Genomic DNA, 56,388 nt, shown 5'->3' with positions numbered 1-56,388 from the left:
GACCGGGCGCGGATTCGCCTCGTTGGGTTGCGTCACTGGACTCTCCTCGACTGCATGCTCGATAACCAACGGTATGCGCAAACATCCGGCGAGGCCTGCAAGAGGCCCCGCCGGACGGTTTGTCGCGATCGATCAGTGCATGTGCGGATCGATGTGGGTGGTGTGGCTCATGTCGGTGGTGGTGTGGGTTTCGACGGGTGCATAGGTGTTCATGCTGGCCTCGTGCACCGAGCTGTCGGCGACCGTGCTGTGCACCGAGTTGTCGGAGCTCAGATCGGTGTGGGTGGTGTTCCCGCTGCCGATGTTGGTGTGGGTGCTGTTGCCGCTACCGATGCTGGTGTTGGCAGTGTTCCCGCTGTTCAGGCTGGTGTTCACGGTCGAGGAGTGCGACGAGTCGTCGATCACGCTGCTGTTGCCGCTGCCCAGGTCGTGGCCGACCGTGGTCTGGTTGCCACCGACGTGCGTCGACGAGGTGTTGCCGTCGTTGATGACGATGTTGCCGCCGCTGCCACCGCTGCCGCCGCTGGCGTGACCGCCACCGATCAGGCCGCCGCCGGCGCTGGCGCCGCCGCCGTTGCCGCCACCGGTGTTGACGTCGTTGACCACCGGGCCGGAGTTGCCCTGGATGATGTGGCCGCCCGCCGTCTGCGAGTTGTCGGTCGCGTGGTTGCCGGTCCCGACGATCACCGGGGAGTGGCTGCCGGTGAGGATGTCGCCGTTGGTGACGGTGTTGCCGTCGCCCTGCACGGCACCCTTGCCGCTGGCGATGTCACCGTGGTTGTTGCCGGCGATGTTCACGCCGCCGTCGCCCTGCTGGACGTGGCTGCCGCCGAGAGTGATGTCACCGAAGCCCAGGTTGAAGGCACCCTGCTGGGCATTGGCGCCGGCGTGCTGGTCGGGGCTCAGCACCGGGATGCTGTTGCCGCTGGCCACCGGCACGTTGTTGTTGCTCGCGAAGTCGGTGTTGGGAGCGAAGGTCGGCTGCGAGACGAAGCCGGTCTGCGGGGAGAACGGCGAGGACATGCTGTAGTAGTCCGAGACCGCGTTCTGCAGGCCGACGACCGGGTCGCCGCCACCGAGCACGACGCCGGCGGGCACCGCGCTGGCGGCCACCGAAGCCAGCTGCGCGGAGGTGACACCGGCGAGGCCGGCGTCGCGCATGGTCTGCTCGGGGTTCGCGACGAACGAGCTCGCGACGGTGGGGAAGCGGAACAGGTCGATGATGAATTCGATCAGGCTGGTCATTGGAGTCCCTTTCTTTGGGGTCTTGCTCTTGTGAAGTTCGGGTCGCCTTCGTGTCTGTCCGGCGAACTGACAACAACGTTAGGGGCCGGCAAGAACCCTGCAAACGGGGCGACCACCCCTACCCCCAACGGAACATAGTGGGGTCCCACCACTGCCCCCATTAGGGGATTAGGGGATTACTAGGGTGTTTGCTGAGGGCGAGGTGAGAGAACGCAAAACGCCGGTGGCCATGGCGGCCACCGGCGTTTGTCGGGTGTGCGGTGCTCAGCTGAAGAAGTCGAAGCCCTGATGGTGCTCGAGCGGGTCAGCGGTATCGACGGGGTGCCAGTCGAATGCACCCGGATCCGAGAGGTGCCCGGCGTCGATGACCGGGATGTCGTTGTGCAGGCCCAGATCGTCAGACACGGCCAGGTCCGGCACGGCGGTGTGCACCGGAAGGTCCGGTGCGCTGTCGAATCCACCCAGTTCAGGGTCGGAAATCACATGCGGTGACACGACCGTCGGCACGTGGGTGTTGACGGCATCGAAGGCGTCGAAGGCCGCCGTGGCGGCACCACTGGTCCAGACGTTGACGCCGGGATCGTCGAATCCGGCGGTCGGCACGCCACCGGCCGCGGCGGACACCGTCCCCAGGGATTCGGAGACCACCGGGATGAGGTGCGCGACGTCCGCTGTGGTGACCCCGGTGAGGTTGGCGTCGGCGATGGCACCGGCGGGGTCGGCGGCGTAGTGAGCTGCCACGTCGGGATCACGGACCACCGACATGACAAAATCCAGTAGCGGATTTGCCACGGCACCTACTCCCTTCTGATACGCCTCGATAACTATTTCGATGCTATCGCCGATATAGCTCCCGGAGATCGGTGCTGACCCCAGCACCCGACACCTGCCATTAGGGGCACGCCCATTAGGGATTCACCAATCGTTAGGGGATTGTGTCCCACCCCTAGGCCGCCAGCACATAGGGTGGCCTGAGCTTGGCAGCGCATCGAAGGAGTGGACGTTTATGAGCAACGAGCTCGGTTTGTCGATCGGCCAGACCAACCTGGTGGCCGTGCCGGCCGGGCGACCGCCGGTGAGCCGTCGCGCCATCCTGTCCCTGTACCCGGATCGGCCCGCCGAAGTCGGCATCCCCACGCAGCCCGGCGGCCTGGTGCTGACCGGTTTCGTGGAGCGCGTCGGCGACCCCATTCCCCTGATCGCCCCGGACGGTTCGGCGCATCGCGGCGAGGCCGTCCTGGCCGAGGCACTCGATGCCATGGCCCGGACCGTGGGCGGCGGCAGCCCCATCGTCATCGCCGCCCCAGCGCATTGGGGGATGTCCACCATCGGCGCACTCGCCGCAGCCCTGCGCGGCAAGCCCGGCCTGGCAGCCGCACCGGTGGTCTCCGACGCGGCAGCAGCGCTGGCCGGCCTCAAGGCCGGGCCCGGGCTACCTGACCACGGCGTGGTGGCGCTCTGCGATTTCGGTGGTAGCGGCACCAGCGTCACCCTCGCCGACGCCGCGACCCTGAGCCAGATCGGCGAGACGGTGCGCTACCCGGAGTTCTCCGGCGACTTGGTGGACCAGGCGCTGCTGAACCACGTCATCGCCGGCATCACCGAGTCCGCCGACGCAGACCCGGCCGGCACGGCGGCGGTCGGCTCACTGTCCCAGCTGCGTGACCAGTGCCGGCAGGCCAAAGAGCGGTTGTCGTCTGAGACGGCGACGTCGGTCAACGCCAACCTGCCCGGTTTCGCGTCGGCCCTGCGCATCACCCGCCCAGAGCTGGAACGACTGCTGGAGCCGGCCCTCGCCGGGCTGGTCGCCGTCGTCCAGGACACCCTGCAGCGCAACCAGATTCCCGCCGGCGTCCTGACGGCCCTGGCGACCGCCGGCGGCGGCGCCTCGATTCCGATTGTCACCCAACGACTTTCAGAGCACTTCCGGGTACCGGTCGTGACCTCGCCGCAGCCCGCCCTCACCGCGGCCGGCGGCGCACCGTTCGTCGACCAGAGCACCATGAGCGCCGACGCCCCGACGGGAATGGCGCCCACGATGGGCTGGGCGGCCGGCCCCGCGGGCTGGGCGGGCGGCCCCGCCACCATGGCTGCTCCGGTGCCGCCGGCGGACGCGAACCCCTCCTCGACCGTCGGGCCGTCGCTGGCTTGGTCTGACGACGAGGAACCCGGTGCCGCCGTCGGCGCGGACTACCCCGCGGATTTCGCGACGGGCTACGCCGAGGCAGCGCCTTTCGGTGAGACCACGGCCCGGCCGGCGATGGACTTCGCCCACGAAGAAGAGGACAACCTGCCCGACGTGGCGCCGCTGCCCTGGTACCGGCGTCCACCGCTGCTCTTCGGCGCGGCCGCGGCGGCCTTCCTGGTTGCCGGTGGCAGCTGGGCGGCGGTCGGGCTCACCAGCAACGACACCCAGTCGGGTCCGGTGACGGTCGACGTCACCACCACCATCACCGGCCCTGACGGCTCCATCACCACGAGCACTTACAAGGCCACGAAGTCCGTTGTGACGCAGACGAATCCGAATGGCCAGGTGGAGACATCGACGGTGACCAACCCGGTCACCACCACGCCACCGCCGACGACCACGACGACCACCGATCCGTCGACCACCAGCTCGACGACGACCACCACAACCACCACCGACACCACGACCACCACCACGACGACGACCACTCCGTCGACGACGACGACCACCACAACCACGACGCCACCGACCACCACCACCCCGCCGACGACGACGACCCAACCGACGACGACGCAGCCGCCCACCACCACGCAGCCGCCGCCGACCACGACGCAACAGCAGCCGACCACCAAACCGAGCAGCCAGACGCCGACGGCTCAGCCGACGACGCAGGCCCCCACCACGCAGGCCACGGCGCAGCAGCCGCCCAAGACGGCGTCCGCGGCGGTGGAAACCGGGTCGGCCCCGTCGGCATCGGTGGTCACCGCGTCGGCGCCCATCACCGCGCAACCCTCGGCATCGACCAGCCAATGACCGCGGCAGCCGGCACATCGCTGGTGCTCGGCGGAATCGGCAGCGGCAAGACCACCGCGCTGGAAGCGGTGCGAAAGACGTTGCGGGCCAATGGAACGGCGATGCTGGCCCGGGTGCCGAAGCCCGGTGAAGCGCCGGACGCGGCCATCGTCATCGACGATGCCCAGCTGCTCTCGCCGGCCGAACTGGACGTCCTGACCGAGCTGGCCGGAGACCCCGGCCGCACCGTTGTGGTCAGCACCGAGCCGTTGGCGCACGAGCGTGCGCTCAATGCCCTCACCACCACGTTGAGCCGGCAACATCCGCCGATTCAGCTGGCGCCCATGACACCTCGCGAAATCCATGAGGCACTGGCCCGGGCCGCCGTCGCCGGCAATCAGGTACCCGGACTGCTCGCCGCTACCGGTGGCATCCCGCTGCTGGTGTACTCGGCGCTGTCCGCCCTGGCCTCGGGCGGCGATCCGACCCGGGCCGCTTCGGTGGCGCTGAGCGAGCGGTTGCGCCGGCTGGACGAGCATCTGTTGGACACGTTGTTGTTGTGTTCGCTCAGCCCGGAACTGGGGCCCGACGACATCGCCGCCGCCCTGCAGCTGCCCGGTGATGCCGCGGCCGTACTGATGGACCGGGCCCGCGCCAGTGGCCTGTTGTCCGCCTCGCTGCACCCGCGGTTCACCGACACGCTGCACCGGTGCCTCACCCAACTGGTCGGCGCCGCGCGGCATCGCGAGACCGAATCCCGGCTGCTGCGTTCGCAGATCGAATCAGCCACACTGTCAACCGAATTGGCGCTGAAGCTGGCCGAGCACGGCACGGTCGACGACCTGCTGGCGGCCGAGCTGATCCAGCGCGCCGCGCCCGCCGAGCCCCGACAGGCCGCCCGCCTGTACCGCGCCGCGGCCCGCGCCGGCACCGCCCCGGCGGATGTGCACCTCGCCGACGCCCTGGCCGTCACCGGTGACTGTGCCTCCGCGGGCACCCTGGCAGACGAACTGCTCACCGCCGAGGACGCCGACGTCCGGGCCCAGGCGGTGCGCATCGCGGCCAGTGTCGCCATGCACGACGGCGCCGCCGCCCACGCCGCGGATCTGTTCCGGTGGCTCGGCCCCAATCCCGATCCGTTCGTTGCCGCCGCGGGTGCCGTGGTGGGGGTCGCCACGGCCGACGCGGAGCTGGCCCGCACGTGCCTGCAGGCCGAGAACTCCATGCCGCCAACGTCTTCCGCGCGTGCGGCCCGTGGCATGGCAGAGGGCATGCTGCTGACGCTCGACCAGCCGTTCGCGGTGGCGATGGCGCGGCTGACGCAGGCCGTCGGCTCCACCAACGGCGTTCACACGGTCTCTCCCGACAGCCCCGCCGCGCTGCTGGGCCTGGTCGCGCTGCACGGCGGCGACGCCGTCCGCGCCCGTAGTGTCATCGGCCGGGCCGTCCGAACCGGCGCCAACCAGGGCTTCTCCCATCTGCGTCACCGGCTGCTGCTCGGCTGGATCCGGATGCTCGACGGCCAACTCGATTCCGCGGTCCCGTCGTTGGGCCCAACCGAGGCCGCGGACCTGCACCGCCGCGACGCGTTGTGGTTCACCGCGCTGCAGACCGCCGTCGCACGGCGCAGCGGCGATACCGGCGCCCTGCAGAAACATTGGTATGCGGCCATGGAGGTGCTGGCCGAGTACTCCCTGGACCTGTTCGCACTCCTGCCGCTGGGTGAGTTGTGGGTGGCCGCGGCTCGGTTGCAGCAGATCGATCAGCTGCGTCAGCCCCTCGCCGAGGCTTTCGGGCTGCTGCGGGCCACCGGCAATCCGGCGCTGTGGGCCGTTCCGCTTCATTGGGCGGGCGTGCACGCCGGAATTCTGGCCAATGCGCCCGAGGCCGTCGCGCCGCACGGGCAGGCCCTGGCCGCCGCCAGCCGGGCCGAGGGGGCGCACGGCGCGTACGCCACCGCGCTGGCCGGCGCCGGTCGCGCCTGGCTCCGGGTCCTGGCCGACGGCGTCGACGCCGCGGAGGTGACGACGGCCGCCCGCGGGCTGGCCCGGTTCGGGTTGACGTGGGATGCGACGCGACTGGCAAGTCAGGCGGCGCTGCATTCGGCCGACGGCAAGATCTCGGGTGCCATGTTGCAGCTGGCGCGCGACCTCAAACAGGACGCGGCCCTCGAGGCCGCGGCAGATCCCATCGAGCTCGCAGGCCCGGCTATTCCTCGCGAGCCGCCTACGGGCGCAGATGTGCGCAACACCACACCCCCGCCTGCCTCGGGTGACGCTCGGGCCACCTCCGCCGCAACACCGGCCTGGACGCGGCTGTCCGACCGGGAACGCGAGGTTGCCGAACTGGTGCTGCAAGGCATGCCCTATCGCGATATCGGCGCCCGGCTGCTGATCTCAGCGAAGACCGTCGAACACCATGTCGCCCGCATTCGCCGCAGGTTGGGGGCCGAATCACGGTCGGAGATGCTGTCGATGCTGCGCGCGCTGCTCGTCGAGAAAGCCTGACCCACTCCTATATAAGGAAGCGCGGCACACATGCCCGGGAAGGCCGGATTCGCGGCAAAAAGTGGACGCCGTAGCCGCAGCTCAAGTTAGGACAGCCTTGCTAGCGTGCGTTCTGGCCAGGATGCGACTATGAGCAGGCATCTAGCTTAAGTTACTAGCTAGTAACCTCAATAAGTTACCGGCCGGTAGCTACATAACTGGGAGAGGCGCGGTGGAGAATCTCGAACACACGCTCGACGTGGCCAGGCTGGTCATCGGGCTGTTGGCAACGGTCATCGTCCTGGGGTTCGCCGCCAAGCGCGTCCTGTGGCTGACCAAGCTGATCAGCTCCGGGCAGAAGCTCGGCGACGAACGTGGCCGCAAGGACGATCTGGCCCGCCGCTTCCTGAACCAGAACAAGGAAGTCTTCGCCCAGTCGAAGCTGCTGAAGTGGTCGATCCCCGGTATCGCGCACTTCTTCACCATGTGGGGCTTCTTCGTCCTCGCCTCGGTCTACCTGGAAGCCTATGGCGTCCTGTTCAACCCGAAGTTCGCCATCCCGTTCGTCGGACACTGGGCCGTCCTGGGCTTCCTGCAGGACTTCTTCGCCCTGGCCGTGCTGGCCGGCATCATCGTCTTCGCGATCATCCGCTTGACCAAGAACCCCGACAACATCGGGCGTGAGTCGCGGTTCTACGGCTCGCACAACGGTGGCGCGTGGGAGATCCTCATCATGATCTTCCTGGTCATCCTGACCTACGCAATCTTCCGCGGTGCCGCCGTCAACGTTCTCGGCGAGCACTTCCCGTACCAGAACGGCGCGTTCTTCTCCGACGGCATGGCCGCGCTGCTGGCTCCGCTGGGCCACACCGCCAACGTCTGGATCGAGACCATCGCGCTGCTGTCGCACATCGGCGTCATGCTGGTCTTCCTGCTGATCGTGCTGCACTCCAAGCACCTGCACATCGGTCTGGCCCCCATCAACGTCACCTTCAAGCGGCTGCCCGATGGCCTGGGCCCGCTGCTGCCGATGGAGTACCAGGGCGAGCCGATCGACTTCGACGACCCCGCCGAGGACGCGGTGTTCGGCCGCGGCCGCATCGAGGACTTCACCTGGAAGGCCAACCTCGACATGGCGACCTGCACCGAGTGTGGTCGTTGCCAGTCGCAGTGCCCGGCGTGGAACACCGGAAAACCGTTGTCCCCCAAGCTCGTCATGATGAACCTGCGCGATCACCTGTTCGCCAAGGCGCCGTACATCATCGAGGGCAAGCCGATGCCGGAAGAGGGCTCGGTCGACTTCGCCGCGCTCGGCACCAGCCTGCACGGGCACGGTGTGCCCGAGGACGGCTACGCCCGCATCGAGGGTTCGGGCCCCGAGCAGGCGCTGCGCCCGCTGGTCGGGACCGCTGAGCAGGGTGGCGTGATCGACCCCGACGTGCTGTGGTCCTGCACCAACTGCGGTGCCTGCGTCGAGCAGTGCCCGGTGGACATCGAGCACATCGACCACATCGTCGACATGCGCCGCTACCAGGTCATGGTCGAGTCCGAGTTCCCCGGCGAGCTTGGCGTGCTGTTCAAGAACCTGGAACTCAAGGGCAACCCCTGGGGCCAGAACGCCAAGGAGCGCACCACCTGGATCGACGAACTGGACTTCGACATCCCGGTCTACGGCCAGGACGTCGAGAGCTTCGACGGCTTCGAGTACCTGTTCTGGGTCGGCTGCGCCGGTGCCTACGAGGACCGCGCCAAGAAGACCACCAAGGCCGTCGCCGAGCTGCTCGCCACCGCGGGCGTGAAGTTCCTGGTGCTGGGCACCGGCGAGACCTGTACCGGTGACTCGGCCCGCCGCGCCGGTAACGAGTTCCTGTTCCAGCAGCTCGCCGCGCAGAACGTCGAGACCATCAACGAGCTGTTCGAGGGCGTCGATGCCGCCAAGCGCAAGATCGTCGTCACCTGCCCGCACTGCTTCAACACGATCGGTCGCGAGTACCCGCAGCTGGGCGCCAACTACACCGTCGTGCACCACACGCAGCTGCTGAACCGCCTGGTGCGGGACAAGAAGCTGATCCCCGTGTCGTCGGCCAGCCAAGAGGTCACCTACCACGACCCCTGCTTCCTCGGCCGGCACAACAAGGAGTACGAGGCCCCGCGTGAGCTGGTCGGCGCTGCCGGTGCCGTCCTCACCGAGATGCCCCGCCACGCTGACCGTGGCCTCTGCTGTGGTGCCGGTGGTGCCCGCATGTGGATGGAAGAGCACATCGGCAAGCGCATCAACACCGAGCGTGCCGAAGAGGCCGTCGACACCGGTGCCTCGGCGATCGCGACCGGCTGCCCGTTCTGCCGCGTGATGATGAGCGACGGCGTCGACGACGTGGCCGCCACCCGCAGCATCGAGAAGACCGAGGTGCTCGACGTCGCTCAGCTGCTGCTGAACTCGCTGGACACCCGCACGGTCACCCTGCCCGAAAAGGGCACGGCGGCAAAGGCTTCCGCAGCACTGGCCGAGAAGCAGGCCGCCCAGAAAGCCAAGGAAGCCCCCAAGCCCGCTCCGGCACCGGCTGCTCCTGCCGCTGAGGCCGCTCCGGCCGCCGAGGCACCTGCGGCTGCCGCTCCGTCCGCTGCCAAGCCGGTCACCGGCCTGGGCATGGCTGCCAAGCGTCCGGGTGCGAAGAAGGCTGCGGCTCCGGCCGCACCCGCTCCGGCCGCCGAGGCACCTGCCGCCGAGGCTCCGGCCGCACCGGCCAAGGGCCTGGGTCTGGCCGCGGGCGCCAAGCGTCCGGGCGCCAAGAAGGCTGCTGCTCCCGCTGCGGCCCCGGCCGCCGAGGCTGCTCCTGCGGCTGAGGCACCCGCTGCTGAGGCTCCGGCCACACCCGCGGCACCGGTGAAGGGCCTGGGTCTGGCCGCGGGCGCCAAGCGTCCGGGTGCCAAGAAGGCTGCGGCTCCGGCAGCGGCGGCTCCTGCCGCTCCGGCCGCTGAGGCACCTGCTGCTGAGGCTCCTGCCGCTCCTGCCGCTCCCGCCGCCCCGGCGGCGGAGGCCAAGCCGGAACCGCCGGTCGTCGGACTGGGCATGAAGCCGGGCGCACGGCGCCCCGGTAAGCGGTAACCCGAAGTACACCGCAATGGCCAGCTACGACCCGCCTCAGGAGCGTCGTAGCTGGCCATTGGCATATGTGGCCCTGATCGCAGATGGGCAAAAGAATTCGACACCGATGAGAGCATGGAAACCGTGACCACCCACCAGGTACCCGCTGACCGCACATGGCACGGCGGCCATCCGCGTAATCAGCGGACGTTTGCGCAGTCGACCAAACTGCAGGACGTCCTCTACGAGATCCGTGGCCCGATCCACGAGCAGGCTTCGCGGCTCGAGGCCGAGGGCCACCGGATTCTCAAGCTCAACATCGGTAACCCGGCGCCGTTCGGCTTCGAGGCACCGGACGTGATCATGCGCGACATGATCGCCGCCCTCCCCTACGCGCAGGGCTACTCGGACTCCAAGGGCATCGTGTCCGCGCGCCGTGCGGTGGTCACCCGCTACGAGCTCGTCGAGGGCTTCCCGCGGTTCGACGTCGACGACGTGTTCCTGGGCAACGGCGTCTCCGAGCTCATCACCATGACGCTGCAGGCGCTGCTCGACAACGGCGACCAGGTACTGATCCCGGCACCGGACTACCCGCTGTGGACGGCGTCGACCGCGCTGGCCGGCGGCACCCCGGTGCACTACCTGTGCGACGAGACGCAGGGCTGGAACCCGGACATCGCCGACCTGGAATCGAAGATCACCGACCGCACCAAGGCGATCGTCGTGATCAACCCGAACAACCCCACCGGCGCGGTGTACAGCCGCGAGACGCTGGAGTCCATCGCGAACCTGGCCCGCAAGCACCAGTTGCTGCTGCTGGCCGACGAGATCTACGACAAGATCCTCTACGACGACGCCAAGCACATCCCCATGGCGACGGTGGCGCCCGACATGCTGTGCCTGACGTTCAACGGCCTCTCCAAGGCCTACCGCGTCGCCGGTTACCGGTCCGGCTGGCTGGCCATCACCGGCCCCAAGGAGCACGCCTCCAGCTTCCTCGAGGGCATCAGCCTGCTGTCGAACATGCGGCTGTGCCCGAATGTGCCTGCGCAGCATGCCATTCAGGTGGCACTCGGTGGACACCAGAGCATCGAGGACCTGATCCTGCCCGGCGGCCGCCTGCTCGAGCAGCGCGATGTCGCATGGCAGAAGCTGAACGAGATTCCCGGGGTGTCGTGTGTCAAGCCCGCGGGTGCGTTGTACGCGTTCCCGCGACTGGACCCCGAGGTCCACGAGATCCGGGACGACGAGCAGCTGGTGCTCGACCTGCTGCTGCAGGAGAAGATCCTGCTCACCCAGGGCACTGGATTCAATTGGCCCACACCGGATCACCTGCGCATCGTGACGCTGCCCTGGGCCCGGGACCTGGCCAAGGCCATCGAGCGGCTGGGCAACTTCCTGGCGAGCTACCGCCAGTAGGTCAGCTGCTGCCCAGGCCCGCGATGAAGGTGCGCAACAGCGCGGCGAGAGTGTTTTCCAGTTCCGTGCCGGGTTCGGGCTGATTGGCGGAATCGATTGCCGCCCAGCCCCACACCGAGCCGACGAAGGCATGGATGGCGGCGGTCAGCAGCACCAGGTGCTGCCGGTCCAGCGCCAGCCGGGGCTCGAGGGTCTCGCGTAGCCGGTCCTCGACATCGCGCGCCTGGGTACACACAGTCTCGGCCGCTTCCGGTGTCAGCCGGTTCATCAGCACCGGCGCGGCACTGATCAGGTCACAGAGCACCGGGCGCTGCGCGAGCGTGTGCGCCAAAGCCTTTGCCGGCGTGCGTCGTTCGTCGTTCAGCTGGGTCCGCAGGTCCGCCAGCCAACCCAGGTGCTCGTGGTACATCACCGAGAGCAGCAATGCCTCCCGCGAACCGGCGTAGCGGAGCACGCCTGATTTGGCCAGGCCCGCCGCGGCGGCGATCTCCCCCAGTGTCAGCTCACTGGCCCGGGTTTCGTCCAACAGCGCCCGGGTGACCTCGGTCAGACGACGCAGGCGGTCCTCACGCTGCTGCGGGCTGCGGGCCCGCGCGAAGGACAGCGCCACCGAAGAATCCGGCCGATCCATTGCTTAATAGAACACTGTTCCATTAACTTGGTCAACATGACACACCACTACGAAGTCCTGGTCACGCGCCATGCGCGGGCGACGCCGAGCACCCTGTTCGACGTGGTGGCGGACGGGTCCCGCTGGTCCGAGTGGGCGAAACCGCTGATCAACTACTCCGCCTGGGAGACCCGCGGACCTGCCGACGACGGTGGCCTCGGGGCCGTCCGTGCGGTCGGCGCGCGCCAGTTCCCCGCCCGGGAGCAGACGACCATCCACGAGCCGAGACAGCGGCACGGGTACACCATCCTCTCGTGGACCCCGGTGCAGGACTACCACGCAGAGGTGGTCTTCACCCCCGAGCAGGACGGCACCCGGATCGACTGGCGCGGCACCATCGAAAGCCGTTGGCGGGTAACCGGTCTGGGTTACCGCGCCGTCGTGAAGTACGTGTTGACGACGTTGTCCGCCAAGCTGGTGATCGAGGCCGAGCGGCGGGATGCGCTCAGCCGCGCGTGAACGCGAATGTAACCACACGGCGGTATTGGGTGGACATTTCCGCCCTGCGGTTACATTGGCGGCGCGGGTTGCCCCGATCAAACCCTCAGCCCGACCCCCTACGCTGGCTCGGGTGGCGCACTCGCATACCCACTCGCACAGTTCCGGCCCGGCGCCGTTGAGCCCCCTGGCAGCGAAGATCGTCGTCGGACTCCTGGCGGTGATCGGGCTGGCCACCGTGATCGGCGCCGTGGTCCTATGGCCGCATGGCAAGGCCGTCGACATCCCGCTGCCGTTCCAGAACGCCCACGGCGGCGCCGTCAGCACCGAAGCCGGGCACGTGGTGTCGACTGGGAAGAACAACTGCGGCAGCCCGTCGGTCGGCGCGGTACTGACCTCGGCGCCAGTCACCGCACCGCCCGGTGGGGGGACGTGCGTGCAGTCGTTGATCGGGATCGACTCCGGCCCGAACTCCGGCGCCAACACCCTGCTGGAGTTCAGCACCGGCCCGGGCCAGCCGCATCTGGCCGCCGGTGATCACATCCGGGTGACGCGCCAGGTCGACGACTCCGGCACCACCACCTATGCCTTTTTCGACTTCGAGCGCACCTGGCCGCTGGCCGCGTTGGCCGCCGTCTTCGCCGTGGTGGTCGTCGCGGTGGCACGCTGGCGCGGCCTGCGTGCCCTTGTCGGCATTGCCGTCGCGTTCATGGTGCTGACGGTGTTCCTGCTACCCGCCCTGCGCGACGGCGGCCCGGCCATCCCGGTGGCCCTCGTCGCGTCGTCGGTGATCCTCTACGCGGTGATCTACCTGGCGCACGGGGTCAGCCTGCGGACCAGCGCCGCCCTGCTCGGTACGTTGAGCTCACTGCTGCTGTCTGCGGTGTTGTCCTGGGCGGCAATCGAATTGGCGCATCTCACCGGGCTGTCGGAAGACCAGAACAACGAGATCGCGGCCTATATGGGGTCGGTGTCGATCACCGGTCTGCTGCTCGCCGGCTTCATCATCGGCTCGCTGGGTGTACTCAACGACGTCACCGTCACGCAGGCGTCGACAGCCTTTGAACTGGCGGAACACGGCGCGTCCCGGCGGGCCATCTTCACCGGCGCCATGCGGGTGGGACGGGACCACATCGCCAGCACCGTCTACACGCTGGTGCTGGCCTACGCGGGCAGCGCGCTCCCACTGCTCCTGTTGTTCAGCGTGGCCAACCGGTCGCTGGGCGATGTGCTGACCAGCGAGAGCGTGGCCATCGAGATCGCTCGGTCAGCGGTCGGCGGCATAGCGCTGGCGCTGTCCGTTCCGCTCACCACCGCCATCGCGGCGGTGCTGGCTACACCGCGTCCGACTCGATGAGTTCCGTCGCCGCCAGCGCCGCTGCCAGGTCCTCGTGCCGAAAGGCCGAGGTGACGTGGTCATGGACCACCCGGAAAGCCGTCGCGATCTGACGGTCGGCGCCGCCGCCGGTGATGGTCTGCTCGACCACCACGACGCCGTCGTGCACGTACATCCGGCCGGCCGTGGCCTTCTCGTCGAGGTCGGTCGCCCAGGTCCGCAACGCATTCCGCCCCTGGGTGGCCCCGTTCGCGTCACCGATCTCGATATCGCCGCTGGACAGCTTGTCGAGCGTGTCCAGGTCCCGGTCGTTGAGGGCGTCGATCCACGCCAGGACCGTCGCGATCTCGGAAGTCGTCATGATTAGACGCTACTTCATCGTCGGCGGGCGAGCCTCAGAAAGCCGAGTGATCCACCCAGCGCTGCCACACGGCCGCGTCGCCGATCACCTCCAGGCCGGCCTCCTCGACCGTCTGGCGGCGCGTGACCGCCAGGAGCAGCCCCGAGACCGGACCACGCACTGCCGCATCACCTTTGGCGTGCTGGTGCGACCAGTTCAGGCCGTCCTCGTCGTTGACCACCAGCCACTCGCCGGTCGGGCCCAGCTCGGATTCCGCGGCGTGCAGGTGCAGCGACCGTCCACGCTCGAGCGGCGGATTGGCCGCCGCGGCCATCAGCACCACCCGTTCCAGCGTCTCGGTCACCCCGTCGGCCGCCAACTCCGCATCGAGGATGAACGGGAGGCCCAGCGCCAGAACAGCATCGGCGCGGTGGACCGTCTGCTCATGGAGCCGGCGCCGGATCCACCACCCGGCCGGCCTCGGCCCGAGGAACGTCCACACCTTCGCGTCCGACCCGACGTGCTCGACGGCGTCGATCAGGGCCTGGGCAGAGGCGTTCAGCCAGTCGATGGCGGCGTCGAGGTCCTCGGGCGGTTTCCCATCCCGCACCGTGCGGGGATCGAGTGGCTCCTTCATGTGGTCGGCGACAATCTGCGCGCACCACCTGTTGCCACGTCCGACGTGCTTGAGCAGTTGCTTGAGTGTCCACCCCGGGCAGGTGGGCACCTCCGTATCGAGATCAGCGGTGCGAATGATGTTGCCGAAGGCGGCGGTTTCCTCGATCAGGGCTGTGCGCAAGGCCATTTCACGACGGTACCGCTGCGCGCGCCTGCCCGAGTGCGATCGGCAATGCCGCCCAACCGCGGAGCACCCTGGTATCGCGCCGCGTGCCGGACCCTGCGGGCTGCGCGTCGGGGAACCGCTCGAAGAACGTCCGCAGCCCCACTTCGCCCTCGGACCGGGCCAGTGCGGCGCCGAGGCAGAAATGCCGTCCACCGGAGAACGAGTGATGCTTGCCCGCGTTGTCGCGGGTGACGTCGAAGCGGTGCGGATCGGGGAAGACGGCCGGGTCCCGGTTGGCGCCGGCGAGGTAGAGGATGACGGGCTGGCCGGCCAACACGCGGTAGCCGGCGATTTCGACGTCGACCTTCGCGATACGTGCCGAGAGCTGAACCGGCGAATCCAGCCGCAAGATCTCCTCGACGGCGTTGGGCCACAGGTCGGGCTGCGCCAACACCAGCGCCAGTTGATCGGGGTGCTGCAGCAGCATTCGGATGCCATTGCCCAGCAGGTTCACCGTGGTCTCGAAACCCGCCGCCAAAACCAGCCCGGCCGTGGCGCGCAGCTCTTCGTCGTTGAGCCGGGCACCACCGTCACTGGCGGCGATCAGCTGGCTCATGAGGTCGTCGCCGGGGTTGTCCCGCAGCGCGCGGATGTGGTCGCTGAGCCAGGTGTTGAACCCGTCCAAGCCGTGTTCCACGCTGAGGTACTGCTGCCACGTCAGCCCGATGTCCAGGCTGGGCGCGGCCAGTTCACCGAATTCCAGGATGCGCGGCCGGTCGTGCTCGGGCACCCCGAGGATGTCGGCGATCACGGTGACCGGCAGCTGCGAGCAGTAGCTCTCTACGACGTCGACAGTGGCACCCGCCGCCAGCTCATCGATGAGCCCCGTTGCGGCCTGCTGCACCCGTTCGCGCAACGCCGCCACGGCCCGCGTCGTGAACACCGCGGACACCGTCTTGCGGTAGCGCGTGTGCTGCTCTCCGTCGACCGACAGCAGCGACGGCGGCAGGAGCGGATGCAGCCGGCCTTTGACGGTGGTCTTGCCCTCCAGCCAGCCGAGGGCACCGGGCAGGGCGCCGCCGATCTGGGTGACCGTGAAATCGTCGGACCGCAGAATCTGATGCACCAGAGCGTGATCCGCGGTCATCCACGCCGCGCGGCCGCGGTATATCCGTCCACGGCTGCGCAACTCGTCGGCGAATGCGCCCGGGTCGGCCCGCACCGCGGGGTCAGCGATGAGCCGTCCCTGCAGGTCACCGTGACGCGCGCCGTAGCGGGCCAGCTGGCGGATGACGGCGTGCAGCGCGAACCAGTTGAGACGTTGGCGCATGGTCATGAAGCCGAGCTTAAGCACGCCCCATGGCGCCGGGCTACATACTGCAGTCGTAAATCAGGCGGTCAGATTGCGCCCCAGCGCGTACACCCGCCAGCCCGCGGCCTGCCACTTCGCGACGTCGAGGCAATTGCGGCCGTCGACAATCACTTTCGCGCGCACGGTGGCCGCCAGCTGCTCGGGGTCCAGGTCCAGGAACTCCTGCCATTCGGTCAGGACCAGCACGGCGTCGGCGCGGTCGCAGGCCTCGATGACGGAGGTGGAGTAGTTCAGCGTCGGGAAGACCCGTCGCGAATTGTCCATGGCCTTGGGGTCGTAGACGTTGACGGCAGCGCCGTTGAGCTGCAGCATGCCCGCCACGTTCAGGGCGGGCGAGTCGCGCACGTCGTCAGACTCGGGCTTGAACGCCGCACCCAGCACCGCGATGTTGGCGCCCAGCAGCGTGCCGCGGCACGCCTTGGTGGTCAGTTCCACCATCCGGGTGCGCCGGCGCATGTTGATGCTGTCCACTTCGCGCAGGAAGGTCAGTGCGGGGTCGGCGCCCAGCTCCCCGGCTCGGGCCATGAAGGCGCGAATGTCCTTGGGCAGGCAGCCACCACCAAACCCCAAGCCCGCGTTGAGGAATCGCCGGCCGATGCGAGGGTCGTGGCCCAGCGCGTCGGCCAGCACGGTGACGTCGGCGTTGGCGGCTTCGCACACCTCGGCGATGGCGTTGATAAATGAAATCTTGGTGGCCAGAAAAGCATTGGCAGAGACCTTGACCAGTTCCGCGGTCTGCAGGTCGGTGAGCAGGAACGGCACGCCCCGTTCCAGGATTCGCGCGTACAGCTCACGCACCGCCGCTTCGGCGCGCTTCGAATCCGCTTGCACACCAAGCACGATGCGGTCCGGGTGCAGCGTGTCCTTGACAGCGAAGCCTTCACGCAGGAACTCGGGGTTCCAGGCCACCTCGACGTCGACGCCGACCGGCGCCAGCTCGCGGGCCCGCGCCCCGAGCTCGGCGGCGGTGCCGACCGGAACGGTGGACTTGCCGACGATCACCGCGGACCTGCGCAGCCGCGGCACCAGAGTGTCGATGACGGACTGCACGTGGCGCAGGTCGGCGGCGTACTCCCCCTTTTTCTGCGGGGTACCCACGCCGAGGAAATGCACATCACCGAACTCGGCAGCCTCGTCGTAGTCGGTGGTGAAATGCAGCCGACCGGCCTCGATGTTGTCGCGCAACAGCTTTCGCAGCCCGGGCTCGTAGAACGGGATGTCACCGGACGCCAGCTTCGCGATCTTGCCGGGGTCGATGTCGACGCCGAGGACCTCATGGCCGAGCTCCGCCATACCGGCGGCATGTGTCGCCCCGAGGTAGCCGGTACCGAACACGGTGCATCTCATACTGCCTTGATAGGCAGCCCCGATGAGCGCGGCGCTACGCGACACTGAGCGTCAGGCCAACGGCAGGTGACAAACAGTCTCCTGCCGCAGCCGTCAGCTCGGTGCGCAGAAAATGAGGAAACAGTTCGGCTGCTTCGGCTTCGGCTTCTTTCCGTTGCCGTTCCCGGGATAGTCGCCGGGGTAATCGCTCGAGCCGCCCGGGTACTGGTTGCCGGGGTAGCCGTTGCCCGGGTAGCTACCCGGGTAACCGTCGTCGCCGGATCCACGGCCGCCGCGACTCGGGTAGTCCGGGTAGCTGTTGCCCGGATCGGTCGGCACCCACTGCGGCTGTCGCGGACGCGGTGCCCACGGGTTCCAGGCGGGCGGTTGCGGAGCGGGGAACGCGATAACGGGTGGCGGCAGCACCACCGGCGCCGGGGCGGGGACCACCGCAGGCGGGTCGACGGGCGCAGCCGGCACGTCAGGCATCGAGACCGGGACCGGAGCCGGCGCCGGGGCTTCCGGAGCCGGGGCCGGAGCGGCGGGTGCGGGCACGTGGACCTGCGGCGCGGATTCCTTGACCACCTGCGGCGCCTCGACCTGGCGCGGAGAGGGAGCCTGCACTTCCGGGGCCGGCGCGGGTACCGCGGCGGCGGGCGCGGGCGGCGGGACAGCAGCCGGCGGGGGTACGGGTGCGGCAATCGGAGCACTGGGCACGATCGCGGCCTGCGCAGGTGCGGGCCGTTGATCGACCGTGGGGCGGATGCTCACCGCCAGCGAAATGGCAAGGGCCACAACACCGACGACGAAGATCGAGGTGAGCGCGCTACCGACCAGCAGGAAGGGCTTGCGGCCCTGGTCGGCGACCACCGGGGCGTCGCCGAGCTCGTCGAAACCGAACTCGTCGGCCGTCAGCAGCGGAGCCGCGGCGGCGACACCACCCGGCGCGGCCGAGTAGGCCAGACCGGCGGTGGCGGCGTCGAACATCGGCGCGTTGGCCGAGGCGAGGGCCGCACCACGGGCCAGTGCCAGGTCGGCGTCGCCCGGGGCGTTGACCGGGATGTCGAGCAGCTCGGCCAGGTGTGCCTGGACCGCGGTGACGTCGACGCCAGAGCCGACGACGAACATGCCCTGCGGCGGGGCCTCCGCACCGGAGACCGCCGCGGCCATCTCACCGAGCACGGCCATGGCGTCGGTGCTGTGCAGGCTGCGGCTGAGCACCTTCGAGATGGCGCCGTCAGGGTCGACAACCGACATGGTCGCCGTATCGCGGTCGACGAACAGCAGACCGGTGCTCGAGTAGCCGACCGCCTGGCCGGCGGCCTGCGCCAGCGACCCGGCGGCGTGCAACTCGGAGACCATCATGACGTCCTTGACGCCGGCGGCGTCCAACGCGTCGCGCAACTGCGCGGCAGCGTCGTGGTCGCTCCAGGCGACACCCACCGATTTGAGGTGGTGGCCGCCCTCCTCGGCGCTCTCCCGAGTACCCAGGATGGCGCTGACAACCTGCTCAACCGGCGTTGCTGAACCGTCCGCTGTCTGCGTTTCGAAAATATCGTGGTCGACGATTTCACCGTCGGCCTTTTCACCCTCAACCAGCGCCATACGCACCGTGGTTGGAGTCATAGACACACCCAGAACGATGTCCACGGACCCTCCAATAGTGTTCGCTACGCTATCTAGGCCGACACCGAGAATCCCCCGCCGTACAGGCCACAACTAGAAACTTCATCGTGCCCAGCGGCGGAGTCGTTACCGATTTCCCGCAGCTCAATAGGCGCCATGCAGTTCTGGCCGCGGCGCTGGCAGACAGAGTCCCGCCAATGCCGGTAGTTCAACCCTACCCGGCTTTGACGTAGGTAACCTAAGCAGTTTTTATGCGTCCTCGGCGTCCGGACGCGGCTGCTTCAAGAGGTCGGTCAGCGAACTGGAACCGGACGGCCGGCGGTGGCCCAGGTGGCCGTGCACGCCCTCCGCGTACGCGGTTTCGGCGTGCTGGGTGAAGTCGACGCCGGCGGTTTCGTCTTCGGCGCTGACCCGGAAACCCATCACCTTGTCGATGATTTTGCCCAGCACGAACGTGGCGGTGAAGGCGTACGCCGCGACCACGGCCATGGCCAGCAGCTGCTTGCCCAGCTGGGTGAATCCGCCGCCGTAGAACAGCCCGCGGGCGCCACCCGTCATGACGTCGGTGGCCAGCAGGCCGATCAGCACGACGCCGACCACGCCGCCGACGAAGTGCACGCCGACGACGTCCAGTGAGTCGTCGTAGTTGAGCTTGAACTTCAGGCCGACCGCGAACGAGCAGACCACGCCGGCGGCCAGTCCGACGATGAGCGCGCCCAGCGTGTTGACGGTGCCGCACGACGGGGTGATCGCGACCAGGCCGGCCACCACGCCGGACGCCGCACCGAACGTCGTCGGCTTGCCGTCACGCACCTGCTCGACCGTGAGCCAGCCGAGCATGCCCAGACAGCCGGCGACCAGGGTGTTCAGGAAGATCGCGGCGGCGGTGCCATTGGCGGCCAGCGCCGAGCCGGCGTTGAAACCGAACCAGCCGAACCACAGCAGGCCGACGCCGAGCAGCACGAACGGCAGGTTGTGCGGACGCATGGCGTCCTGCTTGAAGCCGATACGCGGACCCAGCACGATGGCCAGCGCCAGCGCCGAGGCGCCCGACGCGATTTCGACGACCAGGCCGCCCGCGTAGTCCAGCGCGCCCATCTTGGCGAGCCAACCGTCCGGGCCCCAGACCCAGTGCGCGATGACGCTGTAGACCGCGATGGCCCAGATCGGGACGAACACCATCCACGCCGAGAACTTGGCGCGGTCGGCGATGGCGCCGCTGATCAGGGCCGCGGTGATGATCGCGAAGGTCAGCTGGAAAGTCGCGAACAACAGCTCCGGCACGGTGCCGTGGGTGGTGCTCGGGGTGATGCCGAGCATGCCGAAGTGTTCGAGGTTGCCGAGGAAGCCGTCGCCGTTCGAGAAGGACAGCGTGTACCCAAGCAGCAGCCACGCGACCGTGACCAGCGGAATCGAGATGAAGCTCATCATGATCATGTTGAGCACGCCGGTCGTGCGGACCATGCCGCCGTAGAAAATGGCCAGGCCCGGGGTCATCAACAGGACCAGGGCGGTGCTGGCGAGCAGCCAGGCTGTGGCGGCGGGATCGATGCCTTGCACGTGGGACTCCTTCGACAATCTTGACGAGGATGTATCGGCGGCGTTTCCAGCTCGCGGCGACTGCGTTTCCGACGTGTTACACCAGCCTCACACGGGGCGTTCGAGTGGCGCTGAGGTGGCAGGTGTTGTAGATGAGGCCTGTTTCGCGTGAAACAACGGGCGGTTCAAAAGTGGCTGTTCCGGGTATTCGGCGGGCATGTCGAAGCGCACAACTGCAGCTGCTGCCCTGCTCACCGCACCCGTTTTCGTGCTGGCTGCGTGCAATTCCAATCGGAACACGCCGTCGAGCTCGACGCCGCCCACAACGTGGACCCAGGCCAATCCGGCCGCAATGAACGTCGTGCTCAAGACGTCCGACGGGCGGCCCGTCGCCAACGCCTCGATCGACTTCTCGGACGGCTACGCGACAGTCACCGTCGAGACCACCGGCGGCGGCATCCTCGCCCCCGGCAGCCACGGCATGCACATCCACTCCGTCGGCAAGTGCGAGGGCGACTTCACCTCTGCCGGCGGCCATCTGCAGGTCGCCGGGCACACCGGACATCCCTCGAGCGGTGACCTGACGCCGTTGAACGTGCGCGGCGACGGGACCGGCAAGGTCGTGGCGACCACCGATGCGTTCACCGAAGCGGCCCTGAAGGGTCCCGAAGGCAGCGCCTTGATCATCCACCAGGGCCCGGACAACTTCGCCAACATCCCGCCGCGGTACACCCATGACGGCACGCCGGGCCCCGACGCCGAAACTCTGGCGACCGGCGACGCGGGCGGACGGGTGGCGTGTGCGGTTCTGGCGCCTGCCGGCTCTACTTCTTCGTCTGCGTCGACTTCCACGTCGACCGCGACCGTCACCGAGACGACGGGTGTGCCGGTGGCGCCGCCGGTCACTACGACGACTTCGACGTCGACATCAACGTCGACTTCTACGACTCCGTCGACGACGACCACCACCACGATGCCCACCAGCCCGGTTGGGCCGATGAACCCGATGCCGGGTGGCTGACGCGCGACCCGTCCCGCTCTTGGCATGTATCGCGCGCCGCCCTATGCCGAGTGTGTCGGTTATCGGTGGCCGAAGGGCGTGTCGACCGACGGGGAGCGCCACATTCGCCGTAAGGCGTATGGGCCACTCGGCAACGAGCACTGGCAGGCAGCTCGCGACCGTTGACCCTGAGGTGAGGGCGCAAAACATCGAGTGGGCTGTGCCCTGACTACAGGGTCAACGGGTCTCGGCGTGCCGGCTGCGTTGACCCTGCACCTACGGCGAGGAATGCCGAGTAGCGAGGGCCCTCGTCGCAGAGTGAATTCAGCCTGCGCTCAGGGCTTGGTGAAGTTCAGGTACGACCGTGAGGGCGTCGGCCCACGCTGACCCTGGTACTTGGAGCCGACCTTGTCGCTGCCGTAGGGGTGCTCGGCCGGGCTGGTCAGGCGGAGCAGGCAGAGCTGGCCGATCTTCATGCCGGGCCACAGGGTGATCGGCAGATTGGCGACGTTGGACAGCTCCAGCGTGATGTGGCCCGAGAAGCCCGGGTCGATGAACCCCGCGGTGGAGTGCGTCAGCAGGCCCAGGCGGCCGAGTGACGACTTACCCTCCAGGCGGCCCGCCAGATCGTGTGGGAGCGTGCAAGTTTCGAGTGTCGAGCCCAGCACGAATTCGCCGGGGTGCAGGACGAAGGGTTCGCCTTCGCCTGGCTCGACCAGGGTGGTCAGCTCATCCTGCTGCTGTGCCGGGTCGATGTGCGTGTAGCGGGTGTTGTTGAAGACCCGGAACAGGCTGTCCAGCCGGACATCAACACTGGAGGGCTGCACCATGGCGTCGTCGAACGGGTCGATGCCGAGACGCCCAGCAGCGATTTCGGCCCGGAGATCGCGATCGGAGAGGAGCACCTGGGGAGCCTATCGGGCGGGGTTGATATCCTGCAGCGGCACCATGCCGATGTAGTTCAATGGCAGAACATCAGCTTCCCAAGCTGAATACGCGGGTTCGATTCCCGTCATCGGCTCCACGAAGAGCAGCGGAACGCTGTTCGAACTGTTCGATTACCCAGCCCCGGGTCACGAATTGTCACAACCCGGTTCAAGGTCCGGCCGCGTGCAGCAGGATGTGTCTGGCCTCGGCGTCTTCCACGGCATCGCGCCAGTACAGGGACACCACTGCCACAGCAAGTCATGGCGCCACCGCCTGATGTCGGCGGTTCTTGTCCTTTGACGGTCGTCGGGTATGACGATACCTCTGTGACGACTCCTCAAGGCTGGTATCCAGATCCGCAAGAACGTGGCGTGCTGCGCTACTGGGACGGCGCACATTGGACGAGCTCTACCTCAACGGGCGCGGCGGCCCCAAGCTCCGATCCCACACCGGTGCAACCGGCCCAGCCAGAGCCGCCCGTTGAATCGCTGCATCCGGACAAGATCCCGGTCTTCGGGGCAAGGAAACTTGCCGAACAGCTGCAGCATGAGAACCACGAGCTTCGGCAAGAAGTCCAAGAGCTGCGGCGGCAGAATCAGGAGCTTAACGCTGTCATCGACCGCATGGGTGCGATGACGCTTCTCGACGTTCAAGCTGAAACCCAACGCCTCACGACCGCCCTGGACCGGCTGCGCACTGACAAAACCCACCTTGAGTCGGCGCTCAAGACCGAAAAAACCGCGCTGGAGAAGGAAATCCAGCAGGTCCGTTCGGAACTCGTCGAAACGCAGGGTCTTGTCCAAATGCAAGACGTCGGCCTATACCAGTATCATCATCCAGCTGAGTCATCGGTCGCGTTGCGCGAAGAATTGGAGCGTGTCCGCGGACGAATCAAGGAGTACGTCCGTTCAAAGGCGGCGATCTCCGCGAACTACAACTTTACCTTCAACAACTCTGCCGCTCAGGGACGCAGGTTCGTCGACGAGATGTCGCGAATCATGTTGCGGGCGTACAACGCCGAGGCGGAGAACTGCGTCAAGACCGTTAAGGCCGGCAACCTACTTGCCGCGCAAGCCCGGCTCGAGAAGGCAGTCGCACAAATCGAGAAACAGGGCAGGATGATCGACCTCCGCGTAACGCCCTCCTATCACGAATTTCGGCTGATTGAACTTCGACTAGCCGCGGATTTTCAGATGCAACTTCAACAAGAAAAGGAAGCCGAGAGAGAGCATCGTGCCGAACTACGCGAACAACAAAGAGCCCAACAGGAGCTGGAAGCAGAGCGGCAAAGGTTACTGAAGGAACACGCCCACTACTCAAACGTCGTGGCCAAGCTTGACGCCAGCGGCGACTCAGCCGGCGCTGAACGGATACGCGAGAAGCTCGCCGACGTCCAGCACGCCATCGAGCACGTTGACTACCGTGCGGCCAACATCCGTGCTGGCTATGTGTACGTCATCTCAAATATCGGATCTTTCGGACGAAACATGGTGAAAATCGGTCTGACACGGCGCCTAGGGCGTGTCTGACAAATGGGGTAGCCACAGGGTGACCGCTCTCAGGACTGCTGCGGCGCGGTAGACGATGGCGAGCTTGTCGTAGCGGGTGGCCAGTCCGCGCCATTGCTTGACGTCATTGAAGTTGCGTTCAACGACGTTGCGGCCCTTGTAATCTTGGGCGTCGAAGGCCGGGGGCCGGCCGCCACGGCAGCCCCGTCGTTTCCGGTTGGCGACCTGATCGGAAGGTTCCGGGATCACCGCGCCGATCCGGCGTCGCCGCAGCAAGGTCCGGGTGGCTCGACTCGAATAGGCCTTGTCTGCGCGGACGCGATCGGGGCGGGTGCGGGGCCGTCCGCCGCCGGGGCGGTCGACTCGCAGATGGGCGAGCAAATGCTCGAACACCGGGCCATCGTGGGATTGACCGGCGCCCACGAGCACCACCAACGGCCGCCCGCGACCGTCGACCAGATGGTGAATCTTGCTGGTTAACCCACCGCGGGAGCGGCCAATACCGTGGTCAGGCGGCTCGATCGCCAGATTCGTGTAATTCGACCCAGCCCCCTGTGTCACGGGTGAGGTTCGTGGCGTGCTGATGCGCGCGAGCGATCGTGGAATCGACCGCCACCGCCCAATCGATCATCCCGGCCTCATCAGCGGCCGCCAGCAACCGGGCCAACACCGCATCCCAGGTACCGTCGGCGCTCATCCGCCGGTGCCACGTCCAGATCGACTGCCACGGACCGAACACCTGCGGCACGTCACGCCAGGCAATGCCACACCGGTACCGGTAGATGATGCCCTCAACCATCGACCGAGCATCCTGGAAAGGTCTGCCCCGCTTACCCGTTCGAACCGGAAGCAGATCCTCGATCAACGACCACTGGGCATCGGAGAGCAATTGGAACCGCGACATTCCTCAAGTCTCAGGCACCACACCTGAAACTTTTGTCAGACACGCCCTAGACCCGCTGGACCGTGTGCGCGAGCTAGGCGATGCCTCCGTGCCATTCCTGTTCGATGTCCACGCGCTGTTCTTCTCCGATGACGCCGTGACAGTTGAGCGGAAGCTACATCAAGCGTTGGAATCGAAGCGGGTGAACAAGATGCGGCCCCGACGTGAGTTCTACTACGCTTCACCCGAAGAAGTTCTGCCGCTCCTGCAATCCACTGTGGGGGAAGTCGTTGAGTACACCGTGACACCCGTTGCTGAGGAATACCGCTTCAGCCTCGGAACACCGGACACAACGCTGTAGGAGACTTGAGCGACATCCTCACGCGTAGCGCACTCGGTGCACCGTTTCCTTACCCGTTACGGGCTCACCAAACTGCGATGGGTTGATCGGCTCACCGGACGCGTTCGGGTGCACACACGCGCAAGCGCGTATCAATGTGATCCTGTGCCGCTCAACGCCTCATTTACGCACGTGCGCTTCGGCGCACGCATAGAATCCAACCTGAATACGCGGGTTCGATTCCCGTCATCGGCTCCACGAAGATTGAATCCCCGTCAAAGTGGATACTTTGAGCGCCATGGGTATGCACGCGATCGGCAACGGCCTCGGCACGTTGGACCGCGAGCTCTTCGAGGCGGTCGCTGAGTCGCCGAGCCCGTTCCTGGACACCGTGATGCCCCGGTTGACCAGGGCCGCAGACCATTCCAAGCTGTGGTTCGCCATCGCCGCAGGTTTGAGCGCGTTCGGCAGCACCGCGGTTCGGCGCGGGGCCGCGCGCGGCGTCGTCAGCCTCGCGGTCACCAGCCTGGTGACCAACCAGCTGGCCAAGCGGATCTGGCGGCGGCCGCGCCCGGACCGCAGCCTGATACCGCTCATCCGGCAGACGAAGCGCGTGCCGACCTCGAATTCCCTGCCGTCGGGGCACTCCGCGAGCGCCGCGGCTTTCGCGGTGGGCGTCGGTCTGGAGTCCCCAGCGGCCGGTCTGCCGCTGGCGCTGCTCGCCGGCCTGGTGGGCCTGTCGCGGGTCGCCACCGGTGCGCACTACCCCGGCGACGTGTTCGCCGGATTCGGCATCGGTGCCGCGATCGCGGTGCTCGGCGCCCGCATCGTCCCCACCATCCCGGCCACCACGCTGCCGACGTCGGATCCGTTGCGGTTCCACACCGAGCCCCGGCCGGACGGCGCCGGCGTGGCGCTGGTGATCAACCCGGCCTCCGGCGATGGCACAGGCGAGCGAATCATCGACGAGGCACGAAAAGCCTTGCCGTGTATGGAAATCATCGAGCTCGACGACGACGATGACATCGAGGCCGTGTTGCGGGAGACAGCGGAGCGCACGGAGGTGCTCGCGGTAGGTGGCGGTGATGGGACCGTGGCAGGCGCGGCGGCGATCGCCGTCGAGGCAGGTGTCCCCCTCGCGGTGTTCCCCGGCGGCACGTTCAACCACTTCGCCAAGGACATCGGCTGCGATTCGGTGGCCCGCACCGTCCAGTCGATCAAGGACGGCTCTGCGGCCTACGTCGACCTGGTGTGCCTCAATGAGGAACGCATGGTGATCAACACCGCCAGCATCGGCGCCTACCCGAACTACGTGCGGATGCGCGAGAAACTGGAACGCCGGATGGGCAAGCGCCTGGCCGCGATGTGCGCGCTCTATCTGACGCTGCGCCGGGAAGCTCCGGTGCGAATTCGCTACGACGACAAGACACTTGAGACCGAATTGTTCTTCCTGGGGAATTCCACGTACTTCCCGTCCGGGTTCGCTCCGTCGGTGCGGCCGCGTCTGGATGACGGTCTGATCGACGTGCGAATCCTGGAAACCGGGCGGCGGTTCAGCCGGCTGCGCATCGCGACGGCCGTCGCTTTGGGCCGGCTCGAGCGCAGCCCGCTCTATCACGAGTTGCAGGTGCCGCAGTTCCGGTTCGTCGCCGTCGACGGCCCGACCACCGTCGCGCACGACGGTGAGGTGGGCGAGGCGCTCAGCGAGGCCAGCTTCAGCGTGAAGTACCGAGCGCTGCCGGTGTTCCGCCCTCTAACTTAGGGCCGCATCTCATACGCACCGTCGTAGGACGCGACCTGCGCCCAGACCCGATCGAAGCGAGCCGCATCGGTGACCGGTTTGTGTATCGCGGCCAACGCCCACTCCTGTTGCGCCACCGTCGAGCTCGGTTTTCCGTGCAGCGCAACCACATACGATGAGAAGTCACGGATCTGGAAGTCGAAGATCTGGTCCAGCAGGTCGCGGTCGAGCCCTGTCAGTTCAGCCTGCTCGAGGATCAACTGCCCGTAGACGACGAGCGTGAACAAGTGCCCAACGACCAGGACGAAGTCGAGGTCGCGTTGCTGGTCGGCATCGGGTGCCGCCGACATCAACAGGTCCTTGAACGCCAGCACCTGTTCGAAGAAGCGGGCCACATTCGGGACGGCTAAGTTCCGCTCGTACACCGGCGCCCAATCGGCGAACTGCACCTTGGATGCGCCGCGCGCGGGTCCCTGCGCCCAGAAGAACACGTCGTCGACCGCGTCGTCGCGGGTGCCGATCCGCGGGTAGCTTGCGGGATTGAACATGTAATTCGGCATGAATTTCAGGATCTGCGCGACGTTCACATGCACCGTGCCCTCCAGCCGGGGCAGGGCACCGATCAGTCGGCTGACCTCGCTGAAGTAGGTGTTCTTCTCGAAGCCTTTGGCGGCCAACACATCCCATAGCAGGGTGATGACTCGCTCACCTTCGGAGGTGACCTTGGACTTGGTCACGGGGTTGAACAGCAGATAGCGACGATCCTCGAGGCCGGCACTGCGGAAGTAGTCGATGGCGCGATCGCTGAACAGCTTCATCGCGATCAGCCGGGCATAGACGTCGACGAATGAGGCACGCACATGCGGGAAGTCGGTGACCGGGTTGCCGTAGAGAATTCGGTTGTTCGCGTGCGTGATCGCCTCATAGAACGCGTGCTCACACATCCCGATCGAGCCACTGCACAGGTTGAACTTGCCGACGTTGACGGTGTTCAGCGCCGCCGAGAACGCCTCCGGCCCGGTGCACAGAATGTCCTCCTCATGCACCGGATACTCGTTGAGCCGGAACGTGCTGACGAACATCTGGCCGTGCACCACGTTGTCGATCAGCTGGTAGTTCTCGTGACCGCTGTCCGCGACGAACCACACGTAGCCGTCGGGTCCGTCGACGTCGGTGCGGCGCGAGAACACCGACACCATGCCCGCCACATTGCCGTTGCCGATGTAGTACTTCTCCCCCGACGCCCGGAACACGACGCCCTCGTCAGACGTGGGGGTCAGCAGCATGTCGGTGTTGTAGATATCGGCGCCATGCTCACGTTCGGACAGCGCAAAGGCCATGACCCCGCCGGCCTCAAGCTGCGCGGCGGCTCGTTCCTTGGCCTTGATGTTGTCGCTCTGCCAGATCGGGCCGAGCCCGAGGATGGTGACCTGTTCGGCGTACCAGTACGCCAGCCCATAGAAGCCGAGGATCTCGCTCAGCACGGCATTACGCGACGTGTCCCAGCGTTTGTTCGGATCACCGTCCGCGAACTCCGAGGGCGTCAGGAACGTCGCGAAAACGCGCTCCCGCTTGATGAATTCGAGAAAATCGGCGACCCACGTCGCATCCAAATCGTCCTGCAGCAGCCGCTTCTTACCGCGCTCCTCAAACCATGCGATCAGCGCCCGCAGCTGGCGCCGCGTCTCCGGATCGAATTTCTGAGGGTCGAAGTCGTGCGGGTTGAGCAGCAATCCGGAGTTCGGCATAGGGCTCTCCTTCGGCGCGGGTGTGGCACCGAATCTAGCGCCCGGACGCTCGGAAAACGGCAGATTGCGTGTCCTTATTCGAGCGCCACACCGAGCTCCTCGGCGAACACCCTGATCATGTGTTGCACGCCAATCTCGTTGCGGCCGATGATCATGTGGCCGTGCTGGCCGTGCCGGACGCCTTCCCCACACTGGGGCAACATGGCGAAGTCCTCGTCGACGACCGCGGCGTGGACGTTGTCGTACACCTGGTCGTAGACGGCGCGCATCGTGTCGTCGGTGGCCGGCACGCGGCCCATCCAGCTGTGCCGCACCGAGCATCGGGTCGGTTCCCCCGCCGGCAGGATGTCGATGATCTCCACACCGACCGGGCTGTTCGCCAGGATGAGATTGGGATAAATCCAGTAGATGACGCCCATGTTCTGGTGCGGGTCCCATGAACCGGACGGGTCGTCGGCAAGATTGGCGACCCAGGTGAAGGGAAAGCCGATGCGATGGTGCTTGCCATACTCGTCGTACACCCCGGTGTTGGGCAGGGTGTTCTGTCCAATCACGCTCTCGCCGTGGACAAATGGGAAATGGTATCCCTCAGCGAACGCTTCCAGAGCGCCCTTCCACGACACTTGGGACTGGAACTCCTTTTCCGTGTGATAGCCGTATGAGGCGTAGTTCATCAACTCGAGTTCTGGACCGATGGACCCGAGGTGGCTGTCGACGTCGATGGTGGCGCCAGCGGTCAACACGGCCCAGATGAAGCCGTGCCGCTCCTCGTTCGGCAGCTCAATGAGTCCATAGTCGGCTTTGTTCATCGAATCGAACCCCGCCTTGCCGGGAACGGTGAACAGTTCGCCGGTGTTCTTGTAGCTCCACGCGTGGTACGGGCACGTGAACCGGGCGGCGTTACCGGCCCCGCAGGCCGGCTTCGCGCCACGGTGGCGGCAGTAGTTGAGGAACACGTGACTGACGCCGTCACGATCGCGGGTCACCAATAGCGAATCACCGAGCACCGAGCGCACGACATAGTCGTTGACGTTGGGAATCTGGGCCGAGGGCACGATCGCAAGCGGCAGGCGGCGCAGTACCTGCGACTCCTCGATCTCAGTGATTTTCGGGTCGCGGTAGTAGTGCAACGGCACCCGCAATTCACGGTCGGCCATGTCCGTCGTCTTGTCGACCGCGTGCCGCACAGCGCGCCTGGTCAGTTCCTCGTCCTGGTTGCTGACCGGTCCTTCGGCGATTGCCGTCATAGCTGACCTCATTTCACGTTCGGGGATAACCGGACCATACATCAGATGTTGACTGTATGGTCAAGAGTCGGTGGCGTTCGTTGAAGCGCAGCGGGATGGAAGTATGCGGTGATGCGCAGGCACGGCTGGTCTGGTGACATCCCCGTCGACGACGAGGAGGCGGTTCGCCGCATCGTCAGCGCGGCCCGCGCATCGATCGACGCGCGCGGTTCGGTGAGCGTGTCCGACGTCGCCACCGAACTCGGGATTACCCGGCAGACGGTGTATCGCTATTTTCCGACCCTTGACGCACTGATGGCGGGCACCGCGTTATCGGCAGTCGACGGCTTTCTGGACCGCTTGGCCGACGACCTGCAATCGATCACCGACCCCACCGAGGCCGTGATCGAAGGCATCGCCTACACCCTGGAACAGCTCCCCAACGATCGCTACCTGAGCTTGGTCATGCACCCCGGCAGGGCGAGTGCCTTCGCCGCCGGCGTCACTTCCGAAACGTCGATATCGTTCGGCCGGTCGATCCTCGAGCGCTTTCAGGTCGATTGGGCCGCAGCGGGTTTCAGCGGCCGGCAACTCGACGAACTTGTCGAGTTCATGCTGCGCACCCTGCAGTCGTTCATTCTGGATCCCGGCGGCCCTGAGCGACACGGCGCGGAGCTGCGCGCCTTCCTCCGTCGCTGGGTCGCGCCGGCAGTCCAGATGCATCACACGGGCTGCGCGCCTCCACCCCATCCCGGCATCTGAAACTCGCTCGACCCTCACCTCACCGCCGTGCAAGCATGCCCGTATGGCCAAGCAGTTCCCCGAGATCACTGACAGGTTCCGCACCTTCATTGCCGCCCAGAGCATGTACTTCGTGGCGACGGCGGCGCGCGACGGCCGGGTGAACCTGTCCCCGAAGGGCTTGGACTCTCTGCGCGTCCTCGGGCCGAACCGCGTGGCCTGGCTGAACCTCACCGGCAGCGGCAACGAGACCTCGGCGCACCTGCTCGACACCCCGCGGATGACGCTGATGTTCTGCTCGTTCGATCGCGAGCCGCTGATCCTGCGGCTGTACGGCACCGCTCGCGAGGTCGCGCCCGGCGACGCGGACTGGACCGAGCTCTACAACCAGTTCCCACCCCACATCAGCGCACGTCAGATCTATGACCTGACAGTCGACCTCGTGCAGACCTCGTGCGGCTTCGGCGTGCCGCTCATGACGGTCGAGTCAGAGCGTGTCCTGCTCGACACCTGGGGCGAGAAGAAGGGGCCGGAAGGCGTCGCGGAGTACTGGCAGCAGAAGAACCTGTCGAGTATCGACGGTGCGCCGACGAAGCTCGCGTTGGATTGACCCGCAGCGCTTCAGCTTTCGGCTACGCAACCATGACGTCGACGGACAGCCGCTCCCCGAGGGCGTAGACGGTCGGCCAATCCTGGCTCTGTGCAGCCGATTCCAATGCTTCGATCAGCGGCGTCTCCACACCCAGTTCGGCGAGCCACGTCGACACTGTCGCGGCGATCTGCTCCCCGGGTACCTCTTCGGCGCGCCGGCCGTGCAGGCGGTCGACCACCACGAAGGTCGGCGTTGCGGAGCGCCGGCGGCGGAAGTCGATGATGCTCATGCCAATTACACGCCGCGGGCGTCAAATAGGTTCACCGCGACCGAGCACACCTACCGTGGTCCTATGGATCGTTCAATGCGCGAGCGCATGCTCGCTGGTGACCTGTACATCGCCGACGACCCCGACGTGATCCGCGACTCCAAACGCGCACAGAAGCTCACGCACCGGATCAATGCACTTGACCCCACCGACCTCGACGAACGAAACCGCCTGCTTCGCGAGCTTCTCGGCGCATTTGGCGAGAACAGCGAAATCCGGCCGCCGCTGCAGTGCGACTACGGATACCAAACCACCATCGGTGCACGCACTTTCGCGAACTGGGGTCTCATCCTTCTCGACGTCGCACGGATCACCATCGGCGACGACGTACAGATCGGGCCCAACGTGCAACTGCTGACCGGTACCCATCCACTGGAGGCGGGACCGCGCAGGGACAAGTGGGAAGCGGCCGAGCCGATCGTGATCGGCGACAACGTGTGGCTCGGTGGCGGCGTCATCGTGTGCCCGGGCATCACGATCGGCGCGGACACTGTCGTCGGCGCCGGGTCGGTGGTCACGCGCGACCTGCCATCGCGGGTACTGGCCGTCGGCTCGCCGGCCCGGGCGATCCGCGAGCTCTAGGTGTAACTCTTGGACAGGTTGTGAACGGCGTGGTGAGCGGAAATAGGTGAGGACCTCCGGTATCGCTGTGGTTACCACACACACATCGATCACCGAGAGGTCCTCGTGTCTCACCGTAATGCCTTCCTGACTCCGCGTGGCCGTTTGGCTCTGGCTCAGTGTGTTGTTGATGACCGATGGCCGCTGGCTCGTGCTGCCGAGCGATTCCAGTGTTCGAGGGCCACGGCCAAGAAATGGGCCGATCGCTACCGCGCTGGAGGTAAGCAGGCGATGGCCGATCGCTCCAGCCGCCCGCACCGTAGCCCGCGGCGCCTGGCGCAGCGTCGCGAGCGCCGGATCATCAAGGTGCGCTTCACCCGTCGCTGGGGCCCGCACCGCATCGCGGCGCACCTACGGCTGCCCCGCTCGACTGTGGAGGCGGTCCTGCGCCGCTACCGGATGCCGCTGCTGCGTGATCTGGACCAGAACACCGGGTTGGTCGTGCGCCGACCCAAACCTCACCGCTACGAGCATCCCGCGCCCGGAGACCTGGTCCACGTCGACATCAAAAAGCTCGGTCGCATCCCCGACGGCGGTGGGCATCGCAAACTCGGGCGCCAAGCCGGACGGCGCAACCGCAGCGGGGCCGGCTACGCCTACCTGCACCATGCCGTTGATGACCACTCGCGGTTGGCGTACTCGGAGATCCTCGGCGATGAGCGCAAACAGACCGCCGCCGATTTCTGGGTCCGGGCCAACGCCTACTTCAATGGTTACGGCATCACTGTTAAGCGGGTGCTGACCGATAACGGATCATGCTATCGGTCAAAGGTTTTCGCTACCGCGCTCGGCGATGGCATCAGCCACAAGAAGACCCGGCCGTACCGTCCCCAAACCAACGGCAAGGTCGAACGATTCAACCGGACCCTGGCCACCGAATGGGCCTACGCACGCACCTACCTATCAGAGGACGAACGCGCCGTGACCTATCCCCACTGGCTGCATCACTACAATCACCATCGACCCCACAGCGGCATCAAAGGCAAGACACCCATCGACCGCCTACGCGTTCACAACCTGCCTGTGAAGAACATCTAGGACACGTTTCGAAGCCAAACTAAGCATTCACTTCCGCGTCAATCTACGGTGGTGTAAATATGTGCGGCGTGAGTGAAAATGCCGACGTGGCACAGGCTCGAGCGCTGCGCGCGGAGCTACGTAGACATGCATGGGACCTGGCGTCCAAGCTGTCCCGGGTAGAGGCGCTGCCGGATGTGACGGCGTGGTCAGAGCGGGCGCGGTCCATGCGGCGCCGCGCCCGCGAGCTTCGCCAGGACCTCGATCAGGCGAAGTTCCTGATCGAGCGCTTACATGCCCGGTTCCCCAGCATCGACGCGACGAGCGCGTCAGCAGAAACGCCAAACCCAAGTTATTGAGAACCTTCATTGATAATTGATCCGATTTGATTAACGGTGCTAAGCGTCTCCGATGAAAGGCGCGCGCCGGTACCACGCCTGCTCGACGTCGACCCGGAGCAGTTGCACCGTGTGCGGTGCCTGTTTCCTGCCGCGATCCGCGATCTCAGCAACGAACGTCAGATCGGCTTCACGTCGAATCTCGACGTCGCCCGCACGGCGTTGGCCAACGCCGTGGCTACATTGCTGACCCAGCCGCGGCCGTAACGACAAAGCCATACGCCGATATTTTCCTAGGTTCGAAAGACCCTCCACTGATAGCATCTGACCTGCAGGTTTTTGCACCGAAAGTGGCTCATCGGGAGGCTGCGATGGATAGCGAAAAGTTGAACCGGACCATCACGTTGTCGTTGGTGGCGCTGGCTGCGACCACGGGCGTCACGTTGGCCACCGCGGCCTCGGCATCGGCCGCCCCGGCAACCGATTGCACGACCGGCTGCGACGTCGGCGGCGTCGATACCGCCCCGCCGCCGTTCTTGAAGCTGAACGCACCATTCCTCAAGTTCTGGAACATGCAGAAGATGAACTTCCCGTTCATGAAGTTCGACAACCTGCAGAAGTTCGATAACTTGCTGAAGGTCAACGTCTTCCAGAAGTTCAACACCCTCCAGAACAAGTGACCGCGGCCGGCGCACGGCTGGTCGAGTGCGCCACGGACCTCGGCAAGGTGCTGGCTGCCGCGGGCTACTCACCCAGCGGGCTGGGTGGTGGGCGGATTGCGCCCAATTCCCTTGACGCCGTGGTGCTGGCCCGTCGCGGCGGTGGTCCGCTGGCCACGCTGGTGGAATTGTTTCTCGCTGGGCTACCGGTGCCCACCACCGATGCCGCGGAAGCGCTGCGCCCGTTGCTCCTTGACGATCTTGTCGAGACAGGTCTGCTCGCGCCGAGCGGCGGCACCGTACAGGCAAGCATCTGCATCGGATGGGCCGACGACATGCTCGTCGCCCACGACTGGCAGGACGGCCGCCCGACTGGGCGGGAACACGTCGTCGCCGTCGCGCAGGCATCCATGACGCTCGCCGACCTCACGGTGCGGCTGCCGGACGTCGACGTGCTCGACGTCGGCACCGGCGGCGGCGTGCAGGCGTTCCAGGCCGCCGCTCATGCTGGCTCCGTGCTGGGCACGGACGTCAACACCCGCGCCCTTCGGCTGGCCGAGTTCGGCGCCGCACTCAACGAACTCCCCAACGTCAGCTGGCGCGAAGGCAGCCTGCTGGAACCCGCGGGCGAGCGGACCTTTGACCTGATCACGGTCAACCCGCCCTTCATCATCTCGCCCGACAACACCTACCTCTGGCGCGACGCCGGGCAGGCCGCGCGCCGGCCCGGCAGCCTCGGTCAACAGTTGGTGCACGACATCGTACCCAGGCTGCGCATCGGCGGTTGGGCCACGATGCTGGCCAGTTGGCCGCACCCGGCCGACGGCGATTGGGTGGCGCCGGTCCGGTCGTGGTTCGCAGGATCAGGTTGTGACGCCTGGGTGCTCCGCTTTGCCACGCACGATCCCATCGAGCATGCCGAGACCTGGCTGATGCAGAGTGTGCACGCCACCGCCGAGTTCGCCGCCGCCCTTGATCGCTGGCTGGCGTTCTACCACGACCAGGGCATCGAGGCGCTGACCACCGGCGCAATCATCATGCAGCGCAACGGTGCTGACGATGAATACCTCTGGACCGACGACATGCCGGGCTCCCCCACCGGCTCGGCCAGCGACCAAATTCAGCGGGTGTTCACGCACCGACGACGCCTCACCCGGACGTCCGGCGGCGACCTACTCGACGCCGTGCTGGCCCCGCTGCCCGGCACCCGGCTGGATCAGGCGCTGTCCCGCGGCGACGCCGGCTACGAACCCGCGCCGACCCAGCTGTGGGTGCTGCCGGGACTCAGCGTGTGCGCCACCGTGTCACCGGTGGCGCTCCCGGTGATGCTCGAACTCGACGGGCAGCGCCCGCTACGCGATCTCATCGCCGCCGCAGCCGACGCCACCGGCTTCGACTCCGACCAGGTCCGTGCCGACGCCCTCGCGGCAGCCACCCGGCTGATCGAGCTGGGCCTGGTCGACTGGATTTGAATTCGACGCTGAGCCTATTTCGCGGTGCAGTTGGCGCACCCTTCCACACGCGGCGGACGGGGGTCGTCGGGCTTGGCGGGATCGGGGTCGCCGAACCAGCGGGAGGGCCGGTGCTCGCCGTAGGTGTCGTGCCAGTCCCACCATTCGTAGGCCGCGTCCTGGGGATATCCCGGTGGCGAGTCCTCCCAGGTCTCCTGTCGCCCCAGTGCCGTCATGTCCAGGTAGCTCCACGAGGTACCGAGCGCCTCATCGCCGCGGCTGTTGATGAAGTAGGTGCGGAAGACCGCGTCACCGTCGCGAATGAAGGCGTTGGTGCCGTGCCACTCGTGCACGCCGAAATCGACGTCGAAGTCGTCGGTGATGGTGTACCAGGGCATCTCCCAACCCATCCGAGCTGTCATCCGCGCAATGTGGGGCTGCGGGGCACGCGACGCAAAAGCCAGTGTGGTGTCGCGCGCGTTCACATGTGCCACATGACCCACGTTGTCGGCGATCATCGAGCAGCCACGGCAGGCGTGTTCCGGCCAGCCCTTGACGCCCTCCTCGAAGAATGCCCGATAGATGACGAGTTGCCTACGCCCGTCGAACAATTCGGTCAGGCTCAGCTCTCCGTCGGGGCCGACGAACGTGTACTCCTTGGTGACCGGCGTCCACGGCATGCGGCGGCGCATCGCCGCCAGCTGGTCCCGCTGCCGCGTCAACTCCTTCTCCGCGAGGAGCATCTTCTGCCAGGCGGTATCCCATTCCGCCGCTGCCACGATTTCTGGTTTCTGCACAGTGCGCCTCCTCGACAGAATCATTAAACAACTTTGTTGAACGTCCATGTTCCAGCAGAGCATGATCCGGCGCTATAGTCAACAAGATGGTTGAAGATGAAGTGCTGGACCGAGCCTACGCCGCCTTGGCCGATCCGACGCGCCGCTGGCTACTGGAGACGCTGCGGCAAGGCGACGCGCGCATCACCGACCTGGCTGCGCCACTGCCGATGACCTTCGCCGGCGTCTCCCGACATATCGGCGTCCTGGAGTCGGCAGGGCTGGTGCAACGCGATGTCCGCGGCCGCGAACGCTGGGTATCCCTGCGCCCTGACGGGCTGACCATGGCTCAGCAGTGGATCAACGAACAATCAAACTTTTGGTCGGTGCGGGCGGATGCCCTCGCAGATCGTTTGCGCCGCAAAGGAAATGGACAATGACAGAGCCCGTTACCGTGCGCGTGCAGCGCATCATGCCGGCAGTCCCGGACGTGGTGTTCGGAGAATGGCTGGACGTCGAGTCACTGGCGGACTGGATGTGTCCACGCCCGTCTCGGTGCGTCGCCATCACCGTCGAACCCCATGTCGGCGGCAAGCTGCGGTTCGACGTCGACCACGACGGCACCGGCACCATCGTCCTGGTCATCGGGCACTTCCTGGAGATCGACCGCCCCCGCCTGCTGCGTTTCACGTGGAGCAATTCGAACTGGCCCGACCCGACCATGGCGAGCGTCGTCAACGTCACCTTCGAACCCCACGGGGAGGGCGAGACGCTGATGGAGATCGAGCACTCGCTGCTGCCGGCGTACGAGCAGGAGAACTTCCACAACGGCTGGGCGCTGACGGCGGAACAGTTGGAGGCGGTACTGCGCGGTCGTACGCCGAGCGTGTAGGACTCGGCGCCAGATCCGCAGATCTTGCGCAGCAACCTGCACATTCGGCATAGGAGTCCGCTCAGGACGTTGCCCGCACCCCCGCGACACGTCGTCGCGCAAGCCCGTTGTCCACTGCTACCGTCGCCCCGTGGATCTGACGGACTCGTACACCCGCGCGCTGCCGCAGCACATCCGCGACCGGTACGAGTTCATCGAAACCCGCAACGCCGCCGCGATCCTGGCCGCCACCAACCCGCAGCGGTTCGACGAACTCCTCACCGCCCTGCACGAATTTCAGCTCCGCACCGACGATCTCGTCCAGCCAGGTGGCCAGGAGACCGAACTCGCGGCGCGGCTCAACACGGCGTTCCGCAACAAGGGCTGGCGCGAAGCGCGCGTCGATACCCGAATCCGTCTGGAGCTGCGCAAGATGCCGCACAAGCCGGCCGGCGAGGCGCACCCCACTCTCGAGGACACCGAGGTGTTCAACGAGGGCTACAAGGTCGACAACTTCGTCGACAGGTTGGCCCTGGACGTGGAGTGGAATGCCAAGGACGGCAACCTCGATCGCGACCTCAGCGCCTACCGCGCGCTGTACGACGCGGCGTTGATCGACGTCGCCGTCATCATCACCCGCACGCAAACCGACCTGCGCACGTTGGGCTACCGCCTGGGCATCGAGGCCGGCATGGACGACGAGCGCGCCCGCCGCATCCTGGCCACCACGACCACCACCAACACCGAGAAGCTGCGGCCCCGGATGCAGCGCGGCGACAGCGGCGGCTGCCCGCTGCTGGCCGTTGCGATCTGCGCCCGCACCTGGGCTGACCACGCGCAGGACCAGGAATCTCCGGAAACAACACCCGACATCGGCCTCTGGGAAGCCTGACCTGTCGGTGCCATCGCCTACGATTTCGTGAAGATCTTCTCCGTTCGAAAAGATCTAATTCGAAGGTAGGAGTGACAACGTGGCGAAACGCAGCGACCAGGCCGGCGCCCAGACAAAGGCCGTCCCCCTGCGCGATATCGCCGCGCCGCCGCCGCTGCCCACCGTAGACGGCGGCTGGAAGACCGTATTGGCCGATCCCCCTTGGCGTTTCACCAACCGCACCGGCAAGGTCGCGCCGGAGCACCGGCGCCTGGACCGCTACTCCACGCTCGACCTCGAGGCCATCTGCGACATCCCGGTGTCCACCGTCGCGGCGCGCGACTCGCACCTGTATCTGTGGGTGCCCAATGCGCTGTTGCCCGAGGGACTGAAAGTCATGGAAGCCTGGGGCTACCGCTACGTCTCCAACGTCATCTGGGCCAAGCGGCGCAAAGACGGCGGGCCCGACGGCCGCGGCGTCGGCTTCTACTTCCGCAACGTCACCGAGATCATCCTGTTCGGCGTGCGAGGCAGCATGCGCACGCTGCCGCACGCCCGCAGTCAGGTCAACATGATCGAGACGCGCAAGCGCGAGCACTCCCGCAAGCCCGACGAGCAGTACGGCTTCATCGAGGCCTGCTCCCCCGGCCCGTACCTGGAGCTGTTCGCCCGGCACCCGCAGCCGGGCTGGACGGCGTGGGGCGACGAATCCGCCGACGACGTGACGCCGCGCGGACAGGTCCACAAGGGATATCAAGGCGGCGCCATAGACGTCCCACCGGTGACCAAGCACGTCCGCCTGGACCCGACGACGGCCGAGCGCATCGGCAAGGAACTGCGCATCCGCTACGAGAACGGCGAGAGCATCCGTCAGCTCGCCGAGGAGACCGGCTACGGCATCACCCGGGTGCGCGGACTACTCGAACGGGCCGGCACCACATTCCGAGGCCGCGGACCCCAGTAACGAATCAGGGCCCCGCAACGCGGGGCCCTGATCAGTCTGCGGCTGGTTTACCAGACCCGCACATAATCGACGAGCATCTCGGCGGGGTAACTGCCACCCTTGGGGTCGCCACCACCGGAACCGGCCACGGCCAGGTTCAGCACCGGGAACACCCGGTAGTCGGGCAGATTGAACGGCCAGTCGTCCAGCGAGTTGGCCGCCACGGTGAAGTACGGCTGCATGCCGTCGACGTAGTCCTGCCAGAAGGACATGCCCTGGTCATTCCACGTGACGCGCCAGCGGTGCCAGGCACCGTCGATCGGGTGCGGGTGGGTGTCGAACGACGTGCCGTCCGACCGGGCGTGCACGGTGGTGCCCGACGGCCAGTCGCGGTTGCCGTACCACTCGGCCAGGTCGATCTCGCCGCCGACGACCGGGTGGTCGTTGGACAGCCACCAGGCCGGCCAGCAACCGTCGGTCAGGCAATTGAACTTGATCCGGGCTTCCCAGGTGGTGTTGATACCGCCCCAGAAGGTGCCGAAGACCTTGCCACTGGTGTATCTCCCGTTGCGATCGCGCGTCGCACGGATGACGAGGTTGCCGTTGCCGTCCAGGAAGACGTGCTCACGGTCGTCGCGGTACTGCCCCATGTTCTCCGGGCGGTCCCAGAACACCGGGTTCTTGATGAGCTCACGCGCCGGGGAGATGTTCCACTTGGCCGGGTCTGGCCGCGAGCCGGCGGGGCCGTCGAACTCGTCGTGGAAGATGTAGGTGGGCGTTTGCGCGGCCGGCGGCGGGGCCAGCGGCGCAGTGGGCGAGCTGCCCGGTTGGGAATCCGCGAGGGCGGTGGGGGTCGGCATCGCGGCGGCGGCCAGCAGGCCGAGCCCCGACGCGCGCATCATGTTTCGACGATCCATTTCCGGCACAGTGCAATATACAAGCCGTTCGGACAGACTTGACGCAACTTGCGACACGCTTGAAATCACCTGTCAGAGCTACTTTCTGCTCCCCTTCACGCGGGTGTCGTCACGCCAGCAGCAAAAGCTCCTCGCGACGCCATTTCCGCAGCTACCAGCGCATCCACTCGGAAATGCCTGAATCAGCAATACCGAACACCTGGCGTCTGCAGCAAAACGGATATTCGGCGTTGCCGAAAAACCGAAACCGTGCGGTAACGCCTCGCTCAGGTTCAGCGTCCGGACTGCTGACCTTCCCAGACCTGGCCTTCCTGAGCAGCTGCGGCGGCGGCGGACGCGGCTGAAGCCGACTCAGCAGCCGCAGCGGCCGATGCGGACGCGGAGGCGTACGCCGCAGAGCCCTGCGGGCTGCCCAGCGAGTTGCCGGGGCTGCCCGGGGTCGCGAATGCGGCCTCACAGTTCAGCGACAGCAAAACCTGGCTGCTGCTCGAACCACCACTGTTGGCCGGCGCCGACACCGTACGGGCCACCTGATTGGTCACCACACAGTTCGGCCACTGGAGCTGGTCGCCCACCGTCGTCGACACCAGAGGCTTGAATCCCGCGCTCGACAACGCCGACCGCGCGTCACCGAACTTCTGACCGACCACGTTCGGCGGGGAGCCGGCAGCAGCCACGCCGCTGCACATCAGAGCCATAGCACCAAGTGACGTCGCCGCAGCAACACTCCATGCGATTTTCATAGGCGCCTATCCTGCCTTAACTGGCGGCGAAGCGCTCATCGTTGACGCGGTTGTCGCCGGCGGAGCCCACGTCTCCGTCGCGCCGCTGTTGAAATCCGGCACCTGTGGGCTATTGAAAACGGTGTTGGTCGGGGCGTGATCCGACCCGGCTACGGCGCCACCATCCGTCACGCCGCCGGTGATTGCGCCAAGCGCTCCCAGGGCGACCATTGCCGCGGCACCCGCCAACCCCACGCGAGTTCTTGTCGAATTCATAGAACAACTGTTGCGTAAGTGTGATAAAGGGGCAAGTCAATTTGCTGTTAACTGCAATACTCCAACGGCAACGTCAATAACCAACGCCGCAGTTCAACAGGTCAATATGGGTACTGCTGTGGATATTGCTGAGGGTACTGCCCATAGGGATATTGCTGCGGATATTGCGGCTGTCCCGGGTAGTACGGGTTGGCCGGCGGCTGGGACTCCGCCGGCTGGTCGGGCCCCTTGGGCACCTGAATCGGGATCGGCACGGGGACGAACGGCAGCCGGATATAGCTCGTCGTCATGGTCGGCGTGGTCGAGGTCGTCGTCTCCGTCGTCGACGGTGGTGGCGGTGGCGGAGCCTCGGTCGTTGTGGGTGTGGTGGCGGTCGTCGCCGGCGGCGGAGTCGTCGTCGGGGCGTGCGTCGCGGTGGTGTGCGTCGGCGCCGGCGCGTGCGTGACCGGTGGTTGGTACGTCGGACTGGGCTGCGGCGGTGGCGGCGCGGGGACCTCGTTGGTCACGGTGACCGTGCTGGGCGGCGGCGGCTCGACCGGCGGCGGCGGTGGCGTCGGCGATGCGCTGACCGACGGCGGCGGAGTTGTCGGCGGCGCGACGGGCTTGCGGTCACCGGTGAGCGCGACGGTCACACCACCCACCGCGGCGATCGCGGCCAGTGTCGCGACACCGAACACGATGAGCGGAAGCCGCTGCCAGGCCTTGGACGGCTCGGCGACCACCGGCCCGGCCGGCGCCACATACTGCGCGATGGCGCGAGTGGTCGTGGTCTCGCCGAAGGCGTCGTCGCCGGTGTAGGGCAGCAGGTCGCCGCCGCCGTCGGAGTCCTCGGACCAGGCCAGGGACGGGCCGGTGGCCTTGACCGCCCGGGCGGCCGCGGTGTCGGTAAGCAGGTCGAGTTCGGGGATGGCCGCGGGCGCGGTGGCCAAGCCGCCGTCGACAGCGGCGGTCGGCGCGGTCCCGCTGGACAGTGCGGCGGGCGCCATCCCGGTCTGGGCGTCGGCGTCGGCGCCGTACACCGCGAACAGGGCCGCACCCACCGCGGCATCCAACGCGGACTGCGGGCTGGTGACCAGAGTGGCCGCGGCACCACGCGCCGCAAGGTGTTCGGCCAGCCGGGCGCTGATCATCGGTATCCGGGCGCCGCCGCCGACCGCGACCACCGAGCTGACGTCCTGCCACGGAATCTTGTTGCGCTGCAACATGTCGTCGAGCTCCGCCAGGACCCCGGCCAACGGTTCGGCCAACAGCCCGGACAGCTCAGCGCGGGTGACCTCGACGTCGCCCTGGTAGCCCGGAATGTCCACCGGCACGGTGGCCGTCTCGGCCTCCGACAGATGTTCTTTTGCCGCACAGCAGGATTCACGGAGTTTCTCCAGTGAACTCACAGCGGCGGTGCCCGACGTATCCACGCCATCGGAGCCGCTGACCCGGGTGAGCACATGCGACAGCAACGCCTGGTCCACACCCTCGCCGGAGAAATCGGTGTGCCGCACGGTCTCGACGGGCTCGAACGACGAGTCGGCCGCCGCCAGCGTGATGCTGGTGCCGCCGCCACCGAAATCGAGCAGCGCGGAGGTCCCGGTGGCCGGCAGCCCCGGATTGGCGTGCAACGCGGTCAGCGCTGCCACGGCGTCGGACACCAGCCGTGCCGGAACGCCGTTGGGCGCCAGACTGGGGTTCGACCGCATGGCGGCGCGCATCGCACGTAGCGTCGCGGTATCCCAGTGTGCCGGAACGGAAATCGCCAGCTGCCCCGTCGGCGGTTCACCGCCGGACGCCTCGATCATGGCATCGAGCGCCTCGGCCACCAGTTGGTCGGCGTGATACGACGTACCGTCGGGCGCCACCATCGGCACGGGATCACCGACACGTTCAACGAAACCGGTGAGCGTCACGGCGCTCTCCGCGGCAGCACGATCTTCTGGGGACAGCCCGACCTGGGGCGCGCGGTCGCGAAACAGGCTCAACACCGCGCGCCGCACCATGGGCGGTTCACCGACGCGCGCTGCGACCAGGTTGGTTGCCCCGATCGACAACCCCAGCTGGTGGCTCATAACCCCACCACCCTAACGTGCGGCCGCGTTGACGCCGCTCGGGACACGTGCGAACGGTGTTCTCGCAGATTACTTTTCGTCCGCTGTGTCCAGCCTGTGGACAGAACAGGCCGGCTGTCGACCGCGCCTACGACGCGACGATGTCGCTCGAGAGCGTGAATTTCACGCGGAAACCCGGTGCTGCCCTTCATATGGGATCACTTGGCAACGGCGATCAGCGCTCCCGGTTGCAGCCATCGCATGACCTTCACCAGCGTGCCGTCGTCGATCGCCACGCACCCGGCGGTCGGGCCGTCACCGATGTGCAGGAAGAACGCGCCACCGTTACCGGGCACTCGTTGCGGGTTGACGCCCATGACGACGGCGTACTTGTAGGGCGCGATGTCCAGGTTCTCGGTACCGCTGGCCGGGTCGGTATCAAACGGGCACTGCGCCTTCTTGCACACCTGCATGGTGTTGTAGGTGGGGCTCTTCGTATCGCCGTCCCACCAGTGGTCCGGTGTGGTCTGGACGTATTGCAGACCCGTCCCCGGATTGGGCGCGGTACCGAACGCGAACGGCAACGTGAAGATGCCCATCGGGGTCTGAAGGTTGCCGTCGTGGCTCTGCGGCACCATGCCCCTGGAGCCGACATGAGCCGGGATCCCGACAGCAACGGCGTCCCAGCCCGCGGGGCCACGCTGGTAGACGTCCATCTTGGCCGACGAACCGCCCACGCCCACAACCGAAATCACCTGCGTGGCCGAACCCACCGAGTTGGCAAACCAGGGCGTGACCACCGCGTTGCCGACAGGAGCCAGTGCCACCGACACCGCGGCAGCACACAGCAAAGCGAACAGTCGGCGCACCCGTCCATGGTCGAGAACCGCCCTCAGGAAGGTCAAGCCAGGGCGGGTCAAGGTTTGGGCACGATAGGGCTTCGGCCGGGTACCGGCGCATCAGCGGCAGGGCTGCGGCGTGGGGGACTCAACAGCGGCAGCCACACCAGGAACCACAGACCACCCAGCAACCAGCCGGCCAGCACGTCGGTCGGGTTGTGGACGTTGAGCACCACGCGACTGACCCCAACGAACACCACAATCACCGCGCACAGCACCTCGATCAGCCGGATGTGGGCCACCTGAGCCATCCGGAACACCGCACACAGCCCCAGCGCGCCTGCCATGGTGCCCAGCGCATGACCCGACGGAAACGACCACGACGGTTCGTAGGCCAACGCCGTCAACGGCCGGGCGCGATGCGCGATGTCCTTGGCAACGTCGGTGACCATTCCGGACAGCGCGGCACCGAACAGCAGGAAGATCGCGGTGCGCCGCTGCCGCCGGGCCAGCGCGACGAACGCGACCACCGCGGCAGTTATCTGGAAGGTCCACGGACCGAACACGAACGACAACGATTTCCAGGCCAGCACCCAGCCGGGATGCGCCAGGCCATACCGGTGCGCGGGTTCGAGCAATGACTCGTCGAGCGTCGTCACCCATGACCACTGGGCGACCCAGCCCACCCACAGCAGCGCGTAGCCGATCGCGGCCGCGACGCCGACCAGCCAGCGGTTGCGGTTCGTCACCGGTCTCCTTTCGGGGTGCGCTCGAGCACCACAAATTCGCTACGGCCCGGAACATATTCGTCACGGCGATGAAACAAACTGACCATAGCTTCGCTAACCATGACCCAAGACCTCAGCCAGGAGCAGCTGCCGCCGGCCGCTGCACCAGAAGTCGATCAGGACCGGTTGACCGCGACGCGAGAAACCCTGGAGGACTACACCCTTCGTTTCGCGCCGCGCAGCTACCGGAAGTGGTCGACGCGGGTGGTGGGCATCTCGGCGCTGGGCGGTATCGCCTACCTGGCCGACTTCGCTATCGGCGCCAACATCGGCATCTCGTACGGCACCACCAATGCGCTGGCCGGAATCGCGATCTTCGCGGTCGTCATCCTGCTGACCGGGTTTCCGGTGGCCTACTACTCGGCCCGGTACAACATCGACCTGGATCTGGTGACCCGCGGCAGCGGGTTCGGCTACTACGGCTCGGTGGTCACGAACGTCATCTTCGCGACGTTCACCTTCATCTTCTTCGCCCTCGAAGGCTCGATCATGGCCCAGGGCCTCAAACTGGGCCTGGGCCTGCCCCTGTGGCTCGGTTACGCGGCGTCGACACTGATCATCTTCCCGCTGGTCATCTACGGCATGAAGGTGCTCTCGACGCTGCAGGTCTGGACCACCCCGCTGTGGCTGGTCCTGATGGTCGCGCCATTCGGGTACCTGCTGATCTCGCACCCGGAATCGATCCACGACTTCTTCGCCTACCAGGGCTCGAGCGGTGTCCACGGTTTCGACATGGGTTCGACGCTGCTGGCCGCGGGCGTCTGCCTGTCACTGATCGCCCAGATCGCCGAGCAGAACGACTACCTGCGGTTCATGCCGCCGAAGACCCCGGAGAACAAGCGGTCGTGGTGGACCTGGATGCTGCTGGCCGGACCGGGCTGGGTGTTCTTCGGCGCCATCAAGCAGATCATCGGCCTGTTCCTGGCGGTCTACCTGATCGGCCACGTCGCCGACAGCGCCGGCGTGGCCAACCAACCGGTGCACCAGTTCCTGGAGATCTACGACAACTTCCTGCCCAAGTGGCTGGCCCTGACCCTGGCCGTCATCCTCGTGGTGATCAGCCAGATCAAGATCAACGTCACCAACGCCTACTCGGGCTCGCTGGCCTGGACCAACTCCTACACCCGCATCACCAACCATTACCCGGGCCGCATCGTGTTCCTCGGCGTCAACCTGCTGATCGCGCTGGTGCTGATGGAAGCCAACATGTTCGACTTCCTGAACACCATCCTCGGCTTCTACGCCAACTGCGGCATGGCCTGGATCGTGGTTGTGGCCAGCGACATCGCGATCAACAAGTTCGTGCTGAAGCTCTCGCCGATGAAGCCGGAATTCCGCCGCGGCATGCTCTACGCCTTCAACCCCGTCGGCTTCGGATCCATGCTGATCGCGGCGGGCCTGTCGGTGATCGCATTCTTCGGCGGGCTGGGTGAGGCCCTGCGGCCGTACTCGCCATTGGTGGCGATCGGGCTGGGCCTGGTGCTGCCGCCCATCTTCGCCATTGCCACCAAGGGCAAGTACTACCTGCGCCGCACCGATGACGGCATCGACCTGCCGATGTACGACGAGTACGGCAACCCGTCCGACGAGCACCTGCTGTGCCAGAACTGCCACCACGAGTACGAGCGCCCGGACATGCTGGCCTCGGCGGCCGGCGGCTACATCTGCTCGCTGTGCCTGGCGACCGACAAGACCGGAGAGCACGTCCTGCCCGCGCAGCACTGACCAGGGGCCTACGCTGAGGGCATGGCTGTTCTGCTGCGCAAGCTGCTCGGCATCGGCAACCTGCCCGATGACATCCGCGAGCAGCTCCAGTCCGAAGGGCTGCTGCACGTGGCCGAGTTCGTCCCGGTGACCTTCCGGTTCTCCGGCCACGTGCCCGGCAAGGTAGCCAAGAGCACTCTCCGCAGCCTGGTGGGAGCCTTGGTGATCACCGAGCAGCGGCTGCTCGGCACGTTGTCGTCGGTGCCGAAGAAGGGCGCCAAGACCGTCAACCATCGGTGGGACGAGCCCGACGGCACCATGGTGCGCGCCGAGTTGGACGAGTCCGGTCTGCTACTCGACGCCCCCGACCTCTCTGCCGTCGATCCGAGTTTCGAAGGCTCGATGTCGCTGCGCTACAAGACGCCGCTACCCGCCGACCTGCTGGCCGCGCTGCCGGCCCGGGAGTTCACCTTCGACGTCCCCAACAAATACGTGTATCTGGCCTGCGGGATGCCGCCCACCACCTGAATCGGCCGGGGCGTAGCGTCGGGCCGATGACGATCCGGTACGACGAAGTGCTGCGTGAGCAGATCGGGACGCACCTCGCCAGACACCGGCGCCGGGTGGTCGACGACCCGACCAAGCGCCACGCCGCGGTGGCCATCGTGCTGGTGGACTCGGACCCGGGCGAGGACCGCATCGACCCGGCACCGGTCGACGAATGGATCGGCGGACGGCCGTTGCCCGACCAGAACCTGGACGGCCGCATGGTCGACGTCGCCGGGGGTGCGGCGTTTCTGCTGTGCCGCCGCACCTCCCGGCTGAACTCCCATTCCGCGCAGTGGGCGCTGCCCGGCGGACGCCTCGACCCCGGCGAAACCGTCGTCGACGCCGCGCTGCGGGAGCTGCATGAAGAGGTCGGCATCAAGTTGCCCGACGAGTCGGTGGTGGGGCTGCTCGACGACTACGCGACGCGCTCCGGCTACGTCATCACACCGGTGGTCGTGTGGGGCGGCGGCCGGCTGGACCCGCAGCCCTCCCCCGACGAGGTGCTGGCCGTGTACCGCGTCGGGCTGCACCAGTTGCAGCGGCCGGACTCGCCGCGGTTCATCTCGATTCCCGAGAGCGACCGTCCGGTGGTCCAGATTCCGCTCGGCAACGACCTCATCCACGCGCCCACAGGTGCGGTGCTGCTGCAGATGCGCTGGCTCGGCCTCGAAGGGCGCCCCGACCCGGTGGACGAACTCGAGCAGCCGGTCTTCGCCTGGCGGTGACACCAGTGATTTGTGCACGATTCGGTCCGCTGAGCGACCCTTTTCGTGCACAAATCGCGAGGAGGTAAGCGACACGATGTCCGACACGCCGCGCCAGAACGTGCTGTTGGTGCACTGGCACGACCTCGGGCGCTATTGCGAGGCGTACGGCCACCCCGACGTCAGCAGCCCCCGGCTGGATCAACTGGCCGCCGACGGCATCCTGTTCTCCCGGGCCCAGCTGCGCGAGGACCGCAGGCTGGCACCGAGGCCGGTCTTGGAGCGTCAGGCGATGTCCCCCGATTGGGGGACCACGAATTCATCCGGTTCGGGGTCCAGCTGGTGGACAGACCGCCGGCGCCTGCTGAGGAAGGCTTGGGCCAGCCGCAAAAGCCCACAGCAGCAGGAGAATTCAGATGAGCATCGTCACCCGCTGGGTCAGCTACTTCATCATCGTCATCGGCCTGACCGTCGCGCCCGGACTGATCGCCATCGGCCTGGCCACGTCCGCCCACGTCTGATCACGTCCGGGCGACCACGAAAATCCGGCGGAACGGGAAGAACGTCGTCCCGTCGGGCTGGGGCGCATAGGCCTGGGCCAGCAGCGGAATGATCTCCTGCCGGTACTGCTCCCAGGCGTCGTCGCTGAGCCGGGAGCGGACGTCGGTCAGCGCGGTACCCGTGATCCAGTCCAGCACCGGGGTTTCACCGGTCAATTGGTGCAGATACGTGGTCTCCCAGGCGTCGACGGCGCAGCCCGCCGCGGCGAGCAGCGCCGCGTAACCGGCCGGATCGTCGACCACATTCGTCTCCCGGAACCGGATATCGGCCAGCGCCTCGGCGAACTCCGGACGCCGCGCCACCTCGCGCACGGCCTGATGCGACGGCGAGTCGAAATTGCCTGGCACCTGAAAGGCCAGCCATGCGCCTTTCGGCAGCTGTGTCACCCACCGCCGCAGCAACTCCCGATGTTCCGGCACCCACTGCAGCACCGCGTTGCTCACCACCACATCGGTGTCCGGCGCGGGCGACCAGTCCGCAGCGGCGACCACCCGGGCGTCGACACCGCGAGCCCGCGCCGCCTCGACCATCTCCGGCGAGTTGTCCACCGCCTCGATCACCGCGTCCGGCCAGCGCTGCGACAGCGTGGCGGTCAGGTTCCCCGGTCCGCAGCCCACGTCTGCGACCCGCCGGGGAGTCTCGGCACTGACGCGTGCCAGTAGGTCGTAAAAGGGGCGGCCGCGGTGGTCAGCGAAGGTGAGATAGGTATCGGGGTTCCACACATCCCCATCCTGCCGCCAGGTGCCGGTGCGTGCCTGACATCCTGTTGGGTGATGGACGAGTCAGTACGCGCACTCTGGCAGTCGCTGGGCCTTCCGGGCCTTGTCGACGTGCACACCCACTTCATGCCCAAGAACGTCATGGACAAGGTGTGGAGGTACTTCGACAGCGCCGGGCCGCTGACCGGCCGCCCCTGGCCGATCACGTACCGCACCGAGGAGCAGCACCGACTGGAGACGCTGCGCGGTTTCGGGGTGCTGGCGTTCACCTCGCTGGTTTATCCGCACAAGCCCGATATGGCGCCCTGGCTGAACCAGTGGGCCGCTCAGTTCGCCGCCCAGACTCCTGATTGCCTGTCCACCGCGACGTTCTACCCCGAGCCCGGTGCGGGCGCCTACGTGGCCGACGCCATCGCCGGCGGCACCCGCGTCTTCAAGGCACATGTTCAGGTCGGCGGCTACCACCCGGCCGACCCGCTGCTCGACGACGTCTGGGCCACCATCGCCGACGCCGCTGTCCCGGTGATCATCCACTGCGGTTCCGGCCCGACGCCCGGTGCGCACACCGGCCCCAGCCAGGTTCGTACCGTGCTGGACCGCTACCCGAACCTGAAGCTGATCATCGCGCATCTGGGCATGCCCGAATACAGCGAATTCCTCGACCTGTGCGAACAATTCGACGGCGTGCACCTCGACACCACCATGGCGTTCACGCCGTTCATCGAGGAAACCATGCCCTTTCCACCGGCCGAATTGCCGCGCCTCGGCCAGCTCGGTGACCGTATCCTGTTCGGCAGCGATTTCCCGAACATCCCGTACCAGTACGCCGAGTCCCTGAACGTGCTCACCAAGGTCGCCCCTGACGACGATTGGTTGCGAAAAGTGCTCTACCGCAACGCTGCCAGCCTGTTCGATCTCTGAGTTCCGCGGATGCGATTCGCCGGCGCGGGTTAGCATCGGCCGTGCCCAGTACGCCGCCCGCCGATACGTTCGCCCTGCCCTTGCCGGTACCCGACGTCCCGGGCGCCGACAGCACCGCGCGGGGGTTGCCGCGCCGCGCCGACCTCACCTGGCAGCAGAAATTGATCGTCGACTCCTCCGCGGTGGCCGATCTGGGGCTCCGCACGGCCCTGGCGTCCGTGATCGGCGCCGGCATGATCCCGCGCATGGCTGCCGCGGCGATACGTAACCGTGCCGGCGACGACCCGGACGCCCTGCGGTTCTACGCCGAACTCGCCGCGACGAAGGACCCACAGCAGTGCTTCCCGGCTCCTACCGAAATGCCGCGCGTGGCGAGCCGTTCCGCAAATCTCGTGGCGGAGCGGGTCGCCCGTGGCCGGGTGCGCAACATCTCTTTCCAGAGCAGCTTCGAGGCCGTCTATCCGGGCATCCGCGAACGGCGCCGCAGCTACGCGCGCAACAACGTGGTGCACGCCCAGCACTGGCAGCACGATGACGGGCCGCACCCCACGCTGTGTGTGATCCACGGGTTCATGGGCTCGCCGTACCTGTTCAACGGTCTGTTCTTCTCGCTGCCGTGGTTCTTCCGTTCCGGGTATGACGTATTGCTGTACACACTGCCGTTCCACGGACCCCGGGCCGAGAAGAACTCGCCGTACAGCGGCTACGGCTTCTTCATGGACGGCATCCCCGGCTTCGCCGAGGCCATGGCGCAAGCGGTGCACGACTTCCGGTCCGTCCTCGACCATCTGGAGTTCACGGGCGTCGATCGCATTGCGTTGACCGGGATGTCGTTGGGCGGCTACACCTCAGCACTCATCGCGTCGGTGGACGATCGGATCCAGGCCGTGATACCGAACGTGCCGGTGGTGACGCCGGACCGGACAGTCGACGAATGGTTCCCGGCCAACCTGCTCGTCAGGCTGGGCAATCGGTTGGCGGGCACCGATGAGGACCTGGTCGCGGCCGCCGGCCGCTATCACTCGCCGCTGAACTACGCGCCGCTGGTACCGGAGGAGCGCCGACTGATCATCGCCGGCCTCGGCGACCGCCTGGCGCCGCCGCAGCAGGCCGAAATGCTTTGGGAACACTGGGATCGCTGCGCGTTCCACTGGTTCCCGGGCAACCACATCCTGCATGTCAGCCAACCCGACTATCTGCGCCGGATGACCAAGTTCATGAGCCCGTTCATGTTCGGCTGACCCGCGTGCCGGCTTTACCTAAGGCATGTCCGATCGGGAGCCGTCAGCATCGGGTGACACTGTCAGCACATGCTGACGATGTCGCGATGTGCGACAACTCCCGGCGCGCACTGCTGCACCGTGCGCCCGATCAGCTGACTGCAGCAGGCGCCGGGCTGTTCTCCAGTTCCGCAAGCAGTTCGGTGGTCAGCACACCCGGGCGCGTGCCGAGGCCACCGGTCGACGCGGGGGCCATCGCCGCCAGCAACGCCCCCTGCCGACCGGATTCCCGCGCCAGACCGTCGACGGCGGCCGCGGCGGGTGCGTTGGCGGTGCGGACCGCACACGCCGCGGAAATGGTTGCGCCAGAGGCAAACTCGAGCACGGTCCACAATTCGGTGGTCGATGACAGGGCGGCCAGACATGTCGGCAGCCGCTGATCGGCGGGCAGTCCATAGGCCGTCAGGTAACCGTCTCCGTCACGGACCGCACGCCACGTCTCGCGGGAATCAGAAGCGACCAGCGCGGGCGCCGCGTCAGTGACCACGACAGGAACCCCGGCCTCACGCAGCTGATCGGCCAGCCGGCGGGCCACCTTCTCCGCCGTATCGGCGAGCGGCAGGTCCGACGACCGTGCCTGCAGCGCAGCAATATTCGATGCCGCGGCCACCGTCACACTGACCCACGCGCGGTGCGCGCCGTCGAGCTGACGTTCGGTGACGCGCACCGAGTCGCACCGGAAGCCATAGCGGTCCACGTACGCCGCGACAAGAGGCAATGCGTGGTAGGGGAATTCATCGGCTTCCAGGACCACGGTGACCTGATCCGCCGCGGCCGGCGGTGCGCCGCGCCGGTTCCGGCGCCACACCGCGACGCGGCGGGCCACCATGGTGGTCAGGAACAGCCCGCGCCACCAGGCGAACACCAGCAGCACGACGGCAACCGCCACGCACAGGATCCACTTCTGCGGCGTCGTGTGCCACGGGTAGGTCATGGCTGCCGGGATGATCGCCAGCAATGCCAACGTGATTCGGGCCGTCATCGGGCGCCGTCCTTTCTGCGGTACGCGACCAGGGCGATCAGTGCGGCGATCGCCAGCACTGCCGCACCGGCGAACGCGATGGTCCGGGGCGTGGTGTCTTTCGGGGCCGGCTCGGGCGGCATCGCAACGGACACGGCCTTGGGTGCCGCACCGGTCGCCGGCAGATCCCAGGTCAGCGCGGCGACCGGGTCGACGACGCCGGCGCCCACCAGGTTCGACGGCATACGCGCGGCACCGTGCGCGGTGGCGGTGAGGCGGCGCGTCACGTCAGCAGAGTTGAGCGCGGGAAAACGACTGCGCACCAACGCGGCAACGCCGGCAACATACGCCGCGGCATAGCTGCTGCTGCGCAATGGGAACAGGTCGCCCCGCTCGTTGGGCAACGCGTTGGCCAGACCATCGACCCCGGTCGATGCGATGTTCTCCCCCGGCGCCGCGATGCCGACCCACGGGCCGGGTGTGGTGAAGTCCGACGGCTGTCCAGCGGCGTCCAGTGATGCCACCGACAGCACGTACGGCTGCCACCAGGACGGGATCGACACGGACTTGACACCGGCCCAGTTGCGCGGATCGGCCGCATTGCCGGCGTTGTCGACAGGGTTCGCCTCGCACGATGGGCCACCCGCCAAGCCGGCCCGATCATTGCCGGCTGCGGCGACGATCACCGCATCCTTTTCCTGCACAGCGTATTTCAGCGCCGCACCCAGCTCGGTCTGATCAACGGGTCGATCGGCGGGTAGGCAGGTGGCCGCCGTGACGGCGATGACCTTGGCGCCCAGGTCCGCTGCGTGCACCACGGCCCGAGCCAGCGTCGCGACCTCGTTGTTGGCGTGCGCCGCAGCCGGGTCTCCCCCGTTGCCGCGCGGTGCGTACCGCTCGGAGGTCTGGCGGATCGCGAGAATCCGGGCACCTGGCGCGACGCCGGAGAATCCGTCCGCGCCGGGCTGCCCGGCGATCAATCCGGCGACCAGGGTGCCGTGGCCGTCGCAATCGGTGAGCCCGTCAGTGTTTTCCACGAAATCACCGCCGGCCTGGACATTGGGGAGCCGCGGTCCGGGATGTACGCCCGTGTCGATGACCGCCACCGTCTGCCCCTCACCGCGGCTGAAAGCCCACGCGCCCGGCACGTTCAGCAGGGTGTGTCCTGGGCCGGGTGCACCCGGATCGGTGCCGGGCAGGACGCCGGCCGTGACGCACTGCCCGCGCTGGCCCATCGGTGCGACGGGGCCGACACTGCCCGACGGTGGCGTCGCATGCTCGTCGACGTGCGGCGGCACGACGGCACCGGCCGTCGGCGCCAGCGCCGACGGCACCATCGCGGCTGAGGCAGCGAAAGCGACTGCCAGGACGGAGATTCCGCGCCGGATGGCCACCATCACCGGTTGATGACCCAGGCGAACAGGCCCACCAGGTAGGCCAGCACCGGGATCAGTGAAGCGTCCAAGGCGGTGGCCGCGAAGCTGACCAGGCGACGCATCGGCAGTGAATAGGTCTGCGGGTCGGCCACCTGAGGGTTCAGTGCAGCCACCACGCCGACTGCCACGAGCACCGCGAGTACACCCAGCGACCACCATGCGTTCGAGTACTGCCCGCCGGCGACGAAAACCGTAAGCAGGACGGCCGCAACCAGATACGGCTGGCTCAGCAGCCACACCTTACACGGCACGGAGTCCCAGATCCGGGCCCTCAGCGCCGTCGCCAGGGCGGCGGCCACAACCACGTACCAGGCCCACGGCGACGGGTGCGTCCCCGCCACCAGAACCACCGACCCCGCCGTGATGGTCAGCACGGCACCGGCGAGGAATCCGGTCTGGTGCGCGTCACATACGCGGACCCGGCGCGGCAGATCGGCCAGCACGGACACCGGCAGCGCCGAGGGCGTCGGATCACCCGGCGCCGGGATGATCGGGACCGGGAACCGGGCCCATAGCGTCGACAGCTGTGCGGCCTGGACCATGACGAGGAGCGCGAAAACGATCAGCACAGCGCCGACCACGGCGTTGCCCAACTGCCAGATCGACGCGGCGCCGCCGACGATCATGCCGGCGATGCCGAGGACGGTCGTGGCGGTGAAGGCCGCGATGGCGTGCCCACCAACGGCGATGCTGACGATCGACCAGGCCACTACCGCCGCCGCGCCGAGCAGCAAGCAGGCCGGACCGGACGGGCCGGGGACCGCCAGCGCGAAAGCCGTGCCGACCGGGAGCAGCGCCGCCAGACTCAGGGCCGTCGCCAGCCGGGGCATGGCGGGCCGCATCAACAGGGCGGCCGCGACGGTCAGCACCGCTACGCCGACCACGGTGAACAGACCGGCCGGCTGGCCGGTCCGTACCCGCACCAGTGTCGCGAGCGCGGTGGCCAGCACTGTCAGAGCCACGAGAGCCCATGCGGCGAAGCGCCGGATGTGCGCGTTGCCCCAGGGGTTTTCGCGGGCTGCGGAGAAGATCGCGGCGGCATCGGCGATGTCCTCGACGATGCGGGGCGCCGGCGGCCCCGTTGGCACCGGTTGCAACGCCAGCAGGTCACCATCGACGACGCCGACGGTGTCCAACGTGGCATCGAGGCTGTATGTCGCGCCGCCGAGCGGAGCCAGGGACAGTTCGGCGCCGGCGGCCGTATCGGGTGAGACGATGCGCCGCACCGCGGGCACGATCTCGCGCAGCGGCAGGCCGGCCGGTAGGGCGACGTCGGTGAGTCGCCCACGACCACCCTGCTCGTCGCCCGCGGCGAGCACCGCGACCCGCACAATCGGCATCGCAGTACTACCAGACGTGTTGGGGGACATGTTCTTTCCGTTCTCCAGTCGAGGTCTCGAAGTCTCGGGTCAGGTTCGCCGTGGGGAACCAGGGACCGTCGGGCAGTGTCGCGGTCAGCCGCTGCACGGCAGCGGTGACGGCGAGGTCGGTGCCCGGGGCGAAAGTTGAAATCCAGGTGCCGTCAGCGGCTTTCACCGGTGTCACGACAACGCGGCCCGCGGTGGTGTCCACGATGCTGACGCCGACGTCGGTGCTGATCTGGTGGCCGTCACGGTGATCGCCCGCGACGATCTCGACGTAGCTGCGGCCGGGCGCGAACGCGGCGCGCACCACGGCGCGCGCACTCTGCGGGATACCGAGGTGGTCCATCACGTCGTCCAGCGAGTCGCCGCGGCGCAGCCGCTCGTCGGCTTTGGCCCCGATGCGGGCGGGCATGGCGAACTCGTCGAACCGCGCCGGCGCCCGGCCGGATAATCCCGCCGCGAGCACCGGCACCAGCGCATCCGGGGACGCGACGGTCAGTTCGGTGCAGGTCACCAGGTGCTCGCTGCGCAGGACCGCCACCGTCATGTCGCCGCGGCGGGCGAGAATCCCGCGCAGCATGGCGCCCGACCCGGAGACCCATCGCAGTTCGAGCCAGCGCCGGGGCCGGCACACGGCCCGGATCCAGTTCGCGACAGCGGGATGCACGGCGCCGCCTGCAGACAGCACTCCCATCTGCGTCAGCGCGGTGACCTGGCTCGCATCGAAATCAGCCTTGGCCGACGGCTCGCTGTAGGGCTGCGTGATGGCCAGCACCCACGGAAAGCCGCCGGCGCCAAGACGATCCGCGAGGAACCAGGCTTGCTCCGCGGTCAGTTCGACCGCGGAGACCGGGATTTCGCCGCGTTCCGTACCGCTGGGCGATACGGAACGCGCCGAAACCGTCTGACCTAAACCCACTTGGCGCCTTCGGCGCCGTCGCGGGCACTCATCGACAGCGTGTTGGTCTCGTGGGTGCTCGCCATCGCCCGGTAGGCGTGCACGAGCTCCTCCATCGCGGTGTTCCACTGGGCCTGCCACGCCTGGTAGCTGGTTCCGGTGTCACCCTGCCAGGCACCGGCCAGGGCGGCCTGCTCGCTGGCGATGTCGAGACCGACGGCGTGCAGGGCACCGGCATACGCGGTCATCTCGCCGGCGTGGGCCAGCATCGCCGGGTAGTTGTACATGATCTGGGACATGGGGTTTCCTCGCTTCGAAGTAGGGGCGCTGGCTAGACGGAGGTGTACGTGCCGGCCGCGGCGGTGTCCTGCGCGACGTAGGTGCCGGCGGCATCGCCCAGGTTGACCTGTGCGATGTCGAGCAGGCCGTTGACCTTGGCGGCGACCTCCATGAAGCGGACGTGGGCAGCCTGGAACGCGACGGCCG

The 56,388-nt window shown here is 67.1% G+C and carries 56 protein-coding genes, 1 tRNA gene and 1 pseudogene (2 of these 58 cut by a window edge); 29 read left to right on the top strand and 29 right to left on the bottom strand.

Annotation, left to right across the window (positions count from 1 at the left end; all coding sequences use genetic code 11):
• The 3 genes from ACX12F_RS01995 to ACX12F_RS01985 all read right to left on the bottom strand — a co-directional run.
• Positions 1–36, bottom strand: the 5' end (the start) of a protein-coding gene (locus ACX12F_RS01995; protein WP_459368043.1) for a dynamin family protein. 1,806 nt of this gene lie to the left of the window's left edge; 36 of the gene's 1,842 nt are visible here — the first part of the coding sequence; its start codon is at positions 34–36; the stop codon falls past the left edge of the window.
• 96 nt (positions 37–132) lie between these two features.
• Entirely contained in the window at positions 133–1,245 is a 1,113-nt protein-coding gene (locus ACX12F_RS01990) for an IniB N-terminal domain-containing protein (protein ID WP_459368042.1), read from the bottom strand.
• Between the two features lie 264 nt (positions 1,246–1,509).
• Positions 1,510–2,037: an Rv0340 family IniB-related protein gene (locus ACX12F_RS01985; protein ID WP_459368041.1), complete on the bottom strand. Its 528-nt coding sequence runs from the start codon at positions 2,035–2,037 to the stop codon at positions 1,510–1,512.
• Between the two features lie 214 nt (positions 2,038–2,251).
• Between ACX12F_RS01985 and ACX12F_RS01980 the strand changes: the two genes are divergently transcribed.
• The 4 genes from ACX12F_RS01980 to ACX12F_RS01965 all read left to right on the top strand — a co-directional run bounded on the left by ACX12F_RS01980 (position 2,252) and on the right by ACX12F_RS01965 (position 11,215).
• A complete protein-coding gene (locus ACX12F_RS01980; RefSeq protein WP_459368040.1) occupies positions 2,252–4,246 on the top strand; it encodes an Hsp70 family protein in 1,995 nt (664 codons plus the stop codon).
• Entirely contained in the window at positions 4,243–6,732 is a 2,490-nt protein-coding gene (gene iniR, locus ACX12F_RS01975) for an isoniazid response ATPase/transcriptional regulator IniR (protein ID WP_459368039.1), read from the top strand. Before ACX12F_RS01980 ends, iniR begins: the two co-directional genes overlap by 4 nt.
• 211 nt (positions 6,733–6,943) lie before the next feature.
• Positions 6,944–9,817 carry a heterodisulfide reductase-related iron-sulfur binding cluster gene (locus ACX12F_RS01970; protein ID WP_459368038.1) on the top strand — a complete coding sequence of 958 codons (2,874 nt, stop codon included), beginning with the start codon at positions 6,944–6,946 and terminating at the stop codon, positions 9,815–9,817.
• A gap of 114 nt (positions 9,818–9,931) precedes the next feature.
• Positions 9,932–11,215 carry a pyridoxal phosphate-dependent aminotransferase gene (locus ACX12F_RS01965; RefSeq protein ID WP_459368037.1) on the top strand — a complete coding sequence of 428 codons (1,284 nt, stop codon included), beginning with the start codon at positions 9,932–9,934 and terminating at the stop codon, positions 11,213–11,215.
• A gap of 1 nt (position 11,216) precedes the next feature.
• Here the strand turns inward: ACX12F_RS01965 and ACX12F_RS01960 are convergent, their stop codons facing one another.
• On the bottom strand, positions 11,217–11,846 hold the full coding sequence (locus ACX12F_RS01960; RefSeq protein ID WP_459368036.1) for a TetR/AcrR family transcriptional regulator: 630 nt from the start codon (positions 11,844–11,846) through the stop codon (positions 11,217–11,219).
• 36 nt (positions 11,847–11,882) lie between these two features.
• Here ACX12F_RS01960 and ACX12F_RS01955 point away from each other — a divergent pair, with 36 nt between their 5' ends.
• Both ACX12F_RS01955 and ACX12F_RS01950 read left to right on the top strand, forming a co-directional pair.
• Positions 11,883–12,344: an SRPBCC family protein gene (locus tag ACX12F_RS01955; RefSeq protein ID WP_459368035.1), complete on the top strand. Its 462-nt coding sequence runs from the start codon at positions 11,883–11,885 to the stop codon at positions 12,342–12,344.
• 112 nt (positions 12,345–12,456) lie between these two features.
• On the top strand, positions 12,457–13,680 hold the full coding sequence (locus ACX12F_RS01950) for a YibE/F family protein (RefSeq protein ID WP_459368034.1): 1,224 nt from the start codon (positions 12,457–12,459) through the stop codon (positions 13,678–13,680).
• On the opposite strand, the gene ACX12F_RS01945 is transcribed toward ACX12F_RS01950, so the two are convergent.
• From ACX12F_RS01945 to ACX12F_RS01920, 6 genes are all read right to left on the bottom strand, one after another.
• On the bottom strand, positions 13,658–14,020 hold the full coding sequence (locus tag ACX12F_RS01945) for a nuclear transport factor 2 family protein (RefSeq protein ID WP_459368033.1): 363 nt from the start codon (positions 14,018–14,020) through the stop codon (positions 13,658–13,660). The genes ACX12F_RS01950 and ACX12F_RS01945 overlap by 23 nt on opposite strands.
• Positions 14,021–14,054: 34 nt before the next feature.
• Positions 14,055–14,804, bottom strand: a complete 750-nt coding sequence (locus tag ACX12F_RS01940) for a maleylpyruvate isomerase family mycothiol-dependent enzyme (RefSeq protein WP_459368032.1) — start codon at positions 14,802–14,804, stop codon at positions 14,055–14,057.
• Position 14,805: 1 nt separating this feature from the next.
• Positions 14,806–16,113: a cytochrome P450 gene (locus tag ACX12F_RS01935; protein ID WP_459370215.1), complete on the bottom strand. Its 1,308-nt coding sequence runs from the start codon at positions 16,111–16,113 to the stop codon at positions 14,806–14,808.
• Between the two features lie 60 nt (positions 16,114–16,173).
• Positions 16,174–17,502 carry a UDP-glucose dehydrogenase family protein gene (locus ACX12F_RS01930; protein ID WP_459368031.1) on the bottom strand — a complete coding sequence of 443 codons (1,329 nt, stop codon included), beginning with the start codon at positions 17,500–17,502 and terminating at the stop codon, positions 16,174–16,176.
• 93 nt (positions 17,503–17,595) lie between these two features.
• Positions 17,596–19,107 (bottom strand): DUF7159 family protein, encoded by a 1,512-nt coding sequence (locus ACX12F_RS01925; RefSeq protein ID WP_459368030.1) that lies wholly within the window; start codon positions 19,105–19,107, stop codon positions 17,596–17,598.
• Between the two features lie 249 nt (positions 19,108–19,356).
• Positions 19,357–20,667: an ammonium transporter gene (locus tag ACX12F_RS01920; RefSeq protein WP_459368029.1), complete on the bottom strand. Its 1,311-nt coding sequence runs from the start codon at positions 20,665–20,667 to the stop codon at positions 19,357–19,359.
• 196 nt (positions 20,668–20,863) lie between these two features.
• Between ACX12F_RS01920 and ACX12F_RS01915 the strand changes: the two genes are divergently transcribed.
• The gene (locus tag ACX12F_RS01915; RefSeq protein ID WP_459368028.1) at positions 20,864–21,667 is read left to right on the top strand and encodes a superoxide dismutase family protein; all 804 of its coding nucleotides are present in this window, start codon (positions 20,864–20,866) and stop codon (positions 21,665–21,667) included.
• A gap of 314 nt (positions 21,668–21,981) precedes the next feature.
• Here the strand turns inward: ACX12F_RS01915 and dcd are convergent, their stop codons facing one another.
• Positions 21,982–22,551: a dCTP deaminase gene (gene dcd, locus ACX12F_RS01910; RefSeq protein WP_459368027.1), complete on the bottom strand. Its 570-nt coding sequence runs from the start codon at positions 22,549–22,551 to the stop codon at positions 21,982–21,984.
• Between the two features lie 45 nt (positions 22,552–22,596).
• Between dcd and ACX12F_RS01905 the strand changes: the two genes are divergently transcribed.
• Together ACX12F_RS01905 and ACX12F_RS01900 are read left to right on the top strand one after the other, a co-directional pair.
• Positions 22,597–22,670: transfer RNA gene (locus ACX12F_RS01905), tRNA-Gly, on the top strand.
• Positions 22,671–22,899: 229 nt separating this feature from the next.
• On the top strand, positions 22,900–24,102 hold the full coding sequence (locus ACX12F_RS01900) for an SNIPE associated domain-containing protein (RefSeq protein ID WP_459368026.1): 1,203 nt from the start codon (positions 22,900–22,902) through the stop codon (positions 24,100–24,102).
• On the opposite strand, the gene ACX12F_RS01895 is transcribed toward ACX12F_RS01900, so the two are convergent.
• Positions 24,088–24,985 (bottom strand): IS5 family transposase gene (locus ACX12F_RS01895; protein ID WP_459366735.1). Its coding sequence is split into 2 segments (ribosomal slippage): positions 24,088–24,640 and positions 24,639–24,985, totalling 900 coding nucleotides; the frame shifts between segments, so codons are not numbered across the junction. The genes ACX12F_RS01900 and ACX12F_RS01895 overlap by 15 nt on opposite strands.
• Positions 24,986–25,073: 88 nt before the next feature.
• Here ACX12F_RS01895 and ACX12F_RS01890 point away from each other — a divergent pair.
• Together ACX12F_RS01890 and ACX12F_RS01885 are read left to right on the top strand one after the other, a co-directional pair.
• Complete coding sequence (locus ACX12F_RS01890) at positions 25,074–25,325, top strand: GIY-YIG nuclease family protein (RefSeq protein WP_459368025.1); 252 nt, start codon at positions 25,074–25,076, stop codon at positions 25,323–25,325.
• Between the two features lie 277 nt (positions 25,326–25,602).
• Entirely contained in the window at positions 25,603–27,066 is a 1,464-nt protein-coding gene (locus ACX12F_RS01885; protein ID WP_459368024.1) for a bifunctional phosphatase PAP2/diacylglycerol kinase family protein, read from the top strand.
• Here the strand turns inward: ACX12F_RS01885 and ACX12F_RS01880 are convergent.
• Together ACX12F_RS01880 and ACX12F_RS01875 are read right to left on the bottom strand one after the other, a co-directional pair.
• The gene (locus ACX12F_RS01880) at positions 27,063–28,793 is read right to left on the bottom strand and encodes an acyl-CoA dehydrogenase family protein (RefSeq protein WP_459368023.1); all 1,731 of its coding nucleotides are present in this window, start codon (positions 28,791–28,793) and stop codon (positions 27,063–27,065) included. The two genes, ACX12F_RS01885 and ACX12F_RS01880, sit on opposite strands and share 4 nt — an antisense overlap.
• A 74-nt stretch (positions 28,794–28,867) precedes the next feature.
• Positions 28,868–30,040, bottom strand: coding sequence for an aromatic ring-hydroxylating oxygenase subunit alpha (locus tag ACX12F_RS01875; RefSeq protein WP_459368022.1), 1,173 nt, complete (start codon positions 30,038–30,040; stop codon positions 28,868–28,870).
• A 111-nt stretch (positions 30,041–30,151) separates the two neighbouring features.
• Between ACX12F_RS01875 and ACX12F_RS01870 the strand changes: the two genes are divergently transcribed.
• Entirely contained in the window at positions 30,152–30,781 is a 630-nt protein-coding gene (locus tag ACX12F_RS01870) for a TetR/AcrR family transcriptional regulator (RefSeq protein WP_459368021.1), read from the top strand.
• Positions 30,782–30,824: 43 nt separating this feature from the next.
• A complete protein-coding gene (locus ACX12F_RS01865) occupies positions 30,825–31,370 on the top strand; it encodes a pyridoxamine 5'-phosphate oxidase family protein (protein WP_459368020.1) in 546 nt (181 codons plus the stop codon).
• A 22-nt stretch (positions 31,371–31,392) separates the two neighbouring features.
• Here the strand turns inward: ACX12F_RS01865 and ACX12F_RS01860 are convergent, their stop codons facing one another.
• The gene (locus tag ACX12F_RS01860) at positions 31,393–31,641 is read right to left on the bottom strand and encodes an Rv2628 protein family (protein ID WP_459368019.1); all 249 of its coding nucleotides are present in this window, start codon (positions 31,639–31,641) and stop codon (positions 31,393–31,395) included.
• A gap of 63 nt (positions 31,642–31,704) precedes the next feature.
• Here ACX12F_RS01860 and ACX12F_RS01855 point away from each other — a divergent pair, with 63 nt between their 5' ends.
• From ACX12F_RS01855 to ACX12F_RS01830, 6 genes are all read left to right on the top strand, one after another.
• Positions 31,705–32,262 carry a sugar O-acetyltransferase gene (locus ACX12F_RS01855; RefSeq protein WP_459368018.1) on the top strand — a complete coding sequence of 186 codons (558 nt, stop codon included), beginning with the start codon at positions 31,705–31,707 and terminating at the stop codon, positions 32,260–32,262.
• A 105-nt stretch (positions 32,263–32,367) separates the two neighbouring features.
• Complete coding sequence (locus ACX12F_RS01850; RefSeq protein WP_459368017.1) at positions 32,368–33,339, top strand: IS481 family transposase; 972 nt, start codon at positions 32,368–32,370, stop codon at positions 33,337–33,339.
• A 68-nt stretch (positions 33,340–33,407) separates the two neighbouring features.
• Positions 33,408–33,677: a hypothetical protein gene (locus ACX12F_RS01845; protein WP_459368016.1), complete on the top strand. Its 270-nt coding sequence runs from the start codon at positions 33,408–33,410 to the stop codon at positions 33,675–33,677.
• Positions 33,678–33,713: 36 nt separating this feature from the next.
• Positions 33,714–33,923 carry a hypothetical protein gene (locus ACX12F_RS01840; RefSeq protein ID WP_459368015.1) on the top strand — a complete coding sequence of 70 codons (210 nt, stop codon included), beginning with the start codon at positions 33,714–33,716 and terminating at the stop codon, positions 33,921–33,923.
• Positions 33,924–34,027: 104 nt separating this feature from the next.
• Positions 34,028–34,336, top strand: coding sequence for a hypothetical protein (locus ACX12F_RS01835; protein WP_459368014.1), 309 nt, complete (start codon positions 34,028–34,030; stop codon positions 34,334–34,336).
• Positions 34,333–35,787: a DUF7059 domain-containing protein gene (locus tag ACX12F_RS01830; protein WP_459368013.1), complete on the top strand. Its 1,455-nt coding sequence runs from the start codon at positions 34,333–34,335 to the stop codon at positions 35,785–35,787. Before ACX12F_RS01835 ends, ACX12F_RS01830 begins: the two co-directional genes overlap by 4 nt.
• 14 nt (positions 35,788–35,801) lie before the next feature.
• Here the strand turns inward: ACX12F_RS01830 and ACX12F_RS01825 are convergent, their stop codons facing one another.
• Positions 35,802–36,563: a DUF899 domain-containing protein gene (locus tag ACX12F_RS01825; protein ID WP_459368012.1), complete on the bottom strand. Its 762-nt coding sequence runs from the start codon at positions 36,561–36,563 to the stop codon at positions 35,802–35,804.
• 86 nt (positions 36,564–36,649) lie between these two features.
• On the opposite strand from ACX12F_RS01825, the gene ACX12F_RS01820 reads away from it, so the two are divergent.
• Entirely contained in the window at positions 36,650–36,982 is a 333-nt protein-coding gene (locus ACX12F_RS01820) for an ArsR/SmtB family transcription factor (RefSeq protein WP_459368011.1), read from the top strand.
• The gene (locus ACX12F_RS01815; protein WP_459368010.1) at positions 36,979–37,434 is read left to right on the top strand and encodes an SRPBCC family protein; all 456 of its coding nucleotides are present in this window, start codon (positions 36,979–36,981) and stop codon (positions 37,432–37,434) included. The genes ACX12F_RS01820 and ACX12F_RS01815 overlap by 4 nt, the downstream gene beginning before the upstream one ends.
• Positions 37,435–37,551: 117 nt before the next feature.
• Here the strand turns inward: ACX12F_RS01815 and ACX12F_RS01810 are convergent, their stop codons facing one another.
• Entirely contained in the window at positions 37,552–37,653 is a 102-nt protein-coding gene (locus ACX12F_RS01810; protein WP_459370214.1) for a hypothetical protein, read from the bottom strand.
• Between ACX12F_RS01810 and ACX12F_RS01805 the strand changes: the two genes are divergently transcribed.
• Both ACX12F_RS01805 and ACX12F_RS01800 read left to right on the top strand, forming a co-directional pair.
• Entirely contained in the window at positions 37,607–38,305 is a 699-nt protein-coding gene (locus ACX12F_RS01805) for a BglII/BstYI family type II restriction endonuclease (protein WP_459370213.1), read from the top strand. The genes ACX12F_RS01810 and ACX12F_RS01805 overlap by 47 nt on opposite strands.
• A 79-nt stretch (positions 38,306–38,384) precedes the next feature.
• The gene (locus ACX12F_RS01800) at positions 38,385–39,248 is read left to right on the top strand and encodes an MT-A70 family methyltransferase (protein WP_459368009.1); all 864 of its coding nucleotides are present in this window, start codon (positions 38,385–38,387) and stop codon (positions 39,246–39,248) included.
• A gap of 47 nt (positions 39,249–39,295) precedes the next feature.
• On the opposite strand, the gene ACX12F_RS01795 is transcribed toward ACX12F_RS01800, so the two are convergent.
• From ACX12F_RS01795 to ACX12F_RS01775, 5 genes are all read right to left on the bottom strand, one after another.
• On the bottom strand, positions 39,296–40,144 hold the full coding sequence (locus tag ACX12F_RS01795) for a glycoside hydrolase family 16 protein (RefSeq protein ID WP_459368008.1): 849 nt from the start codon (positions 40,142–40,144) through the stop codon (positions 39,296–39,298).
• Positions 40,145–40,416: 272 nt separating this feature from the next.
• Positions 40,417–40,833 carry a PASTA domain-containing protein gene (locus ACX12F_RS01790; protein WP_459368007.1) on the bottom strand — a complete coding sequence of 139 codons (417 nt, stop codon included), beginning with the start codon at positions 40,831–40,833 and terminating at the stop codon, positions 40,417–40,419.
• 410 nt (positions 40,834–41,243) lie between these two features.
• Positions 41,244–43,199 (bottom strand): Hsp70 family protein, encoded by a 1,956-nt coding sequence (locus tag ACX12F_RS01785; protein ID WP_459368006.1) that lies wholly within the window; start codon positions 43,197–43,199, stop codon positions 41,244–41,246.
• A 197-nt stretch (positions 43,200–43,396) separates the two neighbouring features.
• Complete coding sequence (locus tag ACX12F_RS01780; protein ID WP_459368005.1) at positions 43,397–44,047, bottom strand: L,D-transpeptidase family protein; 651 nt, start codon at positions 44,045–44,047, stop codon at positions 43,397–43,399.
• Between the two features lie 47 nt (positions 44,048–44,094).
• Positions 44,095–44,766 (bottom strand): phosphatase PAP2 family protein, encoded by a 672-nt coding sequence (locus ACX12F_RS01775; protein ID WP_459368004.1) that lies wholly within the window; start codon positions 44,764–44,766, stop codon positions 44,095–44,097.
• A 99-nt stretch (positions 44,767–44,865) separates the two neighbouring features.
• On the opposite strand from ACX12F_RS01775, the gene ACX12F_RS01770 reads away from it, so the two are divergent.
• The 4 genes and pseudogenes from ACX12F_RS01770 to ACX12F_RS01755 form a co-directional block, all read left to right on the top strand.
• Positions 44,866–46,530: a purine-cytosine permease family protein gene (locus ACX12F_RS01770; protein WP_459368003.1), complete on the top strand. Its 1,665-nt coding sequence runs from the start codon at positions 44,866–44,868 to the stop codon at positions 46,528–46,530.
• Between the two features lie 21 nt (positions 46,531–46,551).
• Entirely contained in the window at positions 46,552–47,037 is a 486-nt protein-coding gene (locus tag ACX12F_RS01765; RefSeq protein WP_459368002.1) for a hypothetical protein, read from the top strand.
• A gap of 26 nt (positions 47,038–47,063) precedes the next feature.
• Entirely contained in the window at positions 47,064–47,783 is a 720-nt protein-coding gene (locus tag ACX12F_RS01760) for an NUDIX hydrolase (RefSeq protein ID WP_459368001.1), read from the top strand.
• A gap of 76 nt (positions 47,784–47,859) precedes the next feature.
• A pseudogene (locus ACX12F_RS01755) lies at positions 47,860–48,000 on the top strand (sulfatase); the annotation flags it as partial.
• Positions 48,001–48,283: 283 nt separating this feature from the next.
• Here ACX12F_RS01755 and ACX12F_RS01750 read toward each other — a convergent pair.
• The gene (locus tag ACX12F_RS01750; protein ID WP_459368000.1) at positions 48,284–49,045 is read right to left on the bottom strand and encodes a trans-aconitate 2-methyltransferase; all 762 of its coding nucleotides are present in this window, start codon (positions 49,043–49,045) and stop codon (positions 48,284–48,286) included.
• Between the two features lie 51 nt (positions 49,046–49,096).
• Here ACX12F_RS01750 and ACX12F_RS01745 point away from each other — a divergent pair, with 51 nt between their 5' ends.
• Both ACX12F_RS01745 and ACX12F_RS01740 read left to right on the top strand, forming a co-directional pair.
• Positions 49,097–49,963: an amidohydrolase family protein gene (locus ACX12F_RS01745; protein WP_459367999.1), complete on the top strand. Its 867-nt coding sequence runs from the start codon at positions 49,097–49,099 to the stop codon at positions 49,961–49,963.
• A gap of 41 nt (positions 49,964–50,004) precedes the next feature.
• Positions 50,005–51,204 (top strand): alpha/beta hydrolase family protein, encoded by a 1,200-nt coding sequence (locus tag ACX12F_RS01740; RefSeq protein WP_459367998.1) that lies wholly within the window; start codon positions 50,005–50,007, stop codon positions 51,202–51,204.
• Positions 51,205–51,334: 130 nt separating this feature from the next.
• Here ACX12F_RS01740 and eccE read toward each other — a convergent pair whose 3' ends face one another.
• The 6 genes in view from eccE to ACX12F_RS01710 are tightly spaced (at most 53 nt apart) and all read right to left on the bottom strand, a layout consistent with a single transcriptional unit that may run on beyond the window.
• Entirely contained in the window at positions 51,335–52,225 is an 891-nt protein-coding gene (gene eccE / locus ACX12F_RS01735) for a type VII secretion protein EccE (RefSeq protein WP_459367997.1), read from the bottom strand.
• Positions 52,222–53,601, bottom strand: a complete 1,380-nt coding sequence (gene mycP / locus ACX12F_RS01730; protein ID WP_459367996.1) for a type VII secretion-associated serine protease mycosin — start codon at positions 53,599–53,601, stop codon at positions 52,222–52,224. The genes eccE and mycP overlap by 4 nt, the downstream gene beginning before the upstream one ends.
• Positions 53,601–54,980 (bottom strand): type VII secretion integral membrane protein EccD, encoded by a 1,380-nt coding sequence (gene eccD / locus ACX12F_RS01725; RefSeq protein WP_459367995.1) that lies wholly within the window; start codon positions 54,978–54,980, stop codon positions 53,601–53,603. Before eccD ends, mycP begins: the two co-directional genes overlap by 1 nt.
• 7 nt (positions 54,981–54,987) lie before the next feature.
• A complete protein-coding gene (locus ACX12F_RS01720; RefSeq protein WP_459370212.1) occupies positions 54,988–55,860 on the bottom strand; it encodes an ESX secretion-associated protein EspG in 873 nt (290 codons plus the stop codon).
• A 53-nt stretch (positions 55,861–55,913) separates the two neighbouring features.
• Complete coding sequence (locus ACX12F_RS01715; protein ID WP_459367994.1) at positions 55,914–56,201, bottom strand: WXG100 family type VII secretion target; 288 nt, start codon at positions 56,199–56,201, stop codon at positions 55,914–55,916.
• Positions 56,202–56,233: 32 nt separating this feature from the next.
• Positions 56,234–56,388 carry the 3' portion of a WXG100 family type VII secretion target gene (locus ACX12F_RS01710; RefSeq protein WP_138228299.1) on the bottom strand. 139 nt of this gene lie beyond the right edge of the window, so 155 of the gene's 294 nt are visible here — the last part of the coding sequence; its start codon lies off the right edge, out of view; its stop codon occupies positions 56,234–56,236.

Source organism: Mycolicibacterium sp. HS_4_1, assembly GCF_054515875.1.
The sequence above is the reverse complement of the archived record's forward strand: the minus strand, read 5'-3'. Positions and strand labels throughout refer to the sequence as shown.

What these genes read in the sequence shown, in the direction of transcription:
- ACX12F_RS01990 (WP_459368042.1), bottom strand. Translation starts at nt 1,245, where the DNA reads ATGACCAGCCTGATCGAATTCATCATCGACCTGTTCCGCTTCCCCACC.
- ACX12F_RS01980 (WP_459368040.1), top strand. Translation starts at nt 2,252, where the DNA reads ATGAGCAACGAGCTCGGTTTGTCGATCGGCCAGACCAACCTGGTGGCC.
- iniR (WP_459368039.1), top strand. Translation starts at nt 4,243, where the DNA reads ATGACCGCGGCAGCCGGCACATCGCTGGTGCTCGGCGGAATCGGCAGC.
- ACX12F_RS01965 (WP_459368037.1), top strand. Translation starts at nt 9,932, where the DNA reads ATGGAAACCGTGACCACCCACCAGGTACCCGCTGACCGCACATGGCAC.
- ACX12F_RS01960 (WP_459368036.1), bottom strand. Translation starts at nt 11,846, where the DNA reads ATGGATCGGCCGGATTCTTCGGTGGCGCTGTCCTTCGCGCGGGCCCGC.
- ACX12F_RS01955 (WP_459368035.1), top strand. Translation starts at nt 11,883, where the DNA reads ATGACACACCACTACGAAGTCCTGGTCACGCGCCATGCGCGGGCGACG.
- ACX12F_RS01945 (WP_459368033.1), bottom strand. Translation starts at nt 14,020, where the DNA reads ATGACGACTTCCGAGATCGCGACGGTCCTGGCGTGGATCGACGCCCTC.
- ACX12F_RS01940 (WP_459368032.1), bottom strand. Translation starts at nt 14,804, where the DNA reads ATGGCCTTGCGCACAGCCCTGATCGAGGAAACCGCCGCCTTCGGCAAC.
- ACX12F_RS01935 (WP_459370215.1), bottom strand. Translation starts at nt 16,113, where the DNA reads ATGCGCCAACGTCTCAACTGGTTCGCGCTGCACGCCGTCATCCGCCAG.
- ACX12F_RS01930 (WP_459368031.1), bottom strand. Translation starts at nt 17,502, where the DNA reads ATGAGATGCACCGTGTTCGGTACCGGCTACCTCGGGGCGACACATGCC.
- ACX12F_RS01925 (WP_459368030.1), bottom strand. Translation starts at nt 19,107, where the DNA reads ATGACTCCAACCACGGTGCGTATGGCGCTGGTTGAGGGTGAAAAGGCC.
- ACX12F_RS01915 (WP_459368028.1), top strand. Translation starts at nt 20,864, where the DNA reads ATGTCGAAGCGCACAACTGCAGCTGCTGCCCTGCTCACCGCACCCGTT.
- ACX12F_RS01885 (WP_459368024.1), top strand. Translation starts at nt 25,603, where the DNA reads ATGGGTATGCACGCGATCGGCAACGGCCTCGGCACGTTGGACCGCGAG.
- ACX12F_RS01880 (WP_459368023.1), bottom strand. Translation starts at nt 28,793, where the DNA reads ATGCCGAACTCCGGATTGCTGCTCAACCCGCACGACTTCGACCCTCAG.
- ACX12F_RS01875 (WP_459368022.1), bottom strand. Translation starts at nt 30,040, where the DNA reads ATGACGGCAATCGCCGAAGGACCGGTCAGCAACCAGGACGAGGAACTG.
- ACX12F_RS01870 (WP_459368021.1), top strand. Translation starts at nt 30,152, where the DNA reads ATGCGCAGGCACGGCTGGTCTGGTGACATCCCCGTCGACGACGAGGAG.
- ACX12F_RS01865 (WP_459368020.1), top strand. Translation starts at nt 30,825, where the DNA reads ATGGCCAAGCAGTTCCCCGAGATCACTGACAGGTTCCGCACCTTCATT.
- ACX12F_RS01860 (WP_459368019.1), bottom strand. Translation starts at nt 31,641, where the DNA reads ATGAGCATCATCGACTTCCGCCGCCGGCGCTCCGCAACGCCGACCTTC.
- ACX12F_RS01855 (WP_459368018.1), top strand. Translation starts at nt 31,705, where the DNA reads ATGGATCGTTCAATGCGCGAGCGCATGCTCGCTGGTGACCTGTACATC.
- ACX12F_RS01835 (WP_459368014.1), top strand. Translation starts at nt 34,028, where the DNA reads ATGGATAGCGAAAAGTTGAACCGGACCATCACGTTGTCGTTGGTGGCG.
- ACX12F_RS01820 (WP_459368011.1), top strand. Translation starts at nt 36,650, where the DNA reads ATGGTTGAAGATGAAGTGCTGGACCGAGCCTACGCCGCCTTGGCCGAT.
- ACX12F_RS01815 (WP_459368010.1), top strand. Translation starts at nt 36,979, where the DNA reads ATGACAGAGCCCGTTACCGTGCGCGTGCAGCGCATCATGCCGGCAGTC.
- ACX12F_RS01795 (WP_459368008.1), bottom strand. Translation starts at nt 40,144, where the DNA reads ATGGATCGTCGAAACATGATGCGCGCGTCGGGGCTCGGCCTGCTGGCC.
- ACX12F_RS01790 (WP_459368007.1), bottom strand. Translation starts at nt 40,833, where the DNA reads ATGTGCAGCGGCGTGGCTGCTGCCGGCTCCCCGCCGAACGTGGTCGGT.
- ACX12F_RS01785 (WP_459368006.1), bottom strand. Translation starts at nt 43,199, where the DNA reads ATGAGCCACCAGCTGGGGTTGTCGATCGGGGCAACCAACCTGGTCGCA.
- ACX12F_RS01770 (WP_459368003.1), top strand. Translation starts at nt 44,866, where the DNA reads ATGACCCAAGACCTCAGCCAGGAGCAGCTGCCGCCGGCCGCTGCACCA.
- ACX12F_RS01765 (WP_459368002.1), top strand. Translation starts at nt 46,552, where the DNA reads ATGGCTGTTCTGCTGCGCAAGCTGCTCGGCATCGGCAACCTGCCCGAT.
- ACX12F_RS01760 (WP_459368001.1), top strand. Translation starts at nt 47,064, where the DNA reads ATGACGATCCGGTACGACGAAGTGCTGCGTGAGCAGATCGGGACGCAC.
- ACX12F_RS01745 (WP_459367999.1), top strand. Translation starts at nt 49,097, where the DNA reads ATGGACGAGTCAGTACGCGCACTCTGGCAGTCGCTGGGCCTTCCGGGC.
- eccE (WP_459367997.1), bottom strand. Translation starts at nt 52,225, where the DNA reads ATGACGGCCCGAATCACGTTGGCATTGCTGGCGATCATCCCGGCAGCC.
- mycP (WP_459367996.1), bottom strand. Translation starts at nt 53,601, where the DNA reads ATGGTGGCCATCCGGCGCGGAATCTCCGTCCTGGCAGTCGCTTTCGCT.
- eccD (WP_459367995.1), bottom strand. Translation starts at nt 54,980, where the DNA reads ATGCCGATTGTGCGGGTCGCGGTGCTCGCCGCGGGCGACGAGCAGGGT.
- ACX12F_RS01715 (WP_459367994.1), bottom strand. Translation starts at nt 56,201, where the DNA reads ATGTCCCAGATCATGTACAACTACCCGGCGATGCTGGCCCACGCCGGC.